Origin of the sequence: Streptomyces rimosus subsp. rimosus, from assembly GCF_000720725.1 — a bacterium.
Lineage (GTDB): Bacteria > Actinomycetota > Actinomycetes > Streptomycetales > Streptomycetaceae > Streptomyces > Streptomyces rimosus_A.
This window is the reverse complement of the sequence record NZ_JOCQ01000016.1, coordinates 1-56,906: the sequence shown is the minus strand read 5'-3', so window position 1 is coordinate 56,906 and position 56,906 is coordinate 1. Positions and strand designations below refer to the sequence as shown.

50 protein-coding genes (1 of these 50 running past the window's edge) are annotated in these 56,906 nt (G+C 71.1%); 27 read left to right on the top strand and 23 right to left on the bottom strand.

Annotated features, from left to right (window positions below; genetic code table 11):
• Positions 1-395: the 3' portion of a GlcG/HbpS family heme-binding protein gene (locus tag IH45_RS0111325; RefSeq protein ID WP_030665460.1), read on the top strand. 34 nt of this gene lie to the left of the window's left edge; 395 of the gene's 429 nt are visible here — the last part of the coding sequence; the start codon falls outside the window, past its left edge; its stop codon occupies positions 393-395.
• On the opposite strand, the gene IH45_RS0111320 is transcribed toward IH45_RS0111325, so the two are convergent.
• Entirely contained in the window at positions 388-936 is a 549-nt protein-coding gene (locus tag IH45_RS0111320; RefSeq protein ID WP_032917201.1) for a hypothetical protein, read from the bottom strand. The genes IH45_RS0111325 and IH45_RS0111320 overlap by 8 nt on opposite strands.
• A 233-nt stretch (positions 937-1,169) precedes the next feature.
• On the opposite strand from IH45_RS0111320, the gene IH45_RS0111315 reads away from it, so the two are divergent.
• The 3 genes from IH45_RS0111315 to IH45_RS0111300 all read left to right on the top strand — a co-directional run bounded on the left by IH45_RS0111315 (position 1,170) and on the right by IH45_RS0111300 (position 5,631).
• Entirely contained in the window at positions 1,170-1,802 is a 633-nt protein-coding gene (locus tag IH45_RS0111315) for an HAD family hydrolase (protein ID WP_030665456.1), read from the top strand.
• A 475-nt stretch (positions 1,803-2,277) separates the two neighbouring features.
• Entirely contained in the window at positions 2,278-4,302 is a 2,025-nt protein-coding gene (locus IH45_RS1000000147805; protein WP_107058617.1) for a globin domain-containing protein, read from the top strand.
• Positions 4,303-4,695: 393 nt separating this feature from the next.
• Positions 4,696-5,631 carry a pyridoxamine 5'-phosphate oxidase family protein gene (locus IH45_RS0111300; protein ID WP_030665448.1) on the top strand — a complete coding sequence of 312 codons (936 nt, stop codon included), beginning with the start codon at positions 4,696-4,698 and terminating at the stop codon, positions 5,629-5,631.
• A 111-nt stretch (positions 5,632-5,742) separates the two neighbouring features.
• Here IH45_RS0111300 and IH45_RS0111295 read toward each other — a convergent pair whose 3' ends face one another.
• The 5 genes from IH45_RS0111295 to IH45_RS0111275 form a co-directional block, all read right to left on the bottom strand.
• The gene (locus tag IH45_RS0111295) at positions 5,743-6,222 is read right to left on the bottom strand and encodes an NUDIX domain-containing protein (protein ID WP_030665446.1); all 480 of its coding nucleotides are present in this window, start codon (positions 6,220-6,222) and stop codon (positions 5,743-5,745) included.
• A 385-nt stretch (positions 6,223-6,607) separates the two neighbouring features.
• Positions 6,608-7,504, bottom strand: coding sequence for a LysR family transcriptional regulator (locus tag IH45_RS0111290; protein ID WP_030665443.1), 897 nt, complete (start codon positions 7,502-7,504; stop codon positions 6,608-6,610).
• A gap of 370 nt (positions 7,505-7,874) precedes the next feature.
• The gene (locus tag IH45_RS0111285; RefSeq protein WP_030665439.1) at positions 7,875-9,005 is read right to left on the bottom strand and encodes a cystathionine gamma-lyase; all 1,131 of its coding nucleotides are present in this window, start codon (positions 9,003-9,005) and stop codon (positions 7,875-7,877) included.
• Between the two features lie 222 nt (positions 9,006-9,227).
• Complete coding sequence (locus IH45_RS0111280; protein ID WP_050514736.1) at positions 9,228-9,782, bottom strand: low molecular weight protein-tyrosine-phosphatase; 555 nt, start codon at positions 9,780-9,782, stop codon at positions 9,228-9,230.
• Positions 9,783-9,955: 173 nt separating this feature from the next.
• A complete protein-coding gene (locus tag IH45_RS0111275; RefSeq protein WP_030648456.1) occupies positions 9,956-10,336 on the bottom strand; it encodes a phage holin family protein in 381 nt (126 codons plus the stop codon).
• A gap of 48 nt (positions 10,337-10,384) precedes the next feature.
• Between IH45_RS0111275 and IH45_RS0111270 the strand changes: the two genes are divergently transcribed.
• From IH45_RS0111270 to IH45_RS0111260, 3 genes are all read left to right on the top strand, one after another.
• Entirely contained in the window at positions 10,385-10,702 is a 318-nt protein-coding gene (locus IH45_RS0111270; protein ID WP_030665433.1) for a cupin domain-containing protein, read from the top strand.
• 252 nt (positions 10,703-10,954) lie between these two features.
• A complete protein-coding gene (locus IH45_RS0111265) occupies positions 10,955-11,179 on the top strand; it encodes a DUF5326 family protein (RefSeq protein ID WP_030665430.1) in 225 nt (74 codons plus the stop codon).
• Between the two features lie 1,008 nt (positions 11,180-12,187).
• Complete coding sequence (locus tag IH45_RS0111260; protein WP_078897450.1) at positions 12,188-12,613, top strand: SsgA family sporulation/cell division regulator; 426 nt, start codon at positions 12,188-12,190, stop codon at positions 12,611-12,613.
• Positions 12,614-12,753: 140 nt separating this feature from the next.
• On the opposite strand, the gene IH45_RS0111255 is transcribed toward IH45_RS0111260, so the two are convergent.
• Positions 12,754-14,355, bottom strand: a complete 1,602-nt coding sequence (locus IH45_RS0111255; protein WP_030665424.1) for a YibE/F family protein — start codon at positions 14,353-14,355, stop codon at positions 12,754-12,756.
• 222 nt (positions 14,356-14,577) lie between these two features.
• On the opposite strand from IH45_RS0111255, the gene thiC reads away from it, so the two are divergent.
• A complete protein-coding gene (thiC, locus tag IH45_RS0111250) occupies positions 14,578-16,359 on the top strand; it encodes a phosphomethylpyrimidine synthase ThiC (protein WP_030665410.1) in 1,782 nt (593 codons plus the stop codon).
• Positions 16,360-16,417: 58 nt separating this feature from the next.
• On the opposite strand, the gene IH45_RS0111245 is transcribed toward thiC, so the two are convergent.
• From IH45_RS0111245 to IH45_RS0111225, 5 genes are all read right to left on the bottom strand, one after another.
• Positions 16,418-17,065, bottom strand: coding sequence for a class I SAM-dependent methyltransferase (locus IH45_RS0111245; protein WP_030665407.1), 648 nt, complete (start codon positions 17,063-17,065; stop codon positions 16,418-16,420).
• 274 nt (positions 17,066-17,339) lie between these two features.
• Entirely contained in the window at positions 17,340-18,251 is a 912-nt protein-coding gene (locus IH45_RS0111240; protein ID WP_030665406.1) for a BRO-N domain-containing protein, read from the bottom strand.
• A gap of 150 nt (positions 18,252-18,401) precedes the next feature.
• Positions 18,402-19,307 (bottom strand): hypothetical protein, encoded by a 906-nt coding sequence (locus IH45_RS0111235; protein WP_030665403.1) that lies wholly within the window; start codon positions 19,305-19,307, stop codon positions 18,402-18,404.
• A 204-nt stretch (positions 19,308-19,511) separates the two neighbouring features.
• Positions 19,512-20,660 carry a metallophosphoesterase gene (locus IH45_RS0111230; protein ID WP_394298669.1) on the bottom strand — a complete coding sequence of 383 codons (1,149 nt, stop codon included), beginning with the start codon at positions 20,658-20,660 and terminating at the stop codon, positions 19,512-19,514.
• Between the two features lie 665 nt (positions 20,661-21,325).
• Entirely contained in the window at positions 21,326-22,426 is a 1,101-nt protein-coding gene (locus IH45_RS0111225) for a LacI family DNA-binding transcriptional regulator (protein WP_030665397.1), read from the bottom strand.
• A 629-nt stretch (positions 22,427-23,055) separates the two neighbouring features.
• Between IH45_RS0111225 and hisC the strand changes: the two genes are divergently transcribed.
• From hisC to IH45_RS0111195, 6 genes are all read left to right on the top strand, one after another.
• Positions 23,056-24,135 carry a histidinol-phosphate transaminase gene (gene hisC, locus IH45_RS0111220; RefSeq protein ID WP_030665394.1) on the top strand — a complete coding sequence of 360 codons (1,080 nt, stop codon included), beginning with the start codon at positions 23,056-23,058 and terminating at the stop codon, positions 24,133-24,135.
• A gap of 459 nt (positions 24,136-24,594) precedes the next feature.
• Positions 24,595-26,103 (top strand): cytochrome ubiquinol oxidase subunit I, encoded by a 1,509-nt coding sequence (locus IH45_RS0111215; RefSeq protein ID WP_030665391.1) that lies wholly within the window; start codon positions 24,595-24,597, stop codon positions 26,101-26,103.
• 9 nt (positions 26,104-26,112) lie between these two features.
• A complete protein-coding gene (cydB, locus tag IH45_RS0111210) occupies positions 26,113-27,114 on the top strand; it encodes a cytochrome d ubiquinol oxidase subunit II (RefSeq protein ID WP_030665388.1) in 1,002 nt (333 codons plus the stop codon).
• A gap of 71 nt (positions 27,115-27,185) precedes the next feature.
• Positions 27,186-30,833: a thiol reductant ABC exporter subunit CydD gene (gene cydD / locus IH45_RS0111205; protein ID WP_030665387.1), complete on the top strand. Its 3,648-nt coding sequence runs from the start codon at positions 27,186-27,188 to the stop codon at positions 30,831-30,833.
• A gap of 264 nt (positions 30,834-31,097) precedes the next feature.
• Entirely contained in the window at positions 31,098-32,834 is a 1,737-nt protein-coding gene (locus tag IH45_RS0111200; protein ID WP_394298668.1) for a sensor histidine kinase, read from the top strand.
• 360 nt (positions 32,835-33,194) lie between these two features.
• Positions 33,195-34,352, top strand: a complete 1,158-nt coding sequence (locus IH45_RS0111195) for a M23 family metallopeptidase (RefSeq protein WP_158813010.1) — start codon at positions 33,195-33,197, stop codon at positions 34,350-34,352.
• Positions 34,353-34,549: 197 nt separating this feature from the next.
• On the opposite strand, the gene IH45_RS0111190 is transcribed toward IH45_RS0111195, so the two are convergent.
• On the bottom strand, positions 34,550-35,485 hold the full coding sequence (locus IH45_RS0111190) for an HAD hydrolase family protein (RefSeq protein WP_030665379.1): 936 nt from the start codon (positions 35,483-35,485) through the stop codon (positions 34,550-34,552).
• A gap of 369 nt (positions 35,486-35,854) precedes the next feature.
• On the opposite strand from IH45_RS0111190, the gene IH45_RS0111185 reads away from it, so the two are divergent.
• The 4 genes from IH45_RS0111185 to IH45_RS0111170 all read left to right on the top strand — a co-directional run bounded on the left by IH45_RS0111185 (position 35,855) and on the right by IH45_RS0111170 (position 39,372).
• Positions 35,855-36,748: an LLM class flavin-dependent oxidoreductase gene (locus tag IH45_RS0111185; protein ID WP_030665375.1), complete on the top strand. Its 894-nt coding sequence runs from the start codon at positions 35,855-35,857 to the stop codon at positions 36,746-36,748.
• A 345-nt stretch (positions 36,749-37,093) separates the two neighbouring features.
• Positions 37,094-37,993: a zinc metalloprotease HtpX gene (gene htpX, locus IH45_RS0111180; protein ID WP_030665372.1), complete on the top strand. Its 900-nt coding sequence runs from the start codon at positions 37,094-37,096 to the stop codon at positions 37,991-37,993.
• Between the two features lie 27 nt (positions 37,994-38,020).
• Complete coding sequence (gene pspAB / locus IH45_RS0111175; protein WP_030665369.1) at positions 38,021-38,596, top strand: PspA-associated protein PspAB; 576 nt, start codon at positions 38,021-38,023, stop codon at positions 38,594-38,596.
• 56 nt (positions 38,597-38,652) lie between these two features.
• Positions 38,653-39,372, top strand: a complete 720-nt coding sequence (locus IH45_RS0111170; RefSeq protein WP_032917197.1) for a TetR/AcrR family transcriptional regulator — start codon at positions 38,653-38,655, stop codon at positions 39,370-39,372.
• Between the two features lie 255 nt (positions 39,373-39,627).
• Here the strand turns inward: IH45_RS0111170 and IH45_RS0111165 are convergent, their stop codons facing one another.
• Positions 39,628-40,281 carry a PadR family transcriptional regulator gene (locus tag IH45_RS0111165; protein WP_234440500.1) on the bottom strand — a complete coding sequence of 218 codons (654 nt, stop codon included), beginning with the start codon at positions 40,279-40,281 and terminating at the stop codon, positions 39,628-39,630.
• Between the two features lie 103 nt (positions 40,282-40,384).
• On the opposite strand from IH45_RS0111165, the gene IH45_RS0111160 reads away from it, so the two are divergent.
• From IH45_RS0111160 to IH45_RS0111145, 4 genes are all read left to right on the top strand, one after another.
• On the top strand, positions 40,385-40,975 hold the full coding sequence (locus IH45_RS0111160) for a hypothetical protein (protein WP_030665361.1): 591 nt from the start codon (positions 40,385-40,387) through the stop codon (positions 40,973-40,975).
• Complete coding sequence (locus IH45_RS0111155; protein WP_030665358.1) at positions 40,972-42,357, top strand: carotenoid oxygenase family protein; 1,386 nt, start codon at positions 40,972-40,974, stop codon at positions 42,355-42,357. The genes IH45_RS0111160 and IH45_RS0111155 overlap by 4 nt, the downstream gene beginning before the upstream one ends.
• A 119-nt stretch (positions 42,358-42,476) precedes the next feature.
• Entirely contained in the window at positions 42,477-42,833 is a 357-nt protein-coding gene (locus IH45_RS0111150) for a hypothetical protein (protein ID WP_158813008.1), read from the top strand.
• A gap of 206 nt (positions 42,834-43,039) precedes the next feature.
• Complete coding sequence (locus IH45_RS0111145) at positions 43,040-43,663, top strand: hypothetical protein (RefSeq protein WP_030665352.1); 624 nt, start codon at positions 43,040-43,042, stop codon at positions 43,661-43,663.
• Here the strand turns inward: IH45_RS0111145 and IH45_RS0111140 are convergent.
• The 4 genes from IH45_RS0111140 to IH45_RS0111125 form a co-directional block, all read right to left on the bottom strand.
• Complete coding sequence (locus IH45_RS0111140; RefSeq protein ID WP_030665350.1) at positions 43,634-44,806, bottom strand: MerR family transcriptional regulator; 1,173 nt, start codon at positions 44,804-44,806, stop codon at positions 43,634-43,636. The genes IH45_RS0111145 and IH45_RS0111140 overlap by 30 nt on opposite strands.
• Before the next feature lie 11 nt (positions 44,807-44,817).
• A complete protein-coding gene (locus tag IH45_RS0111135; RefSeq protein ID WP_030665347.1) occupies positions 44,818-45,747 on the bottom strand; it encodes a metal-dependent hydrolase in 930 nt (309 codons plus the stop codon).
• A gap of 130 nt (positions 45,748-45,877) precedes the next feature.
• Positions 45,878-47,659 carry an SDR family oxidoreductase gene (locus IH45_RS0111130; protein ID WP_030665344.1) on the bottom strand — a complete coding sequence of 594 codons (1,782 nt, stop codon included), beginning with the start codon at positions 47,657-47,659 and terminating at the stop codon, positions 45,878-45,880.
• Complete coding sequence (locus IH45_RS0111125; RefSeq protein WP_030665341.1) at positions 47,656-48,534, bottom strand: M24 family metallopeptidase; 879 nt, start codon at positions 48,532-48,534, stop codon at positions 47,656-47,658. Before IH45_RS0111125 ends, IH45_RS0111130 begins: the two co-directional genes overlap by 4 nt.
• 290 nt (positions 48,535-48,824) lie before the next feature.
• Between IH45_RS0111125 and IH45_RS0111120 the strand changes: the two genes are divergently transcribed.
• The 5 genes from IH45_RS0111120 to IH45_RS0111100 all read left to right on the top strand — a co-directional run bounded on the left by IH45_RS0111120 (position 48,825) and on the right by IH45_RS0111100 (position 52,999).
• Entirely contained in the window at positions 48,825-49,931 is a 1,107-nt protein-coding gene (locus tag IH45_RS0111120) for an ABC transporter ATP-binding protein (RefSeq protein WP_078897448.1), read from the top strand.
• Positions 49,921-50,832, top strand: a complete 912-nt coding sequence (locus tag IH45_RS0111115; RefSeq protein ID WP_030665334.1) for an ABC transporter permease subunit — start codon at positions 49,921-49,923, stop codon at positions 50,830-50,832. The genes IH45_RS0111120 and IH45_RS0111115 overlap by 11 nt, the downstream gene beginning before the upstream one ends.
• A gap of 70 nt (positions 50,833-50,902) precedes the next feature.
• Positions 50,903-51,814: an ABC transporter ATP-binding protein gene (locus IH45_RS0111110; protein WP_030665330.1), complete on the top strand. Its 912-nt coding sequence runs from the start codon at positions 50,903-50,905 to the stop codon at positions 51,812-51,814.
• 88 nt (positions 51,815-51,902) lie between these two features.
• Positions 51,903-52,622 carry an ABC transporter permease subunit gene (locus IH45_RS0111105; RefSeq protein WP_030665327.1) on the top strand — a complete coding sequence of 240 codons (720 nt, stop codon included), beginning with the start codon at positions 51,903-51,905 and terminating at the stop codon, positions 52,620-52,622.
• Positions 52,623-52,765: 143 nt separating this feature from the next.
• A complete protein-coding gene (locus IH45_RS0111100; protein WP_030665324.1) occupies positions 52,766-52,999 on the top strand; it encodes a winged helix-turn-helix domain-containing protein in 234 nt (77 codons plus the stop codon).
• Between the two features lie 36 nt (positions 53,000-53,035).
• Here IH45_RS0111100 and IH45_RS0111095 read toward each other — a convergent pair whose 3' ends face one another.
• The 5 genes from IH45_RS0111095 to IH45_RS0111075 all read right to left on the bottom strand — a co-directional run bounded on the left by IH45_RS0111095 (position 53,036) and on the right by IH45_RS0111075 (position 56,865).
• A complete protein-coding gene (locus IH45_RS0111095; protein ID WP_030665321.1) occupies positions 53,036-53,488 on the bottom strand; it encodes a VOC family protein in 453 nt (150 codons plus the stop codon).
• 62 nt (positions 53,489-53,550) lie between these two features.
• Positions 53,551-54,345, bottom strand: a complete 795-nt coding sequence (gene mltG, locus IH45_RS0111090; RefSeq protein ID WP_050514729.1) for an endolytic transglycosylase MltG — start codon at positions 54,343-54,345, stop codon at positions 53,551-53,553.
• A 102-nt stretch (positions 54,346-54,447) separates the two neighbouring features.
• Positions 54,448-54,870 (bottom strand): MerR family transcriptional regulator, encoded by a 423-nt coding sequence (locus IH45_RS0111085; protein WP_030665315.1) that lies wholly within the window; start codon positions 54,868-54,870, stop codon positions 54,448-54,450.
• A gap of 65 nt (positions 54,871-54,935) precedes the next feature.
• On the bottom strand, positions 54,936-55,355 hold the full coding sequence (locus tag IH45_RS0111080; RefSeq protein WP_030665313.1) for a nitroreductase/quinone reductase family protein: 420 nt from the start codon (positions 55,353-55,355) through the stop codon (positions 54,936-54,938).
• Between the two features lie 211 nt (positions 55,356-55,566).
• Entirely contained in the window at positions 55,567-56,865 is a 1,299-nt protein-coding gene (locus tag IH45_RS0111075) for a CynX/NimT family MFS transporter (protein ID WP_050514728.1), read from the bottom strand.
• Between the last annotated feature and the right edge of the window lie 41 nt (positions 56,866-56,906).

Here is a 56,906-nt window from a genome sequence, read left to right as displayed (position 1 = left end):
CCCACGACGCGGACGTCCTCATCGACGCCGCCCGCCGCGCCGCCGCCGACCTCGGTGTGCACGGCAGCGTCACCGTTCTGGACGCGGGCGGTCACCTGCTCGGCTTCCGGCGCGACGACACCGCTGTGCTGATCTCGGGCGAGACCAGCACCCGCAAGGCGTACACCGCCCTGCAACTGGACGCGCCGACCGCCGACCTCGTCGACGCCGTACGGCCCGACGGCCTCTTCCACACCCTGCCCACCGCGCTCGACCGCCCGCTGCTGTTCATCGCGGGTGGCGTACCGGTCCACCGGGACGGGCGGCTGATCGGGGCCATCGGCGTCGGCGGCGGCGCCCCCGAGCAGGACGACCGCATCGCCCGTACCGCCATCGAGGCGGCCGGTCTCAACTGACGGCGCCACTCGGGCGCTTACGTGCCCGCTCGCGGACCTGGGCCGACTGCACGGCGCGCAGTCGGCCGCCGCGTTTGGTGGGGCCCCATGGCTTGAGTACGGAGATCGCGGTGGCGAAGAAGTACGTGGCCGTGGCGACGGAGGGGGCGGCCACCATGCTCAGCCCGGTGTCCGGTGCGCCGGCCACGGCATCGGCGGCCAGCTGGTCGATCCCCGGGCGCAGGGAAAAGGCCGTCAGCAGTACGGTCGCCAGCGTCAGCCAGAACTTGACGACGATCCAGCGATGGCGGGCCAGGCCCCATGGCGTGCCCAACGAGAGGATGAGCCCGCTGACCAGCGTCAGCAGTGCCACCGGTATGAGCAGCCAGTCACTGAAGATCTTCATGGCGCGGTAGGCGGCCACGGTGGTGTCCGGTGATTCCGAGGCGTACCCGGTGACGCTGAGCGTGAGCAGGCCGAGTGTGAGCCCGAGCCACCCGACGGAGACCGCGACATGGACGACGAGGTGGGCCCGGCGCGCGGGCCGGCTGAGCTGCTTCATGGGATCCACGGTCGCGTTCGGTGGGCCGTGTGGCATCTGACGGCGGGAGTATCCGGTCGTACTCGGGCTTGAGTACGCGAGGATTGCTGGTACGTATGAGGCGGCACGGCACGGCACGGCGCGTACGAGCTGTGCGGTGTGTGGCTGGTCCGTGCCTGGCCCGCACGGTGCGAGTGAAGTGAGTGGTGCGACGTACGGGACGTGGGAGGTTTCCGCGTCCTAGGCTCCCCGGTATGGGGAAGCTTCATCTTTTCGACATGGACGGGACGCTGCTCTACGGTTCCGCCGCCTCCATCGAGATATCCCGGCAACTCGGCCTGGACCGGGAGATCGCCGAGCTGGAACGAGCCTTCGCCGCCCGTGAGGTGACGCCGTTGCGCTTCGCGGAGCTGGCGTGCGAACTGTGGTCGGAGCTGACCGAGGAAGTCGTCACGGCGGCCTTCGACGGCGCTCCGTGGCTGGACGGCATCCGGGAGGTGTGGGCCGACATCCGGGCGCGGGGCGAACGGTGCGCGGTGATCTCCTTGTCGCCGGGGTTCTTCGTGGAGCGGCTGACGGGCTGGGGAGCGGACGCCGCGCACGGCTCGCGCTGGCCCGCGCTGCCTTTTCGGGATGCGGTGGAACCGGACGGGATACTTTCCGCATCTGTAAAGGTGAGGATTGCGGATGAACTGTGCGCCGAGTTCGGACTGGAACGGGCCGACTGCGTGGCGTACGGCGATTCCATGTCGGACACCGATCTGTTTGCGGCCGTTCCCGCGTCCGTCGCGGTGAATGCGGACCACCATGTCAGCGGCCTGGCCTCCTATGCGTACGAGGGGCGTGATCTACGCGAGGCGTACGCGCTGGTGCGGGCGGCCGGGTAATTTCCGCCTGCCCGCGGTCGATTCGTACGCCATGCCCGATGAATTGCGTTCTGCGGGCAGGGCCCCGTAAACCGCCGGGCCGGAGGAAGTGTTTCCGGTTCAGGGGTTGTGTATTCAAGTACTGCGGGTATGGTCTAGTCCGGTCGTACGGGAGAAGGGCCTCGCGTACTTCGGGAGTACGTCGACGAGCCGTGGGCCGTACGGCTTCAGCGGGTCGCAAAGCCCGCCAGCTTAGTGGCAACACGCGGCGCGCGCCCGGCTTTCCGGCTGTTCGCCGATGAGCCGTGGCCGGGTGGCACGCTGCGGACACGGGACCGCGGGCGGTGCCGGACGAACCGAGATGTGTCCGCATTGGAGGGTGTTGCCGGGAGAGCTCCGGACGATGAAGAATTCCGACGGGGCGCGGGAATTCCGGGCACATTCCGAACTGCGGAAGTGTGCAGGCGATCGTTAGACGTTCGAGGCGAGGCAGACCATGGACGCTCCGACCACCACGTCGGCCGATAACGGCGATTCGGGCGGCAGCAGTGGCGATTGGGGATGGTTCACTCCGTCGAAGAAGTCCCCCGAAGATCAACATGATCCCATGGGTGACCGGGACGGCGCGAGCAGACGGGACGGTGAAGAGAGCGGCCACGGAGGCCGTGACGAGCGGTACGACGGAAATGGCCGCCATGGTGACGGCGTCGCTGATGGCCGTGACGCATCCGAAGGGCGTGCCGGGCCGTACGCCGGTAACGAATCCGGCGGCCACCATGCGTGGAATACACGCGACGCGCACGGACAGCGGGGCGGCGACGGTGCGCCGGGTAGTCATGCCGTACGTGGCAGCGCCGTACGCGGCGGAGCGGGCGACGAGTACGCCGACAGGTCACGGACGCCCAGTCGGCCGGTCAGCCCCATAAGGCCCGTGGGCACGGCGGCGGAACGCGAACGGGGGCCGGAGCACGCGGGTGATCGCGCGCCAGGGGCACCAGAGGGCGCGCACGATCACATATCGGGGCGCGGGGACGAGGGCATGCCTGTGCGCGGGGGCGAGGGCATGGCTGGGCGTGCGGGTGAGGGCCTGGATGGGCGTGTTGGCGAGGGGGTGCGGGGTGAGGGTGCGGCGGGGGTGACGGCTGGAGTGACGGCTGGGGCTGGGGGCCCTTCCCCCCTTCCCCCTGCCCACCCGCCCACCTCCGCCTCCACCTCCGCTGCTGTCTACACCTCCGCTGCTGCCTCCACCTCCGCCGCTGCTTCCGTTGCTGCCTTCGGCTCGGGTTCCGCTCAGGCAGGCGCAGCTTCGCCGTCTTCCGGCGGCGCTCCCTCGTCCGCCGGGCCGGCCCCGGCGGCACGCAGTGCTGGGCCGAGTGCCGGTGACTCGGCCGATGCGGTGATCATCCGGCTGACTTTGGACGAGATCGAGTCCGTGGCGGACAAGGTCACCTCGTACTTCTACGCGCTGCTGTTCGTGCACCATCCCGACCTGCGGGCGCTCTTTCCCGCCGCGATGGACACCCAACGCGACCGGCTGTTCAAGGCGTTGCTCACCTCCGTCAAGAACGTCGACGACACGGCCTACCTAACCGAGTACCTCTCGCACCTCGGTCGCGGGCACCGGAAGTACGGCACCCTGCCCGAGCACTACCCGGCAGTCGGCGAATGCCTGCTCACCGCACTCGCCCGCTACGCCCCCACCACTTGGGGCCCGGACGCCGAAGGTGCCTGGGTGCGGGCGTACACCAAGATTTCGCAGATCATGATTGACGCGGCTGCCTCGGACGAGTTGATCGCTCCCGCCTGGTGGCAGGCCGAGGTCGTCTCGCACGAGCTGCGTACGCCGGACATCGCGGTCGTGACCGTACGCCCGGACCAGCCGTACCCCTTCCTCGCCGGTCAGTACACGAGCGTTGAAACCCCCTGGTGGCCGCGTGTGTGGCGGCACTACTCCTTTGCCGCGGCGCCCCGCTCCGACGGCCTGCTCTCCTTCCATGTGAAAGCCGTACCGGCCGGGTGGGTTTCCAACGCCATGGTCCATCGCGCCCGCCCCGGCGATGTCATCCGGCTCGGCCCCCCATCCGGTTCCATGACCGTAGACCACACCACTGACAACGGCCTGCTGTGCCTCGGCGGCGGTACGGGCATCGCGCCGATCAAGGCCCTGATCGAGGACGTGGCCGAGCGGGGGCACCGGCGCCCGATGGAGGTCTTCTACGGCGCCCGCAGCGGCCACGACCTCTACGACCTGGACACGATGCTGCGGCTGGAACACCGCCACCCGTGGCTGTCCGTACGCACGGTCGTCGCCACCGGCCGACCCGGCGGGCCGCGCAACAGCCTCAGTGGTCAACTCCCGGACGCAGTGCGTCAGTACGGGCCTTGGTGGGAATATGACGCCTACTTGTCCGGGCCGCCCGGAATGATCCGAAACGGCGTGGACGCATTGGTGGGGGTCGGTATTCCCTCCGACCGCATACGGCACGACTCCGTGGAAGAGCTGGTCGCGGCGGGAGATTGAGCATTGACGACACATGGTGAGTACGGCTTGGCGGCACAGGGTGGAGACGGCTTGACGTCCTACGGACAGCTTCGGGCAGCCAGGATTTCGGGGGTGACGGCCGAGGCCGGGGGGAGGAATGGGGGCCTTGGTGCGGCTGATGCCGTCAGTACCGCCGGGGCGTCCGGGGCGTCCGGAGGGGCTGGTACGGCCGGAGGGGCTGGTACGGCCGGTGGTGCGTTTGAGGCATCGGATGCGTACGGGCTGGCCGGGCCGGGTGTCGGCACGGAGCCCGGCATGAAGCCCGGCACGATGCCTGGTGCGAAGCCCGACACGAAGCCTGACTCGCAGCCGGATGCGGCCTCTGGCCCCGGGGCACGGGAGGCGCGTCCGGGGAGCGATGGTGAGCACCTGGTGCAGCAGCGGATGGGCACGACCGAACGCGCGGACCGCTTCTACGACGACCAGGTGCTGGACCATCTCAACCCGCGGATGCGGGAGTTCGTGGGCCGGCAGGAGATGTTCTTCCTGGCGACGGCCGACCGGAACGGCGAGTGCGACTCCACGTTCCGGGCCGGGCCGCCCGGGTTCGTCCAGGTCCTGGACGAGCGCACGCTCGCGTACCCGGAGTACCGCGGCAACGGCGTCATGGCGTCGATCGGCAATATCTCGGAGAACCCGAATCTCGGCATCCTGATGATCGACTTCACCCGCGACCGCATCGGTCTGCACGTCAACGGCCGGGCGCGGGTGGTCATGGACGACGAGATGCGGGAGCGGCACCCGTACCTGCCGGTCGATCCGGTACCGGGCCGACGTGCCCAGCTGTGGGTCGAGGTCGCGGTTGAGGAAACGTATATTCACTGCGCCAAGCACATCCCGCACCTGCAGAAGGTGCCCCGGCAGACGAGCGGGTCCCGGGCCTGGGGGACGGATGACGCCAAGCGCAAGGGCGGCGATTTCTTCGGAGCGGCGGCGGAGGCGGCTTCCCGGAGGGAGGCCGGAGCGCGGGGGAAGGCCGAAGGACGGGGTGAGGTCGAATGGCGGGGAACGGCCGAAGGGCGGGGAGAGGTCGAATTGCGGCGTGGCCAGCCCGTGAGGGGCGGCGAAGGTACGCGCTCAGAGCCCGACAACCGTCAGGCTTCCGGCAACCGTCTGCCTTCCGACAACCGTCTGTCTTCCGGCAACCGCAGGGAGACTGCACCCCGCCGCCCTGCGCTCACCTCCCGACCGCGGTCCCGTGAGGTCCGGGAGGAAGTGGAACGCGAGGTCGAGCGGGTGCTGGCGCGGGCTCAGCACCGTGGGGCGACGGGCGGCTCGGACGGGGAGTTCCGGGGCTGGTTCGGGTAGGGCGCGGAGGGCGTTCGTACGGCTGGGCCGGCACGACTGGCCAGGCAAGGCCGTATCCGTATCTCCGGATCATCCCGGCGCCCCGTATCACCGAACCACCGAACCGCCCCGTCACCCCAGATCGGGCGCATGCATCGCCCGTACGCCCTCGATGTTGCCGTCGAGGTAGTGGCGCAGTGACAGCGGTACGACCTCCGCCGTGGCGATGCCCACCCGTGTGAACGGCACGCGCACGATCTCGTACTCGCCGCAAGGTTCCTCCACCTCGGGGCCGTGCCGCAGGGAGGGGTCCATGGACTCCAGCCGGCAGACGAAGAAGTGCTGGACCTTGACCCCGTCCACCCCGCCGTCACTGACGTGCTCGACCGTGTCCACGAAGACCGGAATGACATCGGTGACCTTGGCGCCCAGTTCCTCGTGGAGCTCGCGGTGCAGGGCGTCCACGACCGTCGCGTCCTCCGGCTCCACGCCGCCGCCTGGAGTGATCCAGTACGGGGCCCGGCCCGGCTTGGTGCGCTTGATCAGGACGATGTCCGCACCGTCGAGCAGGATCGCGCGGGCGGTGCGTTTGACGACTGGCCGTACGGTCATACGGGACAGATGCCGCAGCAGGGGCGCGGTGAAACCACCGCCCCACCAGTCCGCCGAGACGCGGGCGTGGCGCGTTGGAGGCGCGGCCGGGTCGTGCGCCCGAAAGCGGCCGGGCGTCCGGAACGGTTGCTTCCGGCCCGCCGTGCAACGCCGGCCCGTGTGGCTGTATCCGTGACGCCTGTACCCATGACTCCCGAACCTGTGACATCCGTAGCCGTACCCGCTCCCACCCGGGTACCCGCTCCGGGCCCGGGTACCCGCACTGATCCCGACGCCCCGCTTCGACGCCCCGCCTCGGGTCCCTGCTTCGACGCCCCCTCGGGCCCCGCTTCGGCTCCCCGCCCCGACCACCCAAGACTCCCCGCCCCGACCGCCCAAAGCCCCCTCACCAATCCGCCGCCGCCCGCAGCAGCCACTCGTGCGGGCGCGCGATGTGCGGCAGTGCCAGCGTGCCTGCCCGGGTGGCCAGGAAGTACGTGCGCAGGGGCGGGACGGGGGGTTCCAGGAGGGCGACGACTTCGCCGGCGTCCAGCGCGTCGGCGCACAGGTAGCGGGGCAGTACGGCCAGGCCGGCGCCCGCCGTGACGCACGCCAGGACCGCCCGTAAGTCCGAGGCGATCACGGTGGCGGAGGCCGCGGGCGGGGTGTCGAAGACGGCGGACCAGTACCGGGAGACCAGCGGCAGGCTCTCGTGGACCTCGACGAGAGGTGCGGGATCGAGCGCGCGCACGCCCTTGGCCCGGACGACTGCCGGGCCGCCGAGCCGCGTCGCCCAGCGGGGGGCGGCTATCAGGACGTGCTCCTCGTCGCACAGCGGTGTCGCGGTGAGCAGGGCGCCGCGGGGCCGCGTGGTGGTGATCGCGAGGTCGTGGTGGCCGTCGGCGAGGCCGGACAGCAGCTCGTCCGCTGAGCCGAAGGCGGTGCGTACGCAAAGGCCCTGGTCTATGAGCGGGGTGAGGGCCGGTAACGCGCGCTGGGAGGTGAATTCCGGCGGTCCGGCGAGGTGCAGCGTACGGATGGCGGACTCCTCGTCGAGCCCGGCTTCGGTGATCTCGGTGAGTGCGTCCAGGTGGGGCGCCACCTTGTGGGCGAGTTCGTCGCCGACGGTGGTGGGCGTGACGCCGCGGGCCTTTCGGAGGAAGAGCGGGCGCCCCAACTGCCGCTCCAGGCTGCGTATCTGGCTGGTCACGGCGGGCTGGGAGAGGCCCAGTAGGGCGGCGGCGCGGGTGAAGGAGCCCGCTCGGTGCACCGTGACGAATGTGCGTAATAAAGCAAGGTCCATCCGTACCTCCTTCCGCTCCGGCGCCGCTGCACCCGCCCAACTATAAATTTGTCGATAGGACTGTGTCGTCAGCGTGATTGGACACTGACGCTGAGTCAACTAGCCTTGTCTGCGCGGTTCGTAGTGCTGAGAACCGGGGCTGGCAGGGTGCCGAGGGGGGATACCCTGCCAGCCTGCTTTACGTAGCGGCGTCGGTACGGACCGGGAAGGGCGAGGACCGGCCGTACGGCCCGGGATGCCGGCGGACCGCGTCAGCTGCTCCCCGGAGCCTGGTCCGTAGCCCCCTGGCGCGCAGCCACCGGGCCGGGTCTCGATGCGCATACCGGGCCGGGTCGCGATTCGCATCCCGGCTCGTGGGCCGGCCCGCAACTCACCCCGTACTCATGGCCGTGTCCAGCGCTCCCATCACGTCCGCGATCAGGTCCGCCGGCTCCTCCACGCCGACCGAGAAGCGGATGAATCCTTCCGGCACCGCGTCGCCGCCCCACCGCCCGCGCCGCTCCGCGGTGGACCGTACGCCGCCGAAGCTGGTCGCGTCGTCCACGAGGGTCAGCGCCGCCAGGAAGCGTTCCGCGTGGGCGCGGTCGGGCAGCGTGAAGGAGACCACGGAGCCGAAGCGGCCCGCGCGCATCTGCCGTACGGCCTGCTCGTGCGCGGGGTCGGACGGCAGCCCGGGGTGCCGCAGGCCCGTGATCTCGGGGCGTTCGCGCAGCGCCGCCGCGAGCGCGAGCGCCCCGGCGGACTGCTGGCGCACCCGTAGGGCGAGTGTCGCGAGCGAACGGTGGGCCAGCCAGGCCTCCATCGGGCCGGGGATCGCGCCGACGGTCTTGCGCCACATCCGTACGGAGTCGGCGAGCGCCGGGTCGCGGGTGGTGACGTACCCGAGAAGTACGTCGCCGTGGCCGGTCAGCGCCTTGGTGCCGCTGGCCACCGAGAAGTCGGCGCCGAGGTCCAGGGGGCGCTGGCCGAGCGGGGTGGCCAGGGTGTTGTCGACGGCGACCAGGGCGCCGCGCGCGTGCGCGGCATCGGCCAGCCGCCGGATGTCGCAGACGTCCAGGCCGGGGTTGGAGGGCGTCTCGATCCACAGCAGCCGCGCGCCGTCGAGCACGCCGAGCTGCGCGTCGTCCGCGGTGGGAGCCGTACGGACCTCGATGCCGTAGCCCTCCAGGCGCTCGCGTACCGCGGGCAGCAGCTGGTAGCCGTCGTTCGGGAGCACGACGGCATCGCCGCTGCGCAGGCAGGAGAAGAGGACGGCGGAGATGGCGGCCATCCCGGAGGCGAAGGACACGGTGTGCGCGGCCGTGTCCGGGGACTCCAGCTCGCCGATGGCCGACTCCAGCCGGGTCCAGGTGGGGTTGGACTCGCGGCCGTAGGTGTACGGGCCGGTGGCGTCGCCGGGCAGGTGATAGTGCGCGGCGAAGACCGGGCCGGGGAGGGACGGTTCGTACGCCTCGGCCGCCGGGAGCCCGGCCCGTACGGCCCGTGTGCTGTCGCCTGTCATGCGCTTGCCTCCTCGTGGATACGGGAATACGGGAATACGGGAATGCCGAATTACGGGTCTGTCGGGGCCGGGATCCGGCTTCCGGTTTACGGCTTCCGGCTTACGGCGCGTTCTCTGCGGCGACCGGGACGCTCGTGGCGGCAATCGCGATGCCTGCGGCGGCAATCGTGACCGTGACGCCTGCGGCGGTGACCGCGACGCCTGCGGAGGCGATCAAACCGTCTACGGGACGGCCACCGCCGTGTCCCGCGCCGCCTCCCCGGCAACGTGCCCCCGCGCGGCGAGCGCGTCCCGTACCGCCACCAGCAGTCCTTCGCTCGCGGCCTCGACCATCTCCAGACATTCCTCGAACCCTGCCATACCGCCGTAATACGGGTCGGGGACGTCCAGATCGTGGGAGTGTGCGGCTTCGGGGGAGCGCGCGGCTTCGGGGGAGTGTGAGGCGGGGCGCGGGCCCGGGCTGTCGCAGCTCATGGCCGGGTCGTACGAGCGCAGCAGCCGCACCTTGGCGGCGTCCTGGGCGGTGGGCGCCAGCCGGCGCAGTGCACGCAGATGCCCGTCGTCCAGCGCGATCACGAGGTCGAGCGAGCCGAACCAGTCGGCCCGGAACTGCCGGGCGCTGTGGTCCTCCTCGTAACCGGCGGCGCGGAGGACGGCGACGGTGCGCGGGTCGGCGCCGTCTCCCTCGTGCCAGCCGCCGGTGCCGGCGCTGTCCACCTCGACCAGCCCGTCGAGACCGTCCTCCTCGATCCGGGCGCGGAAGACGGACTCGGCCATCGGGGAGCGGCAGATGTTGCCGGTGCAGACGAAGCAGACGCGGTACGGGGCGGTGGCCGAGGTGGCTGCGGAGGTCGCGGAAGTCGCGGCGGTGGCAATGGCGGAGTGCACGTATCGGTCCCTGTCGTTTAGTTGCTCGCCGTCACGGTACGGAGCGTCGCGGTACGGAGCTCTCAGTCCCGGTCGTCGGGCAGCACCACGTGCAGCGCCCAGGAGACGATCGAAATGATCACGCCGCCCAGTACGGCGGTCCAGAAGCCCTCCACATGAAAGGCGAGGTGGAACTTGTCCGCCAGCCACGACGTGAGCAGCAGCATCAACGCGTTGATCACGAGCGTGATCAGGCCGAGGGTGAGGATGAAGAGAGGGAAGGACAGCAGCTTCACCACGGGTTTGACGACGAAGTTCACCACACCGAAGATCAGCGCGACCAGGACCAGCGTCAGCGCCTTGCGGCCGGTGTTCTCCCCGGTGAGCGTGATGTCCTTCAACAGCCAGATGGCCACGGCAAGCGCCGCGGCATTGGCGATCGTCTTGACCACGAAATTCTTCATGGTGAGATCGTCGCAGACGAGACGGACTCTTCGAGGGGTGCCAAGAGCATGAAGGCTTTCAGGCTCGACGAACTGGAAGCGGAGCGGGCCGCGAACGACGGCGCGTATCTGCAGTTCCTGCGGGAACGGAACATGTCGGTCGGGCTCTACGCCCTCGACGCGGGCAGTGTCGATCCGCAGCAGCCGCACAGCCAGGACGAGGTGTACCTGGTCGTCAGCGGGCGGGCGGCGATCACCGTCGGCATGGAGACGACCTCGGTGGCGCGCGGCAGCGTGGTCTACGTGCCCGCCGGAGTGCCGCACAAGTTCCACCACATCAGCGAGGACCTGCGGGTCATGGTGGTCTTTTCTCCGCCCGAAAGCTGAGGTGGGCCCCCGGGGACCCGTAAGGGACGGTTCAGGGGAGGGCCGGGGACGCGCGGCGTCCGTTCCGCCGTACCCCGTCCTAGCATCGATGGTGCAGAGGGGAACAGCGCTTCGGGCCCCCGGCTCGCGGCATCGGGCACGCACTACGAATGCGGGACGTTGAACAGGTCCACGGACCGCGGACCGCGTGATCAAGGCATCACATAGGCACAGCGACAAACGCGCAGACTACGCAGAAAGCAGGGCAGAGCAATGGCCGGCAAGGGGACGTTCGCAGGACTTCCGTGGTGGGTGACGTGGGTCGTGGTGCCCGTCGTCCTGCTGGTGGTGTTCGGCAGCCTGATCGCCAGTGCGGTCGGCTTCCTGATCGGCCTGCTCTTCAAGATCCTCATCGCGGTGGCGCTGATCGCCGGTGTCGTCTACCTGGTGCGCAGGCTGACGGGCTCCTCGTCGTCCTCCTCGCGGAGCGAGTGGTGACGGAGGCGGCCGGGACGGCCGGGGGGCACGCCGGGGGCCGGGCTTTGTTCCGGTCCCGGCCCTGGTCCCGGGGCCGGTACTAATCCCGGTCCCGGCCCTGGGCCTGCTGGGCGGCCTCGGGTCCGCATCCGCGGGCCTGACTCCGTCGCCGCACCCGGGTGGCGCGTCCGCTTCTCCGTCCCCGCCCATTCCCCCATAGCTGTACGCCCCGCCCTTCTGAGAGCGGGGCGTTCCCCTTTCCGGTCCCGGCCCACCCGGCACCCCCGGCCCACCGCGGGCGAAGCGGGAGCGGCTCCCGCCGTCAGGGCCGACCCGCGCCCCGGCGACCCGGTCAGGGGCTTGACGTTGGCAATGGTGAAGGGCAAATCCGTTTTCGGAGAGGCGGGGTTACCGCTTCCCGCGACGTACCACTTGCTGCGGCTCCTGAGGCATGAAAGCTATCTATGGCGTGAGAACGGTGTGTTCGTCCATGGCGAGGTGGAGGTGGTGGCCGCCACCCACGATCAGCGGCGTCCGCCGGTGGAGGAGTGGGCGGACTTTCGTACGACGGCTCACGCCCACGCGGTCGGGCCAGTGCCTGCCGGCGCAGCTCGTCGAGCAGGCCAGGAAGGACCATTTGGCGCGTTGTCCGGTACAGCCGTTGACGCCCTGTTCGGTGCGGACCGAAGGCGATCTGCTGTACCGGCTGGACAGTGTGTGCCGCGCCCAAGTCGCCTATGAGCAAGAGAAATATGCCTTCGGCACAGTAAGCTCGGCGATTCCGATCCAGGTCGGTCCGGCGGCCGCGGTCATGGCGATTTCCCTTCCCGCGGGGGACGCTCAGCGGCTACACTGCGTTACCGATCGACTACGCAGAATGGCGGAGGCGACACTGGCGACACTCGCCTTCTCTGTCAGTACCCGAAAACTCACTCCTTGTGATCCGCTTGCACGTGACCGACGATGGCGTCAATAGGGCCAAGAGGGACGATTCCTGGCCATCTCCGACCAAGTACGGGGCAGAGGTTGATGACCGACACAGTTCAGGCAGAAGTGATCATGAGCTTCCTCGTGTCCGAGGAGCTCGCTTTCCGTATTCCGGTGGAGCTGTTCTTCGATTCCGCGGACCCCTATGCGGTCAGCTTCACCTTCGACCTCCCCGGAGATGCGCCCGTGACCTGGGCGTTCAGCCGGGAACTGCTGCTCGACGGGCTGAGCAAGCCGTCCGGTGAGGGCGATGTGCGCATCGGGCCCTCCTCCTCCGAGCACCTCAGCGATGTCTTCATCGGCCTCCAGGTGGGCGATGAACGCGCCCTGTTCCGCGCCGGTGCCCCGCCGTTGGTGGCCTTCCTCGACCGTACGGACCGACTGGTGCCGATCGGGGAGGAAGAGGTGTGCGACACGCTCGACTCGACTCTGGACCGCATTCTTTCGGAGGCGCAGAAGGCGGGGTGAACGGCGGCCGGTGGGCCGGCCGGCTCCGCACGTCGGCGGGCCGTTGCCGGCCGCCGCCCGGCCCCGTGTGCTCGCGGGCCGTTGCCGGCCGCCCGGCCCCATCCGTACGTGGGCTGATACCGCCCACCCGCCCGGCCGGTTCAGCGTGCGCGCCGCCGCTTGCCGCGCCCACCGCGTACGGACCGCCGGCCCGCGCCGCTCCGCCCCGTACCCGCAGCTGCGACGCTCCCGACCTCGCCGCCGTCCGCCCCCGGAACCTGCGCATCACGCCCCGTAGCGGCCCCTTCGGCATCTCGGTCCGCCGAGACGACCAGCGCGGCCAGCAGCGTGGTCAGGGGTACGGACGCGACCAGCCCGATGCTGCCCACCAGCGTCCGTACGATCTCCTCGGCGACCACCTCGCTCGTGGCGACCGTACCGACACTGCTCTGTGCGATCGAGAACAGCAAAAGCAGCGGCAGCGCGGCGCCCGCGTAGGCGAGCACCAGGGTGTTGACGACGGACGCGATGTGGTCCCGACCGATCCGCATCGCCGAGGAGTAGAGCTTGCGCCAGCCCGCCGACGGGTCGGCCTCCTTCAGTTCCCACACCGCGGCGGTCTGCGTGACGGTCACGTCGTCCAGCACGCCCAGCGAACCGATGATGATGCCCGCCAGCAGCAGGCCGCGAATCTCGATGTCCGGGTACAGGCCGTGCACCAGCCCGGTCTGGTCGTCGGTGTTGCCGGTCAGCAGCGCCCACCCGATGAAGACCGAGCCGAGCAGACCGATGAGCAGCAGTGAGACGAGTGTGCCCAGGACGGCGACGGAGGTACGCGCCGTCAGGCCGTGGCACAGGTAGAGGGCGACGAGCATGATCGCGCTGCCCCCGACCACGGCGACCACCAGGGGATTCGAGCCCTGGAGGACGGCGGGGAGGATGAACAGCGTCAGTACCGCGAAGCTCACGACCAGCGCGACGAGTGCGAGCACGCCGCGCAGCCGTCCGACGACGACCACCGCTGCGGCGAAGATGGCGGCGAGTACCCACATCGGGACGGAACGGTCCACATCCGTGACCGAATACTGAAGGTCTTTGGGCGCCTTGGGCGCGTACGCGACCACCACCCCCTGACCGGCCCGGTAGTGGCGTGTGGCCTCCGGCGTCACGATCGACTCGAACCGCCGGCCCGTGTCCTTGCCGGTGGTCACCTCGATGACCGCCCGCTCGCAATGCTGCGGCCGCTGGGGCCCCGCGGGCGAGGACGGTTGCTGCTGCGACGGTTGCTGTTGCTGCTGGGCGTGTACGTCCGCACAGTTCACCTCCTCCACCTTCACCACCTTCGCCTTCTCGGTCGGCTGGTCGAAACCGACACCGGACGGCTTGTGGCCGGGCGCGCCGCCCGGCCACAGCACGACCAGCCCGGCCAGGACCGCGGCGGCGAAGGGGATCAGTACGGCGGCGATGACCTTGCGCAGATGGCGGGAGACGGGGGAAGCGGGGGCGTGCCCATGGCTGTGGCTGTGCCCATGACTGTGGCTGTGGGCGTGGGTGTGGCCATGGCTGTGCCCATGGCCGGAGGCGTGCCGGTGGGCGGGGGCGCCGTCGCCGGGCCGGGCGGGACCGGCGCCGTGGACGCCGTCCCCGGCGGCGCCGGTCCCACGGCCGTCACCCGGCACGGCGTGCCGCGGATCGGTACCGTGCCCGTGCGCCTGACCTGAAGCGTGGTGGTGCGCGGAGTGCGAGGGCTCGTTGCTGGTCACCGCCCGATCATCGCAAGAACCGGCAGGGCCCCCTGTTCACCGCGCCACACCGGCCGCTACCGTGGTGGCACCTTTGCAATCGCGGGAGCTCGGAGCACCGGGCTGAGAGGGCGCTGAACTCCGTACGGGACGACCGGCCGACGCCGGGACGCCGTCACGGGAACCGCTGCGTCGACCGCCGAACCTGTTACCGGGTAATGCCGGCGTAGGGAGTGGGTCTTCATGACTCTGCAGGATGCACGCACGCCCGAAAACGGCCAGGCCTCCGCCAAGGAGATCGGCTGGCACAAGGGCTACCTCGCCGGATCGCGGCCCGACCTGCGGGTCCCGGTCCGCCGTGTGCACCTCACCAACGGCCACGACGTGACGCTCTACGACACGTCGGGACCGTACACCGACCCCCACATCGAAACGGACGTCCGCCGCGGCCTGGCGCCGCTGCGGGAGAACTGGATCATCAGCCGCGGAGACACCGAGGAGTACGCGGGGCGGCCGCCCCGCCCCGAGGACGACGGCCTCAAGCACACCTCGCCGCGCGGCGGCCTGAAGAACCTCGACGCGGTCTTCCCCGGCCGCCCCCGGCAGCCGCGCCGGGGCCGGGGCGGCGCCGCGGTCACCCAGCTCGCGTACGCGCGGCGTGGCGAGATCACGGCGGAGATGGAGTACGTCGCGATCCGCGAGAACGTCGCCCCCGAGTTCGTACGGGACGAGATCGCGGCCGGCCGGGCCGTACTGCCCGCCAACGTCAACCACCCGGAGATCGAGCCGATGATCATCGGCAAGAACTTCCTGGTGAAGGTGAACGCGAACATCGGCAACTCCGCCGTCACCTCCTCGATCGAGGAGGAGGTGGAGAAGATGACCTGGGCGACCCGCTGGGGCGCCGACACGGTCATGGACCTGTCCACCGGCCGCAACATCCACACCACCCGCGAGTGGGTGCTGCGCAACTCCCCCGTCCCCATCGGCACCGTCCCCCTCTACCAGGCACTGGAGAAGGTGGACGGCAAGGCCGAGGAGCTGACCTGGGAGATCTACAAGGACACGGTCATCGAGCAGGCCGAGCAGGGCGTGGACTACATGACCGTCCACGCGGGCGTCCTGCTGCGCTACGTGCCGCTGACGGCCCGCCGCAAGACCGGCATCGTCTCGCGCGGCGGCTCGATCATGGCGGCGTGGTGCCTGGCACACCACAAGGAGTCGTTCCTCTACACCCACTTCGAGGAACTCTGCGACATCCTCGCCTCCTACGACGTCACCTACTCCCTCGGCGACGGCCTGCGCCCCGGCTCCATCGCGGACGCCAACGACGAGGCGCAGTTCGCGGAGCTGCGGACGCTCGGCGAGCTGAACTCGATCGCCAAGCGGCACGGCGTACAGACGATGATCGAGGGCCCGGGACACGTCCCGATGCACAAGATCAAGGAGAACGTCGACCTCCAGCAGGAGATCTGCGAGGAGGCCCCGTTCTACACGCTCGGCCCGCTGACCACCGACATCGCGCCCGCGTACGACCACATCACCTCGGGCATCGGCGCGGCGATGATCGCGTGGTGGGGCACCGCGATGCTCTGTTACGTCACGCCGAAGGAGCACCTGGGCCTGCCGGACCGGGACGACGTGAAGACCGGCGTCATCACGTACAAGATCGCGGCCCACGCGGCGGACCTGGCCAAGGGGCACCCGGGCGCCCAGGAGTGGGACGACGCCCTGTCCGACGCGCGCTTCGAGTTCCGCTGGGAGGACCAGTTCAACCTGGCCCTCGACCCGGACACGGCCCGCGCCTTCCACGACGAGACACTGCCGGCGGAGCCGGCGAAGACGGCCCACTTCTGCTCCATGTGCGGCCCGAAGTTCTGCTCCATGAAGATCAGCCGGAGCATCACGGAGCAGTTCGGTGGTGAGCAGGGCGCGTCCCCGGAGGAGGTCGAGGCGGGCATGCTGGAGAAGTCGAAGGAGTTCGCGGCGAGCGGGAACAGGGTGTACCTGCCGATGGCGGACTGAGTGATCGCCGGGAGGCCTTCCCCGTACGGAGGGCCTCCCGCACCCTGGTGAACGCCGCCTAGACCTTGCGGGCGAGCAGGTGAACCTCCCGGAACTGCCGCCGGTCGGTGGGCTGGGGTTCGCGAACCATCCGGGCCACCTCGGCCAGCCCGGCCGTGCGCAGCAGCCCGGCGAGGTGGTCGGGCCACCACCGGTAGGCCGGCGCGACCGCGTGATCGAAGATCTGCGTCGGGCAGGACGGGCCCTCGCTCGCCGAGAAGCCGATCAGAAGGTGGCCGCCGGGTGCCAGCACACGGTGGAACTCCGCCAGGACGGCGGGCACGTCCTGCGGAGGCGTGTGAATGATGGACCAACGCGACAGTACGCCGCCCAGCTCGCCGTCGGTGATGTCCAACGCGGCCATCGAGCCCACGTCGAACCGCAGGTCCGGGCAGGCCTGCCGAGCCAGCTCGATCATCGCGGGCGATACGTCGACGCCGAACGCCGCCAGCCCCAACTCGTTCAGATAAGCGGTGATATGACCGGGCCCGCATCCCAGGTCCGCGACCTGACCGCCGCCATGCGCACTGACGGCCTCGGCGAAGACGCCCAAGGCCGCGCGGTCCAGGGGGCTGTCACGCAGGGAGTCGCGGAACAACTGCGCGTATGTGGAGGCAGCGGCGTCGTAGGCCTCGCGGGTGGCGGTTGGAGCGTTGTGTTCGACCATGGTTGCGACGATAGTTCTTGGGGGCGGGGTGAGGGAGCAGCGGTCTCGCACGCGGTGGGGACTCTTCGGTGCGTTGTCCACAGGGGCTGACCTGGGGGCTTGTGCGTAGGCAGACGGAAAATCCGGGTTCTGCGCGGTACGGCGGATGCTGATTTTCAGGGTTGTCCACAGGCTGGCGTGAGCCTGGGAGTCTGGCTATCGTGCGACGGCGAACCGGCTTGGAGCCGCGAGTTGGGGTCGCGACTTCGGGTCCGCTCCACGCGTGCCGGACCGGTCAGCGATGCAATGTGTACCTAGGCGCCCCATCGGTCCCCACCCCGACCTGACGGATGCAGCCACGCTTGAGCAGCATCCGAAGCGAGTCGTGTACGCGGTGCTCGGTGAGGCCGGTCCGCTGAGCGATCACCCGCAACGGGTAGCTCGCGACAGAAGAGTTGACGAGCGCGGGGGCCAGATAGGCCGCTACGGCCCAGATGTCGCCGGTGACGACCAACTGGCGTTCCTTCCAGTCGGCCAGTAGCTCGTCGGCCGTCAAAGTCACCCGCTCGAACGCTGGTTGATTACCCGCACCGAGCTTGTCCGCGATGCGGTCCAGCGAGTCGGCGATCCGGTCGAACAACCGCACCTCCTGACGTCGCAGTTCGGCGCACTCCTCGTCCATGCGGAGGTTGCGTTCTTCTAGGCGGACGATGGCGTCGGCGACTTGCGAGGGCATGGCGTAGGCCACCGGACTGCCGGGGTCCGGCTGTACTCGCGCCTTTTCCAGCGCATACGAGCCGTCTCGCTGGATGGTGACGATCATCTCGGCCACCCAGTTCTTGAACGGCTCGGACTCAGGTTTGGTGCAGGCGTTCACGAGCAGGATGAGCCCTTGGAGGTTCACCATGTTCATCGACTTCTTGAGCCCATGACCTGCAATCTTGCTTGAAGCATCCGCTCCATAGACACTTCGTGCAAGCTCGCCGAGGCGCTCGATGCGCGACTTCGGTACGTGCCAGAGAAGTGCCTGACGCGTGTTCGCGTAACCCAGCTCGGTAGCGACGTCCGCCGCCGGGAACCAGTGCGTCCCGTCCGGCATCATCAGCTTCCGGACTCGCGCGCCTGTCGCCGCGTACACGAAATCGTCGATGTCGATTGCATCGTTCCCCGCCACGTGACCGCCCGGCCGTGTGTCATGCGTGCTCATGATGAGCATCACCTCCACCGCCGAACGTAAGTCCCGCGCCACCCAACCCCTGGTCGATAAACCGGATTTCACTCCATTGGGGCGTATGACGCGCGCATAACACGAGGACCCGGCACCAGGCCGGGCCCCCGCGCTCGTGCCGATCGGGCGCTATTCAGGATGGTGATCCGGCCCCCCGTAATCGGGGCTGGTGAAGTCCGGGCTGGTGAACCGGGGTCGGGGACTGGCGGGTGGGCCGCCGTCCGGGCTGGTGAAGTCGGGGCGTGAGTAGCCCAGGGTCGGGATACGGCCGCCGCCGTCGGTGCCGCGGCGCGGTGCGTACCGTGCCGTGTCGCGGCCGTTGACGGTCGCCGGGTCGGTCAGGGCCTCGCGCAGGAACGGCAGTATGCCGCGCTCCAGGAGCGCCTGCCGCCAGGCGTCCCGGGCGAGGTCGACTTCCCTGGCGCGGCCGCCCCGGCCGTCTCCGCGTGGTGCGCGAAGGGAGGTCGAGCCGTTGCGCCAGGCCGCGTGGACCAGGCTCGCCATGGCGATCAGGGCGCCCGCTGCGGTGAGCGCCGCGAAGACCCAGCCGACGCTGATCATCGGCTGGGCGGCGGCCGGATCGGTCCCGAGCGTACGCAGGACGTACCCGATGATCAGGAAGAGCAGCGCGGCGATGCCCGCCAGGACCGGGGCGAGGACCGCGAGCAGCGCGGCCAGCCCGGCACCGGCGGATTCCGCCGCCTCGCTCACTGAGGTGGCGAGGTCCATTGCCGGGGACCCCGTCGGTGTGCCTTTCTCCTCGTGGACTTCCACGCCGCCGGCGTCCGGTGCGGGTTCCGGAGCGCGCAGCTCGTCGCGGAGCCGTACGTAGTGTCGGTATTCGGCCGTCGCGCATGCGGCGATGGCGGACGTGGCGCTGAGCGCCATGGTGCGCAACTGCTCGGTGTTGAGGTGCTTACCCGCCGCGGAGACCATTTCCGGCCGGTATTCCGCGGTGCGCAGCGCCTCGTCGAGGAGCCGCGCGAATTCCGCGCGGTCCTCGCTCAGCAGGTGCGGAGCGCTGTTCATGTGCATCCCCCGATGCTCCGTAGGGCCGTACAGGCCGGCGTGGGCCGGGCAGTGGGCGGAAACGGAGGAGAGCCTGCTACGGATAGACCGATGGTAGAGCGCCTCCGGCACGGGGTGACAGGGTGTTTGCGGAAATAGGGACCGCTCCTGCCGGGCTCGGACCCCGCTGCGCCACTTCCCTACCTGCCGCTACCCCTGCCCGGATAACGGTCAGCCAGTCAGGGGAAGTTGTACGACCAGTAGTTTTCCGGCCATGGTGACCCCGCCGTCCATGGCGATGGCCAGCCCGTCGGCGTAGACGTGCGGTCCTTCGACGGCGACGCCCTCGCCCTCGTCGTCCTCGCCGCCGACCTCGCCGAGGAGGTACGGGATCGGGCTGTGGCCGTGCACCACGCGCTCGCCGCCGTAGGTGTCGAGGAGTTCGCGTACGGCCATCGGGCCCGCGTCCTCGTCCCGGAAGGCGAACCGCTTGGTGAACTTGCGGAACAGGTCCCAGACCTCGTCGGCCTCGCTGCGCGTGAGGACGTCGTGGACGGTGTCGTTGACGTCTTCGATGGAGTCGCCGTACTCCAGGTAGGCGGTCGTGTCGGAGTGCACGAGCAGGTGCCCGTCCTCCTCCATCACGGCGTCCAGGCGGGCCATCCACTGCAGGTGGTGGTCCTGGAGGCGGTCCATGTCGCTCTTCTGGCCGCCGTTGAGGAGCCAGGCGGCCTGGAAGGACGCGGTGCCGGCGCCGGACTGCACCGGGGTGTCGCCGAACCGCTTGGCGCCGAGCAGCAGCAGCTCGTGGTTGCCCATCAGGGCCTTGCAGTAGCCGCCGGCCGCCGCGGCCTCGGCGGACAGCTGCATGACGAGGTCGATGACGCCGATGCCGTCCGGGCCGCGGTCGGTGAAGTCGCCCAGGAACCACAGGCGGGCGTTGCCGGCGGCCCACTGGCCGTCGGCATCGATGAGGCCTTCGGCGGCGAGCGCCTCGCGCAGCTCGTCGTAGTAGCCGTGCACGTCGCCGACGACGTACAGCGGGCCGCCGCCCTCCTTGTGCTGTTCGGCCGGCAGGGCCGACTCGGGGACGGCCGCCAGGTCGACGGTCGGGCGGTCGATGAGGGTGTCCGTACGGGTGACGGGCGGCAGGTCCGTACGGTCCGTCGCCTGGCCGTGCGCGGCCCGGGCACCGGCGCCGGTCACCGGGAGGGAGCGCTCGGTGGGCGTGTACTCGGGCGGCATGCCGTGCGGTGCTTCGGGCATGCCCGTCGCGGCCGGCGGCAGCCCCGGGGGCGGGGGGACCGCGGGCGCCGGGGGGACCGGCGGAGCAGGCGGTTGTGCCGGAGCCGGAGGTTGTGCCGGCATGGTCCGCACCATGGGTCCCACACTGGCCCCCTGAGTCATCGACCCCTCCACCGTCGCGCCGCCGTGCACCTCGCGGACCTTGCCTGGTCGGCGGCGGTCCGTGGTGTCGTGCGCCCATCATAGGAATGCCGCTCGCGGCTTGTGACGCACCCGGGGGTGGTCAATCGCTCGACACCCGGTGTTCGCTGCCGATTTCTCCGTGTACGTGCCGATTTTATCCCGGTCGGGGGAGCGCCCGTCCGGCGGCACGGCGGTGATACGACATGGCGAAGTGGCCGGACGGTGCGCCGGAGCGGCACCCGGGCGGGGTGGGGGCGCGTGGGGTGGCGCGACGCGGGCGCATTGTTTGTGTACGTCGGATGTTCCGCTTCCGTACGCCGAAGGGGTTCGGCAGGTGGCGGTACGCCGGTGCGTCGGCGAGCACGGACCGGGAACCGGGCCGGATGTCGAAGGGGCGGGGAGCGCGGACCGGGAATCGGGCCGGACGCTGAAAGGGCGGGGCGGCAGGGTGTGGAGATCGCTGGTCTGCGGCCGGTCTGCCGCCGGTCGACGGGACATCCCTCCGTTGGGCATCCCTCCGTTGGACATGCCCCCGCCCGCGAGCCATGGCCGGACACAAACCTCCGGCCGTGCGGACGCGTCAATCGCATCCGCACGGCCGCTCGAACGTGTGACGGTCAAGCCCCGGCGGGCCCCCGTGGCGGGCTGACGGTCGTACGCGTGGACCTGCGCTGGGAGGAGGTCCGCACGATCAGGTCCGTCGGTATCACCTGCTCGACCGGCCGCCCGCTGTCCAGCCCTTCGATGGCGTCGATGAGGAGCTGGACGACGGCGGTGCCGATCCGGCGCGGTTTGAGGGAGAGGGTGGTGATCGGCGGCTCGGTCGTGGCGTAGACCGTGGACTCGCTGCAGCAGACCAGCAGCAGGTCCTCGGGGACGCGCAGCCCGTAGCGTCTGGCCGCCGCGAGCAGGTCGGTGCCGTTCGGGTCGAAGAGGCCGTACACCGCGTCCGGGCGGTCCGGGCGGGCCAGCAGCCGATCGGCGGCCACCGCGCCCGCACACGGGTCGTGGGCGGGGTAGGACTCGTACACCGGGTCCTGCCCGACCCGCTCGCACCAGCGCAGGTACGCCGTGGTGGAGAGCCGGGTGTAGGTGTCGGTGGTGGTGCCGGTGAGCAGGCCGATACGGCGGGCGCCGGCGTCGGCCAGGTGGTCGAGGAGGCCCAGGACGGCCGCCTCGTGGTCGTTGTCCACCCAGCCCATCACGGGCAGGGTGCCGCCGGGGCGGCCGTCGGAGACGACGGGGATGCCGTGCCGGACGAGTTCCGTGACGACGGGGTCGCCGTCGGCCGGATCGATGACGACGGTGCCGTCCAGGGCGACGTTCGACCAGACGTCGTGGCGGGAGGTCGCGGGCAGGATGACGAGTGCGTAGCCGCGGGCGAGCGCCGCCGAGGTGGCGGCTCTGGCCATTTCCGCGAAGTACGCGAATTCGGTGAAGGTGAAAGGTTCATCCCCGTACGTGGTGACGGTCAGGCCGATGAGCCCTGACTTGCCGGTACGGAGCGTGCGGGCGGCGGCGGAAGGGCGGTAGCCCAACCGGTCGGCCACCTCGCGGACGTGGCGACGGGTGGCATCCGGAAGCCGGCCCTTGCCGTTGAGCGCGTCGGAGACAGTCGTGATGGATACCCCGGCTGCGGCGGCCACGTCCCGGATGCCTGCCCGCCCCAGCCGGCGACCGGTAGACCGGCTCACCTGGTGCTTCCCTGCTGCTGTCATGGCGAGCCGATAGTAGGGCTCGGGCGGTCCTTTCGCGGGGCGGTGCGTACAGGAGTGGAAAGGCACGTTTCTGCACGGCGGTGTAACCCGAATGGCCTGGGAAACGAAGGGGGTTGGCCGGTTCTGCCAGGTCCTGGTTGAGCGTCGTCGGGAGTCCCCTGCCGATTGGTCCAGGTCTCGAAGAGGTCTCAAGTCACCTTCACGAGGGATGCGCGCCACGGCGCGAGCCACCGGCGCGTAACGCAGGGAGGAGCGCTCCCCAAGGGCCTGGAGGGGGACTGGGAGGCGCGGGGCGATCTTCCGGCGGGTCCGGTACGGGGTGCCGGAGGCGGCCGGTTCGACCATGATCGGCCGTCGGCGGCCACCCGTCGGCGGCCACCCGTCGGCGGCCACCCGTCGGCGGCCACCCGTCGGCGGCCACCCGTCGGCGGCCACCCGTCCGCGGCCCGTCCTGCCGTCGGCCGTGACCGGCCCGGCGCCCCGCCCGCGCCACCGGCCCTGACCGGCCCGGCGCCCGCCCCGCCCCGGTATCTTCCCCTCCGTATCGGACAGGGCCTACGCCTGGCGGGTCAATCCTCATAAGGTGTGCAGTATTGGCGACGGACGGCACGGTCGAGGAGGAACCTGCGGTGAGCGAGAAGAGCCCGAAGCTGCGCGCTGCGCTGGACGGCATCCCCACCTACAAGCCCGGCAAGCCGGCTGCGACGGGCGGCCCGGTCACGTACAAGCTGTCCTCGAACGAGAACCCTTACCCGCCGCTGCCCGGCGTCCTGGAGAGCGCGGTGACCGCCGCCGGGGTCTTCAACCGTTACCCGGACATGGCCTGTACGGGCCTGATGGCGGAGCTGTCGGAGCACTTCTCGGTGCCCGTCGAGCATCTGGCGACGGGCACCGGCTCGGTGGGCGTGGCCCAGCAGCTGGTGCAGTCGACGGCCGGGCCCGGCGACGAGGTGATCTTCGCGTGGCGGTCCTTCGAGGCGTACCCGATCGTCACCCAGGTCGCCGGTGCCACCTCCGTCCAGGTCCCGCTGACCTCCGGTGAGGTGCACGACCTGGACGCCATGTACGCGGCGATAACCGACCGCACCCGGCTGATCTTCGTCTGCAACCCCAACAACCCCACCGGCACCGTCGTCCGCCGGGCGGAGCTGGAGGCGTTCCTGGACCGGGTGCCGAGCGACATCCTGATCGTCCTGGACGAGGCGTACCAGGAGTTCATCCGCGACGCGGACGTGCCGAACGGCCTGGACCTGTACCGCGACCGCCCCAACGTGTGCGTGCTGCGGACCTTCTCCAAGGCGTACGGGCTCGCCGGCCTGCGGATCGGCTTCGCGGTGGCCCATGAGCCGGTGGCGGCGGCGCTGCGCAAGACGGCCGTGCCGTTCGGCGTGAGCCAGCTCGCCCAGGAGGCGGCGATCGCGTCGCTGCGCAGCGAGGGCGCGCTGATGGAACGGGTTGACGCGCTGGTCACGGAGCGGGCCCGGGTCTGCGAGGCGCTGACCGCGCAGGGCTGGACGGTCCCCGAGACGCACGCGAACTTCGTCTGGCTGCGGCTGGGCGACCGTACGCTCGACTTCGCGGCGGCGTGTGAGAAGGCGGGCGTGGTCGTACGGCCCTTTGCGGGCGAAGGCGTACGCGTGACGATCGGCGAGACGGCGGCGATGGACCTGTTTTTGCAGGCGGCCGAGCAGTTCCGCAAGGAGCTCTGACCTGATCGGTCACATTCGTTCGATGCCGGTACGCCGGCCGGGCTGAGCGGATCACGCCCGTCCGGCGCGACCGGATCACGCGCTCGACACGCAGGGGGCGGCTATCCCGCACCGTGTCCGGCGCGGGGCGCCGTTGAGGCGGCCGATCACGTTGCGGGGGGCAGGCGGGGCTCCGTCTCCTGAAGACGGCGGTGTCCGGTTCGACGACCTGCTGGGCGATGTGGGCCCGTGTTCGAAGCGTGCGGGAAGGAATCCCGCACGCTTCTTGCATGCGTGACCGCAGTCACGCACCCCCGGTCAGGATCAGGAACCAGCCATGGGTGATAATTGCTTGTGAATGTGAACGCGTTCACAAGCGCCCTTTATGTCCTGCTTCTATGGGGGCAAACGGGGTGAAACGGCCGTGGTCAGCACACGGCAGCCGTAGTCAGCACACGGCGACGTAAGGAGAGACTCGACGTGGACCTGGCGTTGGCGCCAGAGACTCTGGCGCGATGGCAATTCGGCATCACGACCGTCTACCACTTCCTGTTCGTCCCCCTGACGATCTCCCTTGCCGCCCTGGTGGCCGGACTGGAGACCGCCTGGGTACGGACGGGCAAGGAGAAGTACCTCAAGGCCACCAAGTTCTGGGGCAAGCTCTTCCTGATCAACATCGCGATGGGTGTCGTCACCGGCATCGTCCAGGAGTTCCAGTTCGGCATGAACTGGTCCGACTACTCGCGCTTCGTCGGTGACGTCTTCGGCGCGCCGCTCGCGTTCGAAGCCCTCATCGCGTTCTTCTTCGAATCCACCTTCATCGGGCTGTGGATCTTCGGCTGGGACAAGCTGCCGAAGAAGATCCACTGCTTCTGCATGTGGATGGTCTCGATCGGCACGATCCTGTCGGCGTACTTCATCCTCGCCGCCAACTCCTGGATGCAGCACCCGGTCGGCTACAAGTACAACGCCGCCACCGGCCGCGCCGAGCTGACCGACTTCTGGAAGGTGCTGACCCAGGACACCACGCTCGTCGTCGTCTTCCACACGCTGACCGCCGCGTTCCTGACCGGCGCCGCGTTCATGGTGGGCATCGCCGCGTACCACCTGATGCGCAAGAAGCACGTCAAGGTGATGCGCACCTCGCTGCGGCTCGGCCTGATCACGCTGGTCATCGCCGGCGCGCTGACCGCGCTCAGCGGCGACCAGCTCGGCAAGGTCATGTTCCGGCAGCAGCCGATGAAGATGGCCGCCGCCGAGGCGCTGTGGGACAAGGAGGCCCCCGCACCGTTCTCCGTCTTCGCCTACGGGGACGTGGACAAGGGCCACAACAAGGTCGCCATCGAGATCCCCGGCCTGCTGTCCTTCCTCGCCCACGACGACTTCTCCTCGCCGGTCCCCGGCATCAACGACGTCAACAAGTCCGAGCAGCAGAAGTACGGGCCCGGCGACTACCGGCCCAACATCCCCGTCGCCTACTGGGGCTTCCGCTGGATGATCGGCTTCGGCATGGCCTCGTTCGCCATCGGCCTGGCCGGGCTCTGGCTCACCCGCAAGAAGTTCTGGCTTGCGCCGGGCCTGCGGACGGGGGACGAGGAGCCACCCAACCTGGCGCTGACCAAGAACAAGGTGCTCGGTGTACGGCTGAGCAAGGCGTACTGGTCGCTGGCCTTCGTCACCCTCGGCTTCCCGCTCATCGCCAACTCCTGGGGCTGGATCTTCACCGAGATGGGCCGCCAGCCCTGGGTCGTCTACGGCGTCCTGAAGACGTCCTCGGCGGTCTCCCCCGGCGTCTCGCAGGGCGAGGTGCTCACGTCGATGACCGTCTTCACGCTGCTGTACGCGATCCTCGCGGTCATCGAGGTCCGCCTGCTGGTCAAGTACGTCAAGGCCGGGCCGCCGGAGCTGACGGACGACGACCTCAACCCGCCCACCAGGATCGGCGGCGACCACACGGACGCCGACCGGCCGATGGCCTTCTCGTACTAGGAGGCGACCGTGGAACTCCATGACATCTGGTTCATCCTCATCGCCGTGCTGTGGACCGGGTACTTCTTCCTCGAAGGCTTCGACTTCGGCATCGGCGTCCTGACCAAGCTGCTCGCCCGCGACCGGCGCGAACGGCGCGTCCTGATCAACACGATCGGCCCGGTCTGGGACGGCAACGAGGTGTGGCTGCTCAGCGCGGGCGGCGCCACCTTCGCGGCCTTCCCCGAGTGGTACGCCACCCTCTTCTCCGGCTTCTACCTGCCGCTGCTGCTCATCCTGGTCTGCCTGATCGTGCGCGGCGTCGCCTTCGAATACCGCGTCAAGCGGGACGAGGAGCGCTGGCAGCGCAACTGGGAGCACGCGATCTTCTGGTGCTCGCTGCTGCCCGCGTTCCTGTGGGGCGTGGCCTTCGGCAATATCGTGCACGGTGTGCGGATCGACGCGCACAAGGAGTACGTGGGCAGCGTCCTGGACCTGCTGAACCCGTACGCGCTGCTCGGCGGTCTGGTCACGCTCAGCCTGTTCACCTTCCACGGCGCGGTGTTCGCCTCGCTCAAGACGCTGGGGGACATCCGGGAGCGGGCCCGCCGCACGGCCACCGTGCTCGGCCTGATCACCGCGGTGCTCGCGGTCGGCTTCCTGGGCTGGACACAGCTCGACAAGGGCGACACCAGCAGCCTGGTCGCGATGATCGTCGCGGTGCTGGCGCTGGCCGCGGCGCTGGTGATGAACCGGCTCGGGCGTGAGGGCTGGTCGTTCGCGTTCTCCGGCGTCACCGTCGTGGCCGCGGTCGCGATGCTGTTCCTGACGCTCTTCCCGAACGTGATGCCGTCCTCGCTGAACGAGAGCTACAACCTCACGGTCAGCAACGCCTCGTCCAGCGCCTACACGTTGAAGATCATGACGTGGTGCGCCGGTATCGCCACCCCGGTCGTCCTGCTGTACCAGGGCTGGACGTACTGGGTCTTCCGCAAGCGCATCGGTACGCAGCACATCGCCGACGCCCACTAGGTCGGCTCCACCCGGTGGGGCCCCGGCCGGGGCCCCACTGATCAACTTCCGTCGGGGAAGGGTTGTTTCACGTGAAACCGGTCGACCCGCGCCTGCTTCGCCACGCCCGTGCCACCCGTTTCTTCCTCGCCGCGGTCGTGTTGCTCGGCCTGGCCGGCGCAGGCCTGGTCATCGGCCAGGCCATGCTCATCGCCGAAATCGTCGTCGGCGCCTTCCAGCGAGGTCGGGGACTCGGCGACCTGAGCACACCGGTGCTGCTGCTCGCACTGGTCTCCGTCGGCCGGGGCCTGGTGTCCTGGCTGACGGAGCTGGCCGCGCACCGGGCGAGCGCGGCGGTCAAATCCGAACTGCGGACGCGGCTGCTGACGCGAGCGGCCGCCGGCCTCGGCCCGGGGTGGCTGAGCACCCAGCGCTCCGGCGAGCTGACCACCCTCGCCACCCGCGGCATCGACGCCCTCGACGACTACTTCGCGCGCTATCTGCCGCAGCTGGGCCTGGCGGTCGTCGTACCCGTCGCGGTGCTGGCGCGCATCGTCACCGGCGACTGGATCTCGGCCGCGACGATCGTGGTGACGCTGCCGCTGATCCCGCTGTTCATGGTGCTCATCGGCTGGGCCACGCAGAAGCGTATGGAACGCCAGTGGCAGCTGCTGGCGCGGCTGTCGGGGCACTTCCTGGATGTCGTCGCCGGGCTGCCCACGCTCAAGGTCTTCGGCCGGGCCAAGGCCCAGGCGGCCTCCATCCGTGCCATCACCGGCGAGTACCGCCGCGCCACGCTGCGCACCCTGCGGATCGCCTTCCTGTCCTCCTTCGCCCTGGAACTGCTCGCCACGATCTCGGTGGCGCTCGTCGCCGTCGGCATCGGCATGCGGCTCGTCCACGGCAGCCTGGACCTCTACACCGGCCTGCTGGTGCTGATCCTGGCGCCCGAGGCGTACCTGCCGCTGCGGCAGGTCGGGGCGCAGTACCACGCCGCGGCGGAGGGCCTGGCGGCGGCTGAGGAGATCTTCGCGGTGCTGGAGACACCGCTGCGTACGACGGGGGACGCGCCGGCGCCCGACAGTACGGCGCTGTCCGTCGAGGGCCTTGTCGTACGGCACCCGGGCCGCAGCGAACCCGCACTGCCCCGGACCTCGTTCGAGGTCGCGCCGGGTGAGACGGTGGCCCTCGTCGGCCCCTCCGGCGCGGGCAAGACGACCTTGCTCAACGTCCTGCTCGGCTTCGCGGAGCCTGCCGCCGGCCGGGTACGGGTCGGCGGCAAGGACTTGGCCGGCCTCGACCCGGAGGACTGGCGGCGCCGGATCGCCTGGGTGGCCCAGCGCCCGTACCTCTTCGCGGGCACCATTGCCGAGAATGTGCGGCTGGCCCGCCCCGACGCCGACGACGCCGCCGTGCATGCCGCGCTCCGCGACGCCGGGGCCCTGGACTTCGTCTCCGCGCTGCCCGACGGGACGGAGACCGTCCTCGGTGAGGGCGGCTCCGGCCTGTCGGCGGGCCAGCGCCAACGGCTGGCCCTGGCCCGCGCGTTCCTCGCCGACCGGCCGGTCCTGCTGCTCGACGAGCCGACCGCGAACCTGGACGGCGAGACGGAGGCCGGCATCGTCGAGGCGGTACGCCGCCTGGCGGCCGGGCGCACGGTGCTCCTGGTCGTCCACCGCCCGGCGCTGCTGGCGGTGGCGGACCGCGTGGTGCGGCTGGCTCCTCCGGCGGCCGCGGAGGACACCGCCGTGCCGGAAGCGGTCGCGCAAGCCGGGAGCGGCCGCGCGGAGACGGTACGGGCGGACGCTGCGGAAGCCGTACGGAACGACGTCGCCGCCGAACCGGTCGACGGTCTGGGCGCTGTACGTAACGCCGCTGCCGCCGCCGAACCGACCAATGGCCCAGGCACTGTGCCCGACGAGGAGCCTGACGCCGTACTCGGCGTCAGGGGCTCGGCGTTGAAGCGGCTCCGGGGCCTGGCGCGGGCCCGCTGGGGCCGGCTCGGGCTGGCGCTGTTGCTGGGCAGTCTGGCGCTGGGCAGCGCCGTGGGCCTCATGGCCACGTCCGGCTGGCTGATCTCCCGCGCCGCGCAGCACCCGCCGGTGCTGTACCTGATGGTGGCGGTCACCGCGACCCGGGCCTTCGGCATCGGCCGGGCGGTGTTCCGGTACGCGGAGCGGCTGGTGGCGCACGACGCCGTGTTCCGGATGCTCGCGGACGTACGGGTGGCCGTCTTCCGACGGCTGGAGCGGCTGGCGCCCGCCGGGCTGCGGGAGCGCAGCCGCGGCGATCTGCTGTCGCGACTGGTGGCGGACGTCGACGCGGTGCAGGACTACTTCCTGCGGTGGCTGCTGCCGGTGGGGGCGGCCGTGGTGGTCGGGCTGGGTTCCGTCGGGTTCACCGCCTGGCTGCTGCCCGAGGCGGGTGCCGTCCTCGCGGCCGGGCTGCTGCTGGCGGGTGTGGGAGTGCCGGCGCTGTCCGCCGTACTGGCCCGCCGTGCCGAGCGGCAGCTCTCTCCCGCGCGGGGTGTGCTCTCCGCACACGTCGTCGACCTGCTGACCGGGGCGGCCGAACTGACGGTGGCGGGCGCGCTCGGTTCCCGTATCGACCGGACCAAGCGGGCCGACCGCGATCTGACCCGGATCGCGTCCCGCTCGGCGGCCGCGGCCGGGGCCGGGGCCGGGCTGTCCGCGCTGCTGTGCGGGCTGACGGTGGCCGCGGCGGCCGTCGTCGGCGTCCAGGCCGTCCACTCCGGGCGGCTGCCGGGCGTGTGCCTGGCGGTCGTCGTCCTCGTCCCGCTCGCCGCGTTCGAAGCGGTCGCGGGGCTGCCGCTCGCCGTGCAGTACCGGCAGCGCACGCGCCGGGCGGCGGAGCGGGTCTTCGAGGTGCTGGACGCCCAGGAGCCGGTCGGCGAGCCGGCCGGCGCGACCGCCGTGGACGTACCGCAGACGCCGTTCCCGCTGGTCGTGACGGACCTGACCGCCCGCTACCCCGGTCAGCGGAAGCCCGCGCTGGACGGGGTCGGGTTCACCCTGACCGCCGGGCGGCGCCTGGCCGTCGTCGGCCCGTCCGGTTCCGGGAAGACGACGCTCGCGCAGGTGCTGCTGCGCTTCCTGGACCGGGAGTCGGGAACGTACACGCTCAACGGTGTGGACGCGGCGGCAGCGGATGGCGACGCCGTCCGGCGCCGGGTCGGGCTGTGCGCGCAGGACGCCCACATCTTCGACAGTTCCGTACGGGAGAATCTGCGGCTCGCCCGTACCGGTGCGGACGAGGCCGAGCTGTGGGCCGCGCTCGCGCAGGCCCGGCTGGACGGCTGGGTGCGGTCGCTGCCCGACGGGCTGGACACGATGGTCGGCGAGCACGGCGCACGGCTCTCCGGCGGTCAGCGGCAGCGCCTCGCGCTGGCCCGCGCGCTGCTGGCCGACTTCCCCGTCCTGGTGCTGGACGAGCCCGCCGAACACCTCGACCTGGCCACGGCCGACGCACTGACCGCGGATCTGCTGGCCGCGACCGAGGGCCGGACGACCGTGCTGATCACACACCGGCTGGAGGGACTGGCGGCGGTCGACGAGGTACTGGTCCTGGACGAGGGCCGGCCCGCCCAGCGCGGCACGTACGCGGAGCTGGCGGAGGCCGAAGGCCCGTTCCGGCGCATGCTGGAGCGCGAGCGGGCGGTGGACGCGCGGTCGGGGAGCGTGGCGGAGAGCCGCTTGGCGGGCGCGGGGGCGGCGCGGTGAACCGGCGCCCGCACGTTCGGGCGTGGGTGTCCGGTGAACGGCCGCCCCGCCGCTGCGGACCGGTCCGATGAACGGCTGAAGAACGACGGGTGCGGGCGACCGCTGCGTACGGTTGCGGCGGACGCCCGGACCGGGGTGACGTGGCAGCCCGGGGCGGTCCGGGGTGGACCGGTCCGGCGTCCGAATTGCCGTATTGAAGGCATTCTCCAGAAAAGCGCCCCTTAGGCTCGTGCCATGGCAGTCACGGCAGGACCCTCAGACCCCATGGGTACCGAGGCGCGTACCGGTTCCGGCGGTGCGAGCGCCTCCGGCCCCGACCCCATGGAAGCGGCCACCGAGGCGACCCGCAGCCTCCAGGGCCTGTCGACCGAGCTGACCGCGCGCGTACCGCAGCTGCTGGAGGCGATGCGTACCGTCGGCGCGGGCCTCGACCTGCACATCACGCTCGACCGGATCGTGGAGACCGCGGCCGAGCTGGCCGACGCCCGCTACGCCGCGATCGGCATCATCGACGAGTCGCGCGAGGGCCTGTCGGACTTCGTGACGTACGGGGTCAGCGCCGCGGACCGGGCGCGGATCGGCGCGCTGCCGGACGGCCACAAGGGCCTGCTCGGCGCGCTCATCCACGACCCGAAGGCGCTGCGGCTCGCCGACCTGACCCAGGACGTGCGGTCCGCGGGTTTCCCGCCGGGGCACCCGCCGATGCGGACGTTCCTCGGGGTGCCGATCCGCGTCCAGGGAGAGATCTTCGGCAACCTCTATCTGACCGAGAAGCGCGGCGGCGGCGAGTTCAGCGAGGGTGACCTGCACATGGTGCGGGTGCTCGCCACCGAGGCGGGCATCGCGATCGGCAACGCGCGGATGTACGCGGCGACCCGGCAGCGGGAGCGGTGGATCGACGGCTCGGTGGCTGTGACCACCGCGCTCCTGGCCGGCAGTGACGTGGACGACGCGCTGGCGGTCGTCGCGGAACAGGCCCGCAAGCTCGCGGATTCCGCGGCCGGAATCGTCCTGCTGCCCACGGACGACGGCGGGCTGGAGATCGTCGCGGCGTCGGCCGACGATCCCGCTGGCCTCGTCGGCACCCAGATGCCGCCCGAGAGCCCGGTGGCCGCGCAACTGCTCGCCGGGGAGCCGGTGTTCGTGGAGGACTCGGCGACCGATCCCCGTATGGTCACGGACGTCGCGCCGCGCTTCGGGCCCAGCATGATGCTCCCGCTCAAGAGCGGCGGACGGGTGCTGGGCACGCTCGCGACACCGCGTGCCCGCGGCGCGCGCCCTTTCAGTGCCGCCGAACGGACGCTGGCCACCCAGTTCGCCGCCCAGGCCGCCCTGGCGCTCGTCCTGGCCGACGCGCAGCGCGACCGCGAACGGCTGGCCGTCTACGAGGACCGCGACCGGATCGCCCGCGACCTGCACGACCTGGTCATCCAACGGCTGTTCGCGACCGGGATGATGCTGGAGAGCGCGCAGCGCAGAGCGGTCGTGCCCGAGGTGCAGGAGGGCATCGGCAAGGCCGTCGACGAACTCGACGTCACCATCCAGGAGATCCGTACCGCGATCTTCGCGCTGCAACAGGGCCCGGCCGAGGCCCCGTCCGGCCTGCGGACCCGCGTCCTGCGCGAGATCGGCACGGCCGCCGTACCGCTCGGCTTCCAGCCGTCCGCGAACTTCGTCGGCCCGGTGGACGCCCGCGTCGGCGAGCTGACCGGCAAGAACCTGATCGCCGCGCTCCGGGAGGCGCTGTCCAACGCCTTCCGGCACGCCGACGCCTCGCGCATCGAGGTCGTCGTCGACTCGACGGTCGCGCTGCCGGACGGCCGGGACGGCGTACGGCTGACGGTCGCCGACGACGGCGTGGGCATCCCGGAAGGCGGCCGGCGCAGCGGCCTGCGCAACCTCGCGAAGCGGGCCGAGTCACTGGGCGGCTCCAGCACGTACGGGCCGGGCCTGGGCGAGGACGGGTCCGGGACGATGGTGACGTGGGAGGCGCCCCTTTGAGGTGGGGCGGTCCGGTGTGGAGTGGGTGGCGTCCGCACGTCCGATGCCCGGCGGGGCCCGGCCGGATGCGTCCATATGGTTCAGCCGGTATTCGAGTGATGTGCCGTGATTGCCTGAGCGGTTGATTCCGGCCATTTCGCGGGTGTCGTGCTGCTCCGTTCGGAGCGCTGCGAACGGGTGCAGGCGAATCGTTTCTGTGAGGGTCCGAGTTATACGGGCAACCATCTGCGCATGTGTCCAGGTATGCCGGATTGGTTGCACGGAGCGGTCCGGGGGCGACGGGCCCCCGGCCGGCGTGCCGGCGAGCGGGCCGCACGACCGGCTCACCGGCGCCACAGAGCCGTGCTGCGCACTACGCGGATGACATTGTCGCTGGTGGTGGCGCTGTCGGTGACGGCAGGAACGGCCCCGGCCGCCACCGGGGCGGCTTCCGCCGGAGCACCGGCCGCCGTGACGGCCGCTGCCGAACCGGGCGCCGTCGGGCACATAGCGCCGTTCTCCGCGCCCCTGCGCCTCCCAGCGGCGCACGACCGGGACACGGACCGGCTGGCCGCGGTGAGCCTGGAGGTGATCCGGCTGGGCCGGGACGCGGGGCGGGCCGGACGCTCGTACGCGGCGGTCCTGCACGCGGCACGGACCGGTCACGCCCGGATCGCCCGGCTGCGTACGGAGCTGCGGCGGGAACAGCGCAGGGCCGGCGAACTGCGCCGGCTGGCGGGACGGATCGCCGTCGCGCAGTACCGCACGGGCCGTCGGCTCCCGATCCCGCGGCCCGCCCGGGCCTCCGGCGTTCCGGATGCGGTGCCGGGCGCCTACCGCAAGGCCGCGGGCCGCCAGCGCCTGCTGGCCGCGCACACGCTGGACGCGCTGCGTGCGAGCCGGTCCCTGGCGGTGAACAGCGTGGCCGCGTACGTCCGCACCGCGGAGCTCGACACCCGCCGGGCCAGGCTCGACACGGAGCGCCGACGCGTCGGCCGCCGCCTGGGAGCGGCCCGCGGGCTGCTGCACAAGGTGTCCCGGCAGTCGGCCCGGAGCGGCCGGTGCGGCAGGCTGCCCGGCACGGTGACCGCGGTGGCGAAACGTTCCGCTACGGAGGCGCCACCGGCGCCGGGTGGGGGATGGATCCGGCCGGTGGAGCGCTACCGGCTGTCGGCGGGTTTCGGCGGCTCGGGCAGCCGCTGGGCGCACCGCCATACGGGGCAGGACTTCGCGGTGCCGGTCGGCACGCCCGTACGGTCCGCGGGCCAGGGCCGTGTCGTCAGTCTGACCTGCGGCGACAACTTCGGGATCAGCATGGTCGTACAGCACGGTGCAGGAACGTTCACGCAGTACGCGCACCTGTCGGCCGTGGTGGTACGCGCCGGTCAGCGGGTACGGGCGGGCCAGCAGGTCGCGCTCTCAGGCTCGACCGGCAACTCCACCGGGCCGCACCTGCACTTCGAGGTGCGCCGTACGCCGCAGGTGGGGTCGGGGGTCGATCCGGTGCCTTGGCTGAGGCGGCGTGGGGTGCGGGTGTGACGGGAGGGGGGAGTGGGGTGGGGCGGGCGTCTGTGCGGCTGGGGGCTGTCGTGCCTCGGTCGGAGCGGCGCCGTCCCTTGGTCGGAGGGCCGTCGTGCGTACGGTCGGGGGGCCGTCGTCCGTATGCTGTCGGCCTTCCGTACGGCGCACGCTGCTCCGGGCGGGCCGCGGGCCGCCGGCCGCTGCCGCGAGGGCCCTCAGCGGCCTTCCAGGATGCGTTCGATGACGGCCGCCACGCCGTCCTCGTTGTTCCCGTGGGTGTGCAGACCGGTCGCGGCGAGCACGTCGGGGTGGGCGTTGGCCATGGCGTACGAGGTGCCTGCCCAGGCCAGCATTTCCAGGTCGTTGGGCATGTCCCCGAAGGCGACGACCTGGTCCGGGCCGATGCCGCGCTGGGCGCAGCAGCGCGCCAGGGTGCCGGCCTTGCTCACGCCCAGCCCGCTGATCTCCAGGAGCGCGGTCGGACTGGACCGGGTGAAGGAGGCGTGCGCGCCCGCCCGCGCGCGGGCCAGGTCCAGGAAGGCGTCCGGGTCCAGGTCGGGGTGGTGGGCGAGGAGCTTCAGTACGGGCTGGTCGGCACCGATGTCCTCGGGGACCGGCGGCCCCTCGGTGCCCTCCGGTTTCAGCGGCGAGCGCGCGTCCTCCGGGGTCAGTTCGGCGAGGAGCTTTTCCACGGGCGCGATGACGGCGGTCGGGTCGAGCTGGAAGGGCGGGTATTCCGGCTCGTAGTTGATCCCGCCGGTCCGCTCGACCGCGAACGACGTACCGGGAGCGGCGGCACGCAGCGCGTGCACCACCGCGAGTGCCGCGGGCCGCTCCAGCGGGCTGATCTCCACGATGCGGCGGCCGTGGTGGAGGTCGACGACGGCGGCGCCGTTCGCGCAGATGGCCAGCCCGTGCCCGTGGACGTGATCGCTGACCACGTCCATCCAGCGGGCCGGGCGCCCGGTCACGAAGAAGACCTCGATGCCTGCCTGCTCGGCGGCGGCCAGCGCGGCGATCGTCCGGCCGGAGACCGTCTTGTCGTCACGCAACAGGGTGCCGTCGAGATCCGTGGCGATCAGCCGGATCGTTTTTTCGGCGGACCGGGGAGCCTGCGGCGGCTCGGCGGAGGCATCAGTCACGGAGTCCATCTTCGCGCATATGTGCGCACAGGCGTGCGGCGGGTTGCGCGCATGAGCTTTACGGGGAAGAACGGCCTGTCCAGGGGCAGGGGCCGTCTGCGCTCGGGTGCCGGACCGTTCGGGCGTGGACGGTGGGATGTCCGGGCGCGGACGGCGGGGTGTCCGCGCGCGGGCGGTCGGGCGTCCGGACGTGGGCGGAGGGCTGTCCGGACGCCGGGGGCGTGGCACCGTACGGCGACGGCGGTCGGGGTGAACGGGTGCCGCACCGGATCGAATGTACGTTCAGGGCCGTGTACGTGACTACGGCGTGCGCCCCCCGCGCGTTGGAGCACCACAGGGCTCACGGGGGCTCTCACGTACGGCCGTAGGCTCGTACGTATGCGACTGAGCACCGTGATCCTTCCCGTCCGCCGCTGGTCCGAGGGTGGGCGGGAGGTGTGGCAGCGCGCCGAGGAGTTGGGCTTCCACACCGCGTACACCTATGACCACCTGTCCTGGCGGAGCTTTCGCGACGGCCCGTGGTTCGGCGCGGTGCCGACGCTGACCGCGGCTGCCGCCGCTACGTCCCGTATGCGCCTGGGCACGCTGGTGACTTCCCCGAACTTCCGGCACCCCGTGACCCTCGCCAAGGAACTGATCTCGCTGGACGACATCAGCGACGGGCGGATCACCCTGGGCGTCGGCGCCGGCGGCTCCGGCTTCGACGCCACGGCGTTCGGCCGGGAGCCGTGGACGCCCCGGGAACGTGCAGACCACTTCGCCGAGTTCGTGCCGCTGCTGGACCGGCTGCTCACGAACGACGTGGTCTCCTACGAGGGCGAGCACTACCGCGCCCACGAGGTGCGCAACATCCCCGGCTGTGTGCAGCGGCCCAGGTTGCCGTTCGCGATCGCGGCGACCGGGCCGCGCGGGATGAAACTGGCGGCCGGCCACGGACAGGCGTGGGTGACGACCGGCGATCCGAAGGTGTCCGCGACCGGCAGCGCGGCCGAGTCGCTGGAGGCGGTACGCGGGCAGGTCAGCCGCTTGGAGAAGGCCTGCGCCGAGGCCGGTCGGGACGCCGGGGAGCTGACGAAGATCATGCTCACCGGCTTCTCGCCGGACCGTCCGCTCGCTTCGCTGGACGCCTTCGTGGACTTCGCGGGTGCACACGCCGAGGCGGGCATCGACGAGCTCGTACTGCACTGGCCGATCGCCGACTCGGTCTTCGAGGCCGATCTCACGGTGTTCGAGCGGATCGCCACGGAGGGGCTGGGGCAACTCGGGTGGTAGCCGGGCTGTAGCTGGAAAGGCGTCGGGCGGGGCGCTGCGGGGCGCCGCGGGAGCGAGTGGCGCTGGGCGGGGTGCTGCGGGGCGCCACGGGGGCGAGTGGCACCGGGCGAGGCCCTGCCTGGCGCCGGGTGGCCCGGTAGAGGTGGCCGCCCCCCGCCCCAGCGGCCTCCGTCCGTCGGCTCCGGCGCCCCCGACCTACCGGCCCGGCCCGTCCGCCACCCCGCCGCAATCCATGGCCTCCGCTTTACGCCGTAAAGGCCCGGCAAGAGGGAGAATCGGGTCAGAGGCACCCGCGTGGTCCTCGGGTGAGCTCTACGGACTCTGCGGTTTGGAGGACTGAGAGGCATGGCACGAACCCGATTCGCCCCCGACCGCGGCCTGACCTCGCGCATGGTCACGACGATGTTCTTCATCGGCCTGCTGTACGTGGTCGTGGTGGGCGTGCTGGTGGTGCTCCTCAAGGGCGCGTGGGTGGTGGTGCTGCTCATCTCGGGCGCCCTGTTCATCGCGCAGTTCTGGTTCAGCGACCGGATCGCGGCCTTCAGCATGGGGGCCCGCGAGGTCACCCCTGAACAAGCGCCCGAGCTGCACGGCGCCGTCGACCGGCTGTGTGCGCTGGCCGACATGCCCAAGCCGCGCGTCGCGGTCGCCGAATCGGACGTACCGAACGCCTTCGCGACCGGCCGCAACCAGAAGAACGCGATGGTGTGCGCGACGACCGGCCTGCTGCGGCGCCTGGAGCCGGAGGAGCTGGAAGGCGTCCTCGCGCACGAGCTGTCACATGTCGCCCACCGCGATGTCGCGGTCATGACGATCGCGTCGTTCCTGGGCGTACTGGCCGGGATCATCACGCGGGCGGCCCTGTGGAGCGGTGTCGGCCGCAACAACCGCGACAACAACGCGGCGATCGCCGTACTGATCGTCACGCTGGTCAGCGCCGTCGTCTACGCCGTCAGCTTCCTGCTGACCCGGCTGCTGTCGCGCTACCGCGAGCTGTCCGCCGACCGGGCCGCCGCGCTCCTGACGGGGCGGCCGTCCGCGCTGGCCGCCGCGCTGACCAAGGTGACCGGGCAGATGGCGCGGATCCCGACGCGGGACCTGCGCAAGGCCGAACCGTTCAACGCGTTCTTCTTCGTGCCGGCGTTCTCGAAGGAGAGCTTCGGGCGGCTGCTGTCCTCGCACCCCACGCTGGAGCAGCGGCTGGAACAGCTGGGCCGGATCTCGGCGCAGCTGGGGCGGCCGTGACCCGACCGATCAAGGAGAGAGCACCGCATGGGTTTCCTGGACGCCATCCTCGGACGCAGCAAGCCGGTACGCCCCGACCTCGACCGGCTCTTCGCGCTCCCCTCCGCGGCCGTCACCCTCCAGGCCGCGGCCGGGTTCCGGCCGACCGGCCTCGGCTCGGTGTGTTTCGCGAGCGCCGAGGGCGGCGCGTTCCGCGGCATCCAGGAGGAGGTACGTGGCCTGTTGGGCAGTCCGGCCGAGTTCAGCCAGGACGAGTACGGCTATACGTGGATGCTCGCGCGGCACGCCGCCGACGACACCGCGGCCCTGGTCAATGACCTGCACGCGGTCAACAGCTCCCTGGAGGGCGCGGGTTTCGGCCCGCAACTGCTGTGTTCCCTGATGGGGTTCCGGGACGACCGGGAACGCTCGCTGGCGCTGGTCTACCTCTACAAGCGCGGTACGTTCTACCCCTTTGCCCCGCAAACCGGTCGAGGAAGCGCGTCCACCGAGAAGCGCGACAGTGCTCTGGAACTGGAGATGCGTGCGCTGCTTGCCGACGACCTGCAGATCGAGGCGGATCTGAGCCGGTGGTTCCCGGTCTGGGGCGCGCCGGGGCTGTGAACGGGCCGGTGACGGCCGGTTCCGGCGCGGGCGGCCGGCTCGCGTAACTTGGCGGCATGGCTGAGGCAGTGGGGGCGACGGGCGCGCCGGGGCGGCGCCGCCGCGCGCCGGGGATGAGCGTCGACGAGCGCCGGGCGATGATCGTCACGGCCGCGCTGCCCCTGGTGGCCGAGTACGGGGCGGCCGTGACCACCGCGAAGGTGGCGCGTGCCGCGGGCATCGGCGAGGCGACGATCTTCCGCGTCTTCGCGGACAAGGACGCGCTGCTGGCGGCCTGTGTGGCCGAGGCCCTTCGCCCTGATGCCCTGCTCACATCACTGGCAGCCATCTCTCTGGACCAGCCGCTCGCCGACCGGCTGACCGAGGCGCTGGACGCGATGCGGGGGCACCTGTCGCGTATCGGGGCGGTGATCGGCGCGCTGCATGCGACGGGGCGACTGCGGGGGCGGGAGGTGCCGGGGGGCGGGGGCTCGGGCGCGGATACGGGTGCACGTACGGGTGCGGGTGCGGGTGCGGGTGCGGGTGCGGGTGCGGGCGCGTCGCCGACGTCGGCGCCCGGGAGCCGGGAGGAGGCGATGGCGGCTCCACTGGCCGCGATCACCGCCCTGTTCGAGCCCGAACGGGGCCGACTGCGGATGGCACCGGAGGCGCTGGCCAGGGTTTTCCTCGCGCTCGGGCAGGCGACGGCGCCGCCCGAGGGAGAAGAGGGCGGCGGAGCGCGGGAGTTGGTGGAGCTCTTCTTGTACGGGGCGTTCGACGGGGGCTGCGGGGACTGAGGTTCGGAGGCTGAACGGGACTCACGCGAGCCGGAGGACTGAACGGGACTCACGCGAGCCGGAGGACTGAACGGGGCTCACGCGTGTCGGAGGGCTGAACAGGGCTTACGCAAGCCGGAGGGCTGAACGGGGCTCACGTGAGCCGGAGGGCTGAACGGGGCTCAAGCGAGCCGGATTCAGGCAACATCGAGGCCCGCCAGGACCGGAGCAGTGTCGAGGCCCGCCCAGGCCGGGGGCCGCCTGAAGGCCCGCCGCTCAACTCCCCTCCCTGCTCTTCTCCCTGCTTCTCTCCCTGCCGCCCTCCCCGACCGGCTCCCGCTCCTGCCTCTCCCGTTTCCGCTCCTCGGTTTTCTCTTCCTGCTCCTGGACCGCTTCCCGGGCGCGGCGTGCCCGGTCCGAGTTGATCTCTTCGGCGGCCCACTTGGCCCAGCCTTCGACCATGGCGGTCTGTCGCAGGCCGAATTCCAGGGCGATGCGCCCGTACACCGCGACCATTTCCTCGTCCCAGTCGCTGCTGTCGGCGACCTCCTGGTAGATGCCGTGCGCGCGGGCGGCCCGCTCGGCCTGTTGCAAGAGGAACGTACGGGCCTCCAGAGGCGTGAGTACGCCGAGGAAGAAGACGCGCAGCAGGCCGTCGTGGCGCTGCGGGCCGGTCGGTTCCACCTCGATGAGCCAACGGTGCAGCTCGGCCCGGCCGTCCTTGGTGATGGCGTACTCCTTGCGGCCGCGCGGGCCGTGGGCCACCACTTCGATGAGCTGCGCGTCGGTGAGCTTGTTCAGCTCCCCGTAGACCTGGCTCTGGGTGGCCGGCCAGACGTGCGCGAGCGACACGTCGAACGTCTTCATCAAGTCGTAGCCGCTGGCAGGGGCTTCGGCCAGCAGGCCCAGCACGGCATGGCGGAGGCTCATAACCGCCACTTTACCTTCCACTCTTGACACGTCAACGCCGGACCTTCTACCTTCGACATGTCGAAGTTGGAATGTCGCTGGACGGTCGGGGGAGTCGAGTTTCATGACCTACTTGCGGGGATTCATCCCGTGGATCGCTTACGGAGCCGTGGCCTGGGCGTCGTGGCAGTGGGCCGCGCTGGCCGCCCTGCTGCTCGGTGCCGTACTGCTCTACATGGACCGCGCCGGGGGCCTGTCCCTCTCGCTGCGAGTCCTTGAGTACGGCACTCTCGTGTTCTTCGCGGGCGTCACCGCGCTCGCGTTCCTCCACCCGGACAGCGGGCTGCGGGCTTACGACGGCGCTCTGTCGTCGGGCTGGCTGGCGCTGATCACCTGGGGCTCCATAGCCGTCCGCCGTCCCTTCACCCTCGCCATGGCCCGGCACCACGCGCCGCCCGAGGTCTGGCAGTCCCCGCTCTTCCTGCGGATCAACCATGTGCTCAGCGCGGCATGGGCGGCGTCCTTCACGCTCGCCGCGGCGGGTCAGGTCCTGGTCACGGCCCTCGGGCTGGGCCCAGCCGCCCTGATCGCCGTTCACGTAAGTGCCTTCGTCATCCCACTGCGATTCACCGCGACCTACCCGAAGCGCGCACGGGCGCGTTTCCTGGAGAAGGCCGGCGAACGCTCCTACGCTCAGGAGGCTCGTTCCGCATGACGACGAACACCCCCGGCTCCGCCGCTCGGGCAGTCGGCACCGCTTCCGCTCCGCCCCCACACCTCGCGGGCAACTTCGCCCCGGTGATGGAGGAACTCACCGCGTACGAGCTGCCCGTCACCGGCGCGGTACCGCCCGAGCTGACGGGCTGGTACCTGCGCAACGGCCCCAACCCTCGGGACGCCGCGTCGGCGCACTGGTTCTTCGGCGACGGCATGGTCCACGGCGTCCGCCTCGAAGGCGGCAAGGCCGTCTCGTACCGCAACCGCTGGGTCCGCACGGTGACCTTCACCGACGGCATACGGGTCGGTGACGACCGAGGAGATCACGGACTGGCCGCCGGGGTTGCCAACACCCACGTGGTCCGGCACGCCGGCCGCACCTTCGCCCTGGTCGAATCGTCCTTCCCGTACGAGATCGACTGCCGCCCGGGGCATGAGCTGGAGACCGTCGGCCCGTACGACTTCGGCGGCCGGCTGACCACCGCCATGACCGCACACCCGAAGACCTGCCCGACCACGGGCGAACTGCACTTCTTCGGCTACGCCACCAGGTCCGCGCCCTACCTGACCTACCACCGGGCCGATGCCGACGGGTCCTTGGCGGTGAGCCGCCCCATCGAGGTGCCGGCGCCGACGATGATGCACGACTTCCACCTGACGGCGGAGCATGTCGTCTTCATGGACCTCCCGATGGTCTTCGACCACCGGTCGCCCGGCATGCCGTTCGTGTGGAACCCGGAGTACGGTGCCCGGCTCGGTGTCCTGCGGCGCGACGACCCGTACGGCCAGGTCCGCTGGTTCTCCATCGACCCCTGCTACGTGTTCCACTCGCTCAACGCGTTCGACGACAGTCAGGGACGCATCGTGCTCCACGTGTCCCGCTATCCGACGTTCGAGTTCACATCGCTGCCCACCCTCTGGCGGTGGACCATTGATCTGGCCTCCGGCAAGGTCACCGAGGAGCAGTTGGACGACCAGTCGGGCGAGTTCCCGCGCATCGACGACCGGATGGCGGGGCTGGACGCCCGGTTCGGGCACATCACGCGGTCCGGGGGCCCGGGTTCCGGCCCGTTGCCGGGCGCGCTGATCCGCTACGACCTGCACGCCGGCACCAGTACCCGGCACGACTTCGGTCCCGGCCGCCAACCGGACGAGGCGTCCTTCGCCCCGGCGGACGACCGGCCCGACGGGCCGGGGTGGCTGCTCACCTACGTCTACGACGCCGCCACGGACACCAGCGATCTGGTCATCCTCGACGCGGAGGACATATCCAAGGACCCGGTGGCCACGGTCCATCTGCCCCGTCGGGTACCCCACGGCTTCCACGGGAACTGGCTCCCGGACCCGGACCCGGACCCGACCCAGGGGCCCGGCCGGTAGCGGATGCGTCGGCCCGCCCCCGGTCCCCCGAGTGCACGCGACCGAATGGCGGCCGGGGGCGCGCCGGTATCGGATGAGGGTGTCCACTCCGGACGGCTCCTGACGAGGGGAGAAGTCGTATGCGTAGAGGCACCGGTGCCGCAGTCGGGGCGCTCGCCATGGCCGCCACGGTAGGCCTGCTCACCGCCGGTACGGCCACCGCCGACAGCCAGGGCGGCAGGGTGGGCAAGGCCGGCCATGTGGTGGATCTTGGCCGCCCGGTCGCGGTGGGGCACCTCGTCCCTTCCGGGCGGCACGGCCGGGGGGTCGGGGCCCCCGATGACTGGAAGCACGGCGTCCGGCAGCACGGTGACCGGCAGCACGGCGTCCGGCAGCGCGTCGATCGAAAGATCTCCGCACCGTCCACCGCCACGCACAACTGGGGAGGGGGGAACTGGAACAGCACGGTGATCTTCGGCGACATGAAGCTCGACTGAGCCACCGGCTGAGTCGGTGGTCACCGGCCGAACGGTGGTCACCGGCTGGGCGATGGTCACCGGTCAGGCGATGGCTACCGGCCGGGTGATGGCCGGGGGCTGTGGGGAGCGTCGGCCAGGGGCCGGGGGAGCATCGGGGGTAGCTCAGGGGCGTGTCCGGGAGTTCCCGGAGGTTGAGGGGGCCGCCGTTCCCCGAAGCTCGGTGCATGACAACTACGACGTGGGGGCGGTCGGCGTTCGTCGCCGGGCCGGGGTGCATGGCGGCGTACGGGCTGGTCCGGCTGATGGACACGGAACGGGGCCCGGGGCCGGCCTGGTCGATCGGGCATCTGTTCCTGCTGGCGGGCGTCCTGCTCTTCGTGCCCGTGCTGCTGGGGCTGCGGCGTGTGGTGGCGCGGCAGGGCGGGACGCAGCGGGCGGTGGGCACCGGGTTGGCGGCGTTGGGGCTGGTCGGGGTGGCGGCCGTGGCGGTGCAGGCGGGTATCGACCTGCTCGTCGCGTACGTCTCGGCGGATCACGAGACCATGAGCGAGCTGTTCGCCAGGATTCAGAGCGTGCCCGGGGTGCTGCCTGTCGTCTACAGGGTGGTCCCGGTGCTGTTCTACGTCGGTCTGCTGCTGCTCCTCGGCCAGTTGGCCGTCCTGCGGGTGATCAGCGCCTGGCGGCCCGTGGTCGTCGTGGCGGGCACGGTGGCCATGACCGCCACACTCGACCTGCTGCCGGTGGCCGCCTTGCTGTTCCTCCTCGCTCTGGCCCCGCTGAGGCGGCTCGTCCCCGCGGGGCAGGCCGGGGCCGTACGGTCAGCTGGGTGGCGTACGGCGGGCGGCTAGCTCGTCCATGGTCCGGGCGTGGACCTCGCGTTGGGCGGCAGCGGCGATGAAGGCCGCCGCGTTCTCCCGGCCGACCAGGTGACGTACGGCTCGGATGGTGTCGGCGGGAAGCGCGATCATGATGGGCTCGGGGTCCATATGCGTGCCGGTGCGGAGACCGGGGGCGGCGGCGCCTAGCTCGGCACGACTCTCGGTACCTCCCTCGGCATCGACACCTGCACCGAGGGCGGCATCGCCACCGGTGGCCGTAACACCCGACCCGGTCGCAGCCGTACCCGTACCCGACCCGGTCGCGGCCGTACCCGTACCCGACCCGGTCGCGGCCGTACCCGTACCGGAACCGGCCGCAGCCGTACCGGAACCTGACCCTGCCCCTGACCCCGGCCCTGCCCGATCACCCAAATCACCAAGATGGTGATGGATGTACCGGGTGGCCAGAGACCGCATGGCGCGGGCCAGTTCTGCGTCGACTGTTTGCTGGGCCAGGGGGCGGAGGCGGCGTACCAGGTCGGCGGCCTCGGTGGCTTCGGCGTCGGTGGGCTGGTGGTCCAGGTAGGGGTGGAAGACGTACTCGGTGGTGAAGTCGAGGAAGCGGGCGGCGATGTGCTCGACCTGGCCGCGCAGTTCGCGCAGGTGGCCCGAGATGGCGGTGAGCGGGACGCCCGCGGAGTGCAGCTCGGCCGCGACGGCCAGCTCCTGGGGGCTGGGGACGCGGAAGGCGTCGTCGCTGCCGGGGAGGCGTTCCAGGACGCCCAGTTCGACGGCGTCCGCCAGGGCCTCTTCGTCCGGCGTGCCGCCGAACGCGGCGTCCAGCTCGGCGCGCGTGATGCGAGCCGCTTCCTCGTCGCTCCAGGGACCGTCTATCTCGGCGACCAGGCCCAGTACGCCGCCGAGGCCGCGGCCGGTGTCCCAGGCTTCGAGGAGTTCCTTGATGCTGGCGAGGGTGTAGCCGCGGTCGAGCAGGTCGGCGGTGCGGCGCAGCCGTTCCAGGTGCTCGTCACCGTAGACGTTGGCCCGGCCGCGGCGCTCCGGCTTGGGGAGGAGGCCGCGGTCCTGGTAGGCGCGGATCGTGCGGACCGAGGTGCCGCTGATGTGGGCCAGGTCCTCGATGCGGTACTCGGCCGGCGGCGGCTGGTCGGTCAATGCGGTGCTCCTTACGAGATGGCCGCGCGGCCCACCGCGCCCGCCGCGGCGCGGGCTGCCGGTGAGGACGCCAGATATGCGACGGCCGTGCGCAGCGACCCTTCCTGCGAGGGATGGTACGACCGCTTCAGGTAGCGCGGTACGGCGGCGCCCAGCTCGCGCCAGGTCGGCAGGAGCTGTTTGCGTACGGCCTTGTTGTGCTCGCGCAGGGAGTAGCGCAGGCGGCCGGCCGGCTGCGGGTCGTGCCGGAGGAGGTAGGCCGCGCCCCAGGCCCACAGGTACAGGAGCACCGGAGCGGTGACGGCCATGCCCAGGGTGCGGCGGGCGTAGCGGGGCAGACCCTCGCCGCCGGTGTGCTGGTACATGTCAAAGGCCACCGCGCGGTGCTCGACCTCCTCCGCGCCGTGCCAGCGCAGCAGGTCGAGCATGACCGGGTCGGGGCGGGCCCGGTCCAGGCCGTCGGCGTGCAGCACCCAGTCGCCGAGGACGGCCGTGAACTGCTCGATGGCGGCTATGACGGAGAGCCGGAAGCGCAGCCACTCCCGGGTGGATATGGGGGCCGCGAACGGGGGGCGTTCGCCGAGGAGGTACTCGAAGAGGAAGTCGACGTGCTTGGTGTACGGAGCGGTGCCCAGGCCCTGGTGGGCGAGGTGGTCCAGGACGTAGGCGTGCTGGACGCTGTGGGTGGCCTCCTGGCCCATGAAGCCTTTGACGTCCTGGAGCAGTGCGGGATCGCGGACCAGCGGCAGGGCTTCCTTGAAGACCTTGACGAACCACCGCTCGCCCGCGGGCAGCAGCAGGTGCAGCACGTTGATGACGTGGGTGGCGGTGGGTTCGTCCGGTATCCAGTGCAGCGGGGTGTCGCGCCAGTCGAACGAGACGCGGCGGGGAGCGATCGTGTGGTGTCGGTGTTCCTCCGGGCCTTCGGGGGGCGTATGCACGCTGGTCTCCTGACGTGTGACGTGAGGGAGGGCGCCGGGGCCGCGCCGCTTGCGCACCCCGGCCGACCGGAACCGTGCCGGGTGGGCTCTGCACGGACGGCTCTGCACGGACGGCTCCACGTGGGCGGCTCTACATGGGCGGCTCGACGCGGGCGAGGGCACGCAGGGCGCGCGGCGCGAAGCGGGACATCAGGTACGCGCCGCGGGACTCGGGCGTGACGGGCACCACCGCCTCGTTGCGCGCCACGGCCCGCAGGATCGCCGCGGCGACCTTCTCCGGCGGGTAGTTGCGCAGTCCGTACACCCGGGACACCTTGGCCTGGCGGCGCTTCTCCTCGTCCGCGGAGACGCCGGTGAAGCGGGCCGTCGAGGTGATGTTCGTGTTGACGATGCCGGGGCAGACGGCCGTGACGCCGATGCCCTGACCGGCCAGTTCGGCGCGCAGGCATTCGCTGAGCATGAGCACCGCCGCCTTCGAGGCGCCGTAGGCGGACAGGACGCGGGACGGCTGGAAGGCCGCGCCCGAGGACGTGTTGACGATGTGGCCGCCCTGGCCGCGCTCCGCCATCTGTTTCCCGAAGAGGCGGCAGCCGTGGACGACGCCCCACAGGTTGACGTCCAGGACCTTCTTCCAGTCCTCGGTGGTGGTGCTGAGGAAGGGCCCGGACACGGCTATGCCGGCGTTGTTGATCAGTACGTCGACGGTGCCGTACTCGGCGGCGACCTTGTCGGCCAGCTTCTCCATGGCGGCCTCGTCCGACACGTCCACCGTCTCGGCCCAGGCCTGCGGGGCGCCGACCAGCCGTGCCAGGTCGGCCGTACGGGCCACCCCCTCGGCGTCCCGGTCCACGGCTATGACGCGCGCTCCGGCCTCGGCGAAGGCGAAGGCGGTGGCCCGGCCGATGCCGCTGGCCGCGCCGGTGATCAGCACCAGCTGTCCGCCGAACCGGTCGGCGTACGGACCGGAGGCGACGACCTCCTTGGCCGGGTCGCCCTCCTCCTTCGACGTCACGAACTCGCTGATCCAGGCGACCAGTTGGTCAGGGCGGGTGCGCGGTACCCAGTGCTTGGCCGGGAGGGTGCGCCGTACCAGGCGGGGCGCCCAGTGGTCGAGGTCGTCGTAGAGCCGCTGGGACAGGAAGGCGTCTCCGGTGGGCGTGATCAGCTGGACCGGGCAGTGGGCGTAGGCGTCGGCGCGCGGGCGGCGGAGCCGGGACCGGACGTTGTCGCGGTAGAGCCAGGCGCCGTGTGCGGCGTCCGTGGGCAGGGACGGTGTCGGGTAGGCGCCCTGCGGCACCTTCTCCACCCGCTCCAGGATCTTGGGCCAGCGCTTGCCGAGCGGCCCCTTCCAGGCCAGTTCCGGCAGGACCGGGGTGTGCAGCATGTAGACGTACCACGACTTGGCGCCCTGGTTGAGGAGCTGGGCGGCACGGCGCGGGGTGGGGCGGGAAGCGCGCTTCTTGATCCAGTGGCCGAAGTGGTCCAGCGACGGGCCGGACATCGAGGTGAAGGAGGCGATGCGGCCTTCCGTGCGCCGGACCGTCGCGAACTCCCAGGCCTGCACCGAGCCCCAGTCGTGGCCGACGACATGGACCGGCCGGTCCGGGCTGACCGCGTCCACGACCGCCAGGAAGTCGTCGGTCAGCTTCTCCAGGGTGAAGCCGCCGCGCAGCGGCTTGGGCGCGCTGGACCGGCCGCAGCCGCGTATGTCGTACAGCACCACGTGGAAGCGGTCGGCCAGGCCGCGGGCCACCTGCGACCACACCTCCTTGCTGTCCGGGTAGCCGTGCAGCAGCACCACCGTGGGGCGCGCGGTGTCGCCCAGCTCGGCGACGCACAGCTCCACCCCGCCCGTGCGCACCCAGCGCTCCCGTGCGCCTTCCAGGCCCGTCTGCCCCTGCTGCCCGCTCATGCGGCCCCCTCCTCCTGCCAGCGCCGCACGTGCGGCAGATCGTCGTCCAGCCAGAACGCACTCTCCTCCGGGTCCGCGGAGTCCGTCACGACGAGGATCTCCTCGAACTTCGCGCCCGTGCCCCGGAATCCGAGGTGCGGTTCGACCGCCCACAGGCCCGGCCGCGGCGGGTGGTCGGAGAACTTGTACGGGCTCCACAGCGGCGACCAGCCGTCACGGTGGCCGTGCAGCGCGTCGGAGGCCAGGCCCTTGAGCGACTGCGTGCCGAACCCGAAGAGCGTCGGCGACCAGCGGCGGGGCCGCACCCGGTCGACCTTGTGGGCGATGACGCCGAAGGGATAGGCGCGGTGGCGGTTCACATACCCCTGGCGGACCATGAGCCGCTCGACGTCCTCGTAGATCTCCCGCAGCGGGCGGCGCTCGCGGACCTCGCGCAGGATCAGCTCGCGGTGCGCTTCGAGGTCGGCCAGCAGCCGGTCGTGGACCGGGTTGAGCCCCAGGCAGCCGGAATAGCCGATGTCGGCCGTGAACCCCTGGTGCACCGGTGCCATGTCGAGGATGAAGGCCATCCCGGGCTCCAGGCGGCGGTCGGTGGGGAAGAACTGGAGCGGTATGCGGAAGTTCGTGAACGCCGTGCGGTCGCCGAACCAGGCGAACGGGAGGTGGAACCAGTCCCGCACCCCGCGCTCGCGCAGCCACCGGCGCTGCATCCGCGCCGCCTCCCGCTCCGTCACCCCCGGCCTGAGCTGCGCGGCGACCGCCTCGGCACAGGCGTACGCCAGCCGCTGCACCTCTTTGAAGCCCCGCAGCTCGGCGGTGAGTCCGCGTGCACCGCCGCCCCCGCGGGCCGTCACGGCCCCTGTCGCTGAGGTCATCGCCAACCGTCCGTTCCGTCCGTGAGCCGATCATCGCGGTACGTACCCGTAACTTGACACTGATGAATGTGACAATGCTCGGCGGCGGCGTCAAGGGGTCGGCCGAGCCTGCGGAAAACCCCGCCGCGGGGCTCTCGGCGCCGGGGCCCCGCGCCACCTCGCCACCGCACGGCGACAGGCTGCGTACGCCGTTGCGCCACCGCACGGAGGGGAACCGAAGCACGACTTCCCCTACGGGCCCCTACACCTGTGGTCGGACGCTGATCCAGCCGCCAGGTCTGACGACCGGTGTGGTCCCCGCCACTACCGTCGATGACGTGACTGTGATCGTGACCGAAAGCCTGAGCAAGCGGTACCCGAGGGTGACCGCGCTGGACCGGCTCACTGTGGACATCGGCCCCGGAGTGACCGGCCTGGTGGGTGCCAACGGTGCCGGCAAGTCCACCCTGATCAAGCTGCTGCTGGGGCTCGCCCCGGCCAGCGAGGGGTCCGCGGCCGTCCTCGGCCTCGACGTGGCCACGGAAGGCGGCGCCATCCGTGAGCGCGTCGGCTACATGCCGGAGCACGACTGCCTGCCGCCCGACGTCTCGGCCACCGAGTTCGTCGTCCACATGGCGCGCATGTCGGGCCTGCCGCCGACCGCGGCGCGTGAGCGCACCGCCGACACGCTGCGGCACGTCGGCCTCTACGAGGAGCGCTACCGCCCCATCGGCGGCTACTCGACGGGCATGAAGCAGCGGGTCAAGCTGGCCCAGGCGCTCGTCCACGACCCGCAGCTGGTGTTCCTGGACGAGCCGACCAACGGCCTCGACCCGGTCGGACGCGACGAGATGCTCGGCCTGATCCGCCGCGTGTACACGGAGTTCGGCATCTCGGTCCTGGTCACCTCGCACCTTTTGGGCGAGCTGGAGCGCACCTGTGATCACGTCGTCGTCATCGACGGCGGCAAGCTGCTGCGCTCCTCCGCCACCGACGACTTCACCCAGCTCACCGCCTCCCTGGCCGTCGAGGTCACGGACACCGACGAGCACCCGGACGGTACGGAAGCGCTGCGCGCGGCCCTGACCCGCGCCGGTGTCGCGGTGACCACCGCGACACCCGGCTCGCAGGGCGTGGCCTCCGCCGCCCACCTGCTGTACGTGGAGGCCACCGGCGAGGAGACGTACGACCTGCTGCGCGACACCGTCGCCGGCCTGGGGCTCGGCCTGGTCCGGATGGAACAGCGCCGGCACCGCATATCCGAGGTCTTCCAGAGCGAGGACGCGGCCGGTGCGCAGGCCGCTCAGCCCGCGCGCACCCCGGACGTACCGGCCCGTACGGCCGCCACCTCGGCGAAGGCCCCCGCGACGACCGCCCACCGAGCCCCCAAGGACGGAGGCGCCCCCGATGCCGCCTGAGACCAGGACCCCCGCGCCCTCCGGAGCGGCGCCGGACGTCATCCACGACATCGGCTACCGCCACTTCGACGGCCCCCGCCTCGGCCGCGCCTACGCCCGCCGGTCGCTGTTCTCACAGAGCCTGCGCGGCGCCTACGGACTGGGCCGCTCCGCCAAGTCCAAGGTCCTGCCGATGCTGCTGTTCGCCGTGATGTGCCTGCCCGCGGGCATCATGGTGGCGGTCGCGGTCTTCACGAAGATGCACGACCTGCCGGTGGCGTACACCAGGTACGCGATCTACCTCCAGGCGGTCATCGGCCTCTACCTGGCCGCCCAGGCACCCCAGTCCGTCTCCCGCGACCTGCGCTTCAGGACGGTGCCGCTGTACTTCTCGCGCCCCATCGAGCGCGTCGACTACGTGGTGGCGAAGTTCGCCGCGATGGCGAGCGCGCTGTTCATCCTGACCGCAGCCCCGCTGCTGATCCTGTACGTGGGCGCGCTGCTCGCCAAGATGGACTTCGTCGACCAGACCAGGGGGCTGGGCCAGGGCCTGGTCTCGGTGGCGCTGCTCTCGCTGCTGTTCGCCGGCCTCGGCCTGGTGATCTCCGCGCTGACCCCGCGCCGCGGCTTCGGCGTCGCCGCCGTCATCGCCGCGCTGACCATCCCGTACGCCGCGGTGAGCGCCGTCCAGGGCATCGCCGCCGTACAGGGCCAGGAGGGCGTCGTCGGATGGCTCGCGCTGTGCTCGCCCATCACGCTCATCGACAGCGTGCAGGCGACCTTCCTGGGCGGCACCGCGTCGTTCCCCGACGAGGTCCAGCCGTCCACCGCCGCCGGCCTGGTGGCGCTCCTGGTCACCCTGTGCGCCGTCGCCGGCTCGTACGCGCTGCTGATGCGCCGCTACCGGAAGGCCGGCCTGTGACCGCCCGCCCCGCGCCCCGGACGGCGCACCCGACGCCCGCCACCAGCCCCCGAAAGAATGGGCCGCGCCCATGACGACCATCCAGATCGACCACGTCTCCCGCTGGTTCGGCAACGTCGTTGCCGTCAACGACATCACCATGACCATCGGCCCCGGCGTCACCGGCCTGCTCGGCCCCAACGGCGCGGGCAAGTCCACGCTGATCAACATGATGGGCGGCTTCCTCGCGCCGTCCGGCGGGACCGTCACCCTCGACGGCCGCACCGTCTGGCGCAACGAGAGCATCTACCGCCACATCGGCATCGTGCCCGAGCGTGAGGCCATGTACGACTTCCTCACCGGCCGCGAGTTCGTCGTCGCCAACGCCGAACTGCACGGCCTGGGCAAGGACGCCGCGCGGCGGGCACTGGCCACCGTCGAGATGGAGTACGCGCAGGACCGCCGGATCTCCACGTACAGCAAGGGCATGCGCCAGCGCGTGAAGATGGCGTCCGCGCTGGTCCACGACCCGTCCGTGCTCCTGCTGGACGAGCCGTTCAACGGCATGGACCCGCGCCAGCGGATGCAGCTGATGGACCTCTTGCGGCGGATGGGAGCCGAGGGTCGCACGGTCCTGTTCTCCTCCCACATCCTCGAAGAGGTCGAGCAGCTGGCCTCGCACATCGAGGTGGTGGTGGCCGGGCGCCACGCGGCGTCGGGCGACTTCCGCAAGATCCGCCGCCTGATGACGGACCGGCCGCACCGCTACCTCGTACGCTCCACCGACGACCGGGCGCTGGCCGCCGCCCTGATCGCCGACCCGTCCACGGCCGGGATAGAGGTCGACCTCCAGGAGGGCGCGCTGCGCATCCAGGCCGTCGATTTCCCGCGCTTCACCGCCCTGCTGCCGCGGGTCGCCCGCGACCACGGCATCCGCCTCCTGACGGTCTCGCCCTCCGACGAGTCCCTGGAATCGGTCTTCTCCTACCTCGTAGCGGCCTGAAAGGAGCCTCGAAGCGATGTCTGCGACCTCATCGGTCCGGCCGGACCCGTCCCCGGCGCCCGCTGCGGGCCCCTCGCCGGTGCCCTCGGTGTTCAACCCCACCGTCGCCCGGCTCACCTACCGGGCCCTGCTCGGCCGGCGCCGCGCGCTCATCCTGTTCGCGCTGCCCGCCCTCCTGATCGTCATCTCCGTCGCCGTACGGGCCCTGGCCGGCGCCGACGACTCCACCGCCAACGGCGTCCTGGGCACCTTCGCGCTGGCCACGATGGTCCCGCTGATCGGCGTCATCGCCGGTACGGGCGCGATCGGCCCCGAGATCGACGACGGCTCGGTCGTCTACCTGCTGGCCAAACCGCTGCGCCGGTCCTCGGTCATCTTCACCAAACTGGTCGTGGCGATCGGCGTGACGGCCGCGTTCTCGGCGGTACCGGTCCTGATCGCCGGGTTCATCCTGAACGGCAACAGCCAACAGATAGCGGTGGCGTACGCGGTGGCCGCCGCCGTGGCCTCCGTCGCGTACAGCGCCCTGTTCCTGTTCTTCGGGACGGTCAGCCGGCACGCGGTCGTCTTCGGCCTGGTCTACGCCCTGGTGTGGGAGACCCTGTTCGGCAACCTGGTGCCGGGCGCGCGCACCCTGAGCGTGCAGCAGTGGGCCCTCGCGATCGGCCAGAAGATCGGCGCGGAAGGCGCGATCACCTCGGAGGTGGGGCTGCCACTGGCGGTCGTCCTCCTGGTGGCCGTGACGGGCCTGGCCACCTGGTACGCGGGCCGCAAGCTGCGGTCGTTGACGGTGGCGGGGGAGGAGTAGGGGCGACGGCGCGTGGATCGCGGGCGCTCGGCCGGGGTTTCCGGCCGAGCGTTTTCGTTGGGTGGGGTGGCGCGCCGGGCGCTGCTGCTGACTAGGTGGGTAGCTCGATAGCAGGTTGGGTGAATCTGCCGCACGCTGACCAGGTGAAGATCGACAGAGCCCTACCGCATTGGCCCCAAGTCGCAGCCGAGATCCGGCGGCGGATTCAGGACGGTACCTATCGGGCCGGGGAACGCTTGTCGGGCACGGTGGCGATTGCCGCCGAGTTCGACGTGTCCCAGTCGACGGCTACCCGTGCCGTGGCCAGTCTTCGCACTGAGGGGCTTGTGCGCGTGGTGAGCGGGCGGGGTTACTTCGTTGTGGACAGCGCCGACTAGCGAGCTGTCCACGGGACGCGGCCACCGCCGCACGCCCTACGCCGCGCAGAACTCGTTTCCCTCCGGGTCCTGCATGAGCCACCAGTGCCCGGCAGGTCCCTGGTTCACCTCCCGGACGCGCGTCGCTCCCAGGCTCTCCAGCCTGGTCACCAGCGCCTCCAGGCCGCCGGGGCCGCTGTGGACGTCGATGTGCAGGCGGTTCTTGCACGACTTGCCCTCCGGTACGTCCTGGAAGAGCAGGCGCCGTCCGCGGCCGACGCCGCTGGTCTCGTCGTACGGGTCCTCGGGGTGGCGTATCGCGGCATAGCCGCGGAAGGTCTTGCGGCCGTGGTGCTCGGTGACCGCTTCCTCCTTGAGATGGCCGGCGGCCAGCAGTTGTTCGATGAGAGCGGTGGGGTCCTCCACCTCGTACTCCAGGGCCGCGGCCCAGAAGTCCGCCAGGGCGGACGCGTTCGTGCTGTCGATGACCAACTTCCACGTCAGTGCCATGCGAGGAGTTATACCGGGCAGCACTGACAACGGCCCCGGCACCGCGTCAGGACCGCTGTCGGTCACCGCTTCTGCCGCTCGTTGAACTCCCGTACGTTCGCGCGGTGCTGCGCGTAGTCGGCGGTGAAGCGGGTGTCGCCGGGGGCGACCGTCACGAAGTACAGCCAGTCGCCCGCGGGTGGCCGGGCCGCGGCCCGGAGGGCGTCCTGGCCGGGATTGTCGATCGGGGTCGGCGGAAGGCCCTTGTGCCGGTACGTGTTGTACGGACTGTTCAGTCTGGTGTCCGCGTGGCTGGTGTTGAGGGAGCTGCGGCCGAGGGCGTAGTTGATGGTCGAGTCCATCTGGAGGGGCATGCCCCGGTCGATCCGGTTCTCGATGACCCGGGCGACCTTGCCCATGTCGGCGGCCCGGTCGGCCTCGGCCTGCACGACGGAGGCGATGATCACCGTTTCGTACGCACGGATGCCGTCGGCGGCCTGCTTCTCGGCGGCGGTGTTAGTCATGAACGAGAGTAGCGACGCCGGCGTGGTGTCGTCGTCCACCGGATACGTCGCGGGGTAGAGAAACCCCTCCGGATTGCCCTTCGCCGCCTCCGGCAGCTTCAGCCGGGCGGTCTTCGCGGCCTTCTCCGTGGTGCCGGGCGCGACGGCGAGCGCCTTGTCGACCGCCGCGTACACCTGGGTGGCGCGCCGGCCCTCCGGGATCGTGAGGGGCGGGTGGCCGGGGCCGCCCAGGAGGCGCGTGAGCAGCACCGCGAGGAGCGCCAGGACGGCGCAGAGACCGACGGCCAGGAGGAGCTTGCCCCTGCGGGTGAGCCGCGAGCGGGGGCCGTGGCCGGTGTGCAGCACATCGCTCATGGGGGCACGGTAAGGCAGCATCCGCCCCCGCAGACGGCAGTACGCGGCGGGCGCCGTCGAAATCACCGGTTGACCGGCAGAGGCCGCGCCTGTGTCGGCCGCTCAGCGCATGGCTGGCTCCGGTCCGGAGCCGGTGGGGCAGCGTTCACGGTCGTTGCTGCCGGGCGGCCGGCGCAGCTCGTTGACTCGGTCGAGGAGCCGGTCGCGTACGGCGCTGAGGTCGTTGATGCGCTGCTGGAGCAGGGCGAGCCGCTGCTCGAAGACCTCGATCTTGGGGGCGGGGTCGGCGCAGGCGTGGTCCCCGATCAGCTCGTCGCGCAGGCAGCCGTCGATGAGGCGGAGGTCGTCGGTGGTGAGGCCGGAGGCCAGCAGCAGCCGGATGTTCGCCACGGCGCGTACCGCGCCGTCGCCGTAGCTCCGGTACCCGTTCGCGGACCGGCCGGGACGCAGCAGGCCCTGCTCCTCGTAGTAGCGCAGGGCCCGGGTCGTCGTGCCGGTGGCGCGGGCCAGCTCCCCGATGCGCACGGTGCGTGCTCCCTCCCGACGCGCGCCTACGGGAGGGAGCATAATCCGCGCTGCGGACGTGAAGATCACGCGCGGGCGCCCCACGGGGAGAGCGCCATGACCGGGATGCGCCGCCCCGCGCGCTCCTGAAAGGCGGCGAACTGTGGGTGGGCCGTCACCTGGAGGGCCCATAGCCGGTCTCTGTCCTCGCCTGTGACTTCGACAGCACGGGCCCGGTACGTACGGGTGCCGACCTCGACCGTCGCCAGGGGGTGGGCGGTCAGGTTGCGGTACCAGGCCGGCGCGGCGGGCGAGCCCCCGTTGGAGGCGAAGACGGCGAGCCGGTCCGTACCGTCCGGCAGGTAGAGAACGGGAGTGGTACGCGGCAGGCCGGACCGCGCTCCGGTGGTGGTCAGGAGGAGCAGCGTCTGCCCTGTGAACTCGCCGCCCACGCAGCCTCCGTTGGAGCGGAACTCTTCGATGACGCGGTGGTTGAAAGGGTTCACACGGGCGCTTCGGGCGCTTCGGTCGGCACGGTTGCCTCGGTTGTCTGAACTGTTCATGGCCGCACTCTCGACCTTCACGTCGGCGTGAAGGTCAAGCCTGTACCAGTCTGTATCAGCCCGTACCAGTCCGTATCAGCCGTACCGCTATGGAAGTGGCCCCGTGGAACGCGAGCACGGCAAGCGGTCCACGGGGCCTTCGGGAACGGACGGGTCAGGCCCCGATCCTCCGGTCCCGTCCCGCTCCCATGCCCAGCAGCACCAGGCCCGCGCAGACGGCCAGCAGCAGCACGATCGGTACCGTCCAGCCGTGCGTCGCCTGGTGTACCGCGCCGAGGACCAGCGGTCCGGCGGCGGCGAGCAGGTAGCCCCAGGTCTGTGCCATGCCCGAGAGGCGGGCGGCGGTGTGCGCGTCGCCGGAGCGCAGCACCATCATCGTCAGCGCCAGGCCGAGCGCGCCGCCCTGGCCGATGCCCAGGAGAATCGCCCAGACCCAGGCGCCGGCCACCGGGGCGACCAGGAGGCCGACGATGCCGCAGGCCATCAGGACGGTGACGGCGACGGCCAGCAGCCGCTGCCGCCGCATCCGCCCGGCCAGCATCGGCACCACGAACGAACCGGCCATCTGCACCAGCGTGCTGAAGGCGAAGACCAGCCCGGCCGTGGCCTTGCTCATGCCGTGGTCGGTGAAGATCGTCGGCATCCAGGCGATCATCACGTACGCGATCAGCGACTGCGAGCCCATGAAGAGCGTGACCTGCCAGGCCAGCGGGGAACGGCTCAGCTTCGGGCCGTCCTCGGCCGCGTGCGCGGGCGTCGCGGCGGGCTGCCCGTGCCGCGTACCGCGCCGGGCGAGCACCGCCTGCGGGATCCAGACGACGGCGGCGACCGCGGCCAGCAGCGCCCACGAGGCCAGCGACCCCTGCCAGCCGCCCAGTGCGTTCTCCAACGGCACGGCGGAGGCGGCCGAGACGGTGGCGCCGAGGATCATCGCCGTCGAGTACAGGGCGGTCATGCCCGCGGCCTTCTCCGGGAAGTCCCGCTTGATCAGGCCGGGCATCAGGACGTTCAGCAGGGCGATGGACGTACCGACCACCGCGCAGCCCACGAACAGGGCGACGACCGGCGGCGCGATGCGCAGCAGGATGCCGCCGCACAGCAGCACCAGCGCGCCGCACAGCACCGTCTCGGTGCCCCAGCGGCGGGCCAGTTTCGGCGCGGCGATGGAGCCGAGGCCCATGAAGATGAGCGGGATCGTCGTCACCAGGCTGCTCGCGGTGGCGGCCAGGTGGTAGTGCGAGCCGATCTCGCTCACCAGCGGCGAGACGCCGGCCAGCGCGGCCCGCATGTTCAGCGAGGCGAGCACGATACCGAGCAGGACCAGGGCCGGGTGCGCGCGCAGCCGGCGGCGGGCCGCGGCGACCGGCGGGGCCGGGGTCAGGTCCTCCTCGGCGTCGATCAGCGGTGGGTCCAGTGGTGCGTCCAGTGGTGCGTCGGTCCGGGGCCCTGACATGGGTGCGTGACTCTCCTTGCGTGGGGGGGGGTGGGGGTGGG

Bases quoted from the DNA above. Each gene is read 5' to 3' on its own strand.
- IH45_RS0111290 (WP_030665443.1), bottom strand. From the start codon at position 7,504: ATGGACCTTGCTTTATTACGCACATTCGTCACGGTGCACCGAGCGGGC.
- IH45_RS0111230 (WP_394298669.1), bottom strand. From the start codon at position 20,660: ATGGTGCGGACCATGCCGGCACAACCTCCGGCTCCGGCACAACCGCCT.
- IH45_RS0111265 (WP_030665430.1), top strand. From the start codon at position 10,955: ATGGCCGGCAAGGGGACGTTCGCAGGACTTCCGTGGTGGGTGACGTGG.
- IH45_RS0111130 (WP_030665344.1), bottom strand. From the start codon at position 47,659: ATGAGCGGGCAGCAGGGGCAGACGGGCCTGGAAGGCGCACGGGAGCGC.
- IH45_RS0111320 (WP_032917201.1), bottom strand. From the start codon at position 936: ATGAAGCAGCTCAGCCGGCCCGCGCGCCGGGCCCACCTCGTCGTCCAT.
- IH45_RS0111280 (WP_050514736.1), bottom strand. From the start codon at position 9,782: ATGGCCGAGTCCGTCTTCCGCGCCCGGATCGAGGAGGACGGTCTCGAC.
- IH45_RS0111260 (WP_078897450.1), top strand. From the start codon at position 12,188: ATGACCGACACAGTTCAGGCAGAAGTGATCATGAGCTTCCTCGTGTCC.
- htpX (WP_030665372.1), top strand. From the start codon at position 37,094: ATGGCACGAACCCGATTCGCCCCCGACCGCGGCCTGACCTCGCGCATG.
- IH45_RS0111160 (WP_030665361.1), top strand. From the start codon at position 40,385: ATGACCTACTTGCGGGGATTCATCCCGTGGATCGCTTACGGAGCCGTG.
- IH45_RS0111275 (WP_030648456.1), bottom strand. From the start codon at position 10,336: ATGAAGAATTTCGTGGTCAAGACGATCGCCAATGCCGCGGCGCTTGCC.
- IH45_RS0111190 (WP_030665379.1), bottom strand. From the start codon at position 35,485: ATGGACTCCGTGACTGATGCCTCCGCCGAGCCGCCGCAGGCTCCCCGG.
- IH45_RS0111285 (WP_030665439.1), bottom strand. From the start codon at position 9,005: ATGACAGGCGACAGCACACGGGCCGTACGGGCCGGGCTCCCGGCGGCC.
- IH45_RS0111075 (WP_050514728.1), bottom strand. From the start codon at position 56,865: ATGTCAGGGCCCCGGACCGACGCACCACTGGACGCACCACTGGACCCA.
- IH45_RS0111315 (WP_030665456.1), top strand. From the start codon at position 1,170: ATGGGGAAGCTTCATCTTTTCGACATGGACGGGACGCTGCTCTACGGT.
- IH45_RS0111195 (WP_158813010.1), top strand. From the start codon at position 33,195: ATGACATTGTCGCTGGTGGTGGCGCTGTCGGTGACGGCAGGAACGGCC.
- IH45_RS0111245 (WP_030665407.1), bottom strand. From the start codon at position 17,065: ATGGTCGAACACAACGCTCCAACCGCCACCCGCGAGGCCTACGACGCC.
- IH45_RS0111095 (WP_030665321.1), bottom strand. From the start codon at position 53,488: ATGGCACTGACGTGGAAGTTGGTCATCGACAGCACGAACGCGTCCGCC.
- IH45_RS0111225 (WP_030665397.1), bottom strand. From the start codon at position 22,426: ATGACAGCAGCAGGGAAGCACCAGGTGAGCCGGTCTACCGGTCGCCGG.
- IH45_RS0111170 (WP_032917197.1), top strand. From the start codon at position 38,653: ATGGCTGAGGCAGTGGGGGCGACGGGCGCGCCGGGGCGGCGCCGCCGC.
- IH45_RS0111115 (WP_030665334.1), top strand. From the start codon at position 49,921: ATGCCGCCTGAGACCAGGACCCCCGCGCCCTCCGGAGCGGCGCCGGAC.
- IH45_RS0111165 (WP_234440500.1), bottom strand. From the start codon at position 40,281: ATGAGCCTCCGCCATGCCGTGCTGGGCCTGCTGGCCGAAGCCCCTGCC.
- mltG (WP_050514729.1), bottom strand. From the start codon at position 54,345: ATGAGCGATGTGCTGCACACCGGCCACGGCCCCCGCTCGCGGCTCACC.
- IH45_RS0111125 (WP_030665341.1), bottom strand. From the start codon at position 48,534: ATGACCTCAGCGACAGGGGCCGTGACGGCCCGCGGGGGCGGCGGTGCA.
- IH45_RS0111185 (WP_030665375.1), top strand. From the start codon at position 35,855: ATGCGACTGAGCACCGTGATCCTTCCCGTCCGCCGCTGGTCCGAGGGT.
- IH45_RS0111270 (WP_030665433.1), top strand. From the start codon at position 10,385: ATGAAGGCTTTCAGGCTCGACGAACTGGAAGCGGAGCGGGCCGCGAAC.
- IH45_RS0111155 (WP_030665358.1), top strand. From the start codon at position 40,972: ATGACGACGAACACCCCCGGCTCCGCCGCTCGGGCAGTCGGCACCGCT.
- IH45_RS0111295 (WP_030665446.1), bottom strand. From the start codon at position 6,222: ATGACCGTACGGCCAGTCGTCAAACGCACCGCCCGCGCGATCCTGCTC.
- IH45_RS0111200 (WP_394298668.1), top strand. From the start codon at position 31,098: ATGGGTACCGAGGCGCGTACCGGTTCCGGCGGTGCGAGCGCCTCCGGC.
- IH45_RS0111240 (WP_030665406.1), bottom strand. From the start codon at position 18,251: ATGAGCACGCATGACACACGGCCGGGCGGTCACGTGGCGGGGAACGAT.
- pspAB (WP_030665369.1), top strand. From the start codon at position 38,021: ATGGGTTTCCTGGACGCCATCCTCGGACGCAGCAAGCCGGTACGCCCC.
- IH45_RS0111235 (WP_030665403.1), bottom strand. From the start codon at position 19,307: ATGCACATGAACAGCGCTCCGCACCTGCTGAGCGAGGACCGCGCGGAA.
- IH45_RS0111110 (WP_030665330.1), top strand. From the start codon at position 50,903: ATGACGACCATCCAGATCGACCACGTCTCCCGCTGGTTCGGCAACGTC.
- thiC (WP_030665410.1), top strand. From the start codon at position 14,578: ATGACTCTGCAGGATGCACGCACGCCCGAAAACGGCCAGGCCTCCGCC.
- IH45_RS1000000147805 (WP_107058617.1), top strand. From the start codon at position 2,278: ATGGACGCTCCGACCACCACGTCGGCCGATAACGGCGATTCGGGCGGC.
- IH45_RS0111150 (WP_158813008.1), top strand. From the start codon at position 42,477: ATGCGTAGAGGCACCGGTGCCGCAGTCGGGGCGCTCGCCATGGCCGCC.
- IH45_RS0111145 (WP_030665352.1), top strand. From the start codon at position 43,040: ATGACAACTACGACGTGGGGGCGGTCGGCGTTCGTCGCCGGGCCGGGG.